Annotated in this window: 46 protein-coding genes (1 of these 46 cut by a window edge); 36 read left to right on the forward strand and 10 right to left on the reverse strand. The window is 41.5% G+C overall.

The window, feature by feature from the left end; genetic code table 11:
* A protein-coding gene (gene ung, locus VB733_RS12265) for a uracil-DNA glycosylase (protein WP_323340364.1) crosses the window boundary here: on the forward strand, positions 1-246 show its 3' portion. 438 nt of this gene lie to the left of the window's left edge; only the last 246 of its 684 coding nucleotides appear in the window; its start codon lies beyond the left edge, outside the window; it ends in the stop codon at positions 244-246.
* Positions 247-469: 223 nt separating this feature from the next.
* Here the strand turns inward: ung and VB733_RS12270 are convergent, their stop codons facing one another.
* Complete coding sequence (locus VB733_RS12270; RefSeq protein WP_323340365.1) at positions 470-2221, reverse strand: protein kinase domain-containing protein; 1752 nt, start codon at positions 2219-2221, stop codon at positions 470-472.
* Between the two features lie 812 nt (positions 2222-3033).
* Between VB733_RS12270 and VB733_RS12275 the strand changes: the two genes are divergently transcribed.
* The 6 genes from VB733_RS12275 to murI all read left to right on the forward strand — a co-directional run bounded on the left by VB733_RS12275 (position 3034) and on the right by murI (position 14647).
* Positions 3034-4407, forward strand: coding sequence for a hypothetical protein (locus tag VB733_RS12275; protein ID WP_323340366.1), 1374 nt, complete (start codon positions 3034-3036; stop codon positions 4405-4407).
* Between the two features lie 619 nt (positions 4408-5026).
* The gene (gene typA / locus VB733_RS12280) at positions 5027-6820 is read left to right on the forward strand and encodes a translational GTPase TypA (protein WP_096617518.1); all 1794 of its coding nucleotides are present in this window, start codon (positions 5027-5029) and stop codon (positions 6818-6820) included.
* Positions 6821-7075: 255 nt separating this feature from the next.
* A complete protein-coding gene (locus VB733_RS12285) occupies positions 7076-8467 on the forward strand; it encodes a cation:proton antiporter (protein ID WP_323340367.1) in 1392 nt (463 codons plus the stop codon).
* Between the two features lie 463 nt (positions 8468-8930).
* Entirely contained in the window at positions 8931-10835 is a 1905-nt protein-coding gene (locus tag VB733_RS12290) for an N-acetylmuramoyl-L-alanine amidase (RefSeq protein ID WP_323340368.1), read from the forward strand.
* Positions 10836-11668: 833 nt separating this feature from the next.
* Positions 11669-13591, forward strand: coding sequence for an N-acetylmuramoyl-L-alanine amidase (locus VB733_RS12295; RefSeq protein WP_323340369.1), 1923 nt, complete (start codon positions 11669-11671; stop codon positions 13589-13591).
* A gap of 174 nt (positions 13592-13765) precedes the next feature.
* Entirely contained in the window at positions 13766-14647 is an 882-nt protein-coding gene (gene murI / locus VB733_RS12300) for a glutamate racemase (protein WP_323340370.1), read from the forward strand.
* A gap of 125 nt (positions 14648-14772) precedes the next feature.
* Here murI and VB733_RS12305 read toward each other — a convergent pair whose 3' ends face one another.
* Positions 14773-14940, reverse strand: a complete 168-nt coding sequence (locus VB733_RS12305; RefSeq protein WP_323340371.1) for a hypothetical protein — start codon at positions 14938-14940, stop codon at positions 14773-14775.
* Between the two features lie 1356 nt (positions 14941-16296).
* On the opposite strand from VB733_RS12305, the gene sds reads away from it, so the two are divergent.
* Entirely contained in the window at positions 16297-17268 is a 972-nt protein-coding gene (gene sds / locus VB733_RS12310; protein ID WP_323340372.1) for a solanesyl diphosphate synthase, read from the forward strand.
* Between the two features lie 94 nt (positions 17269-17362).
* Here sds and VB733_RS12315 read toward each other — a convergent pair whose 3' ends face one another.
* Positions 17363-17836 carry a hypothetical protein gene (locus tag VB733_RS12315; protein ID WP_323340373.1) on the reverse strand — a complete coding sequence of 158 codons (474 nt, stop codon included), beginning with the start codon at positions 17834-17836 and terminating at the stop codon, positions 17363-17365.
* Positions 17837-18044: 208 nt separating this feature from the next.
* Between VB733_RS12315 and hetZ the strand changes: the two genes are divergently transcribed.
* From hetZ to sigC, 7 genes are all read left to right on the forward strand, one after another.
* Positions 18045-19235 (forward strand): heterocyst differentiation protein HetZ, encoded by a 1191-nt coding sequence (gene hetZ, locus VB733_RS12320; RefSeq protein ID WP_323340374.1) that lies wholly within the window; start codon positions 18045-18047, stop codon positions 19233-19235.
* Positions 19228-20223: a PatU gene (locus VB733_RS12325; RefSeq protein WP_323340375.1), complete on the forward strand. Its 996-nt coding sequence runs from the start codon at positions 19228-19230 to the stop codon at positions 20221-20223. Before hetZ ends, VB733_RS12325 begins: the two co-directional genes overlap by 8 nt.
* Before the next feature lie 342 nt (positions 20224-20565).
* Complete coding sequence (locus tag VB733_RS12330; protein WP_323340376.1) at positions 20566-22902, forward strand: DUF3488 and DUF4129 domain-containing transglutaminase family protein; 2337 nt, start codon at positions 20566-20568, stop codon at positions 22900-22902.
* 817 nt (positions 22903-23719) lie between these two features.
* On the forward strand, positions 23720-23986 hold the full coding sequence (remA, locus tag VB733_RS12335; protein WP_096617532.1) for an extracellular matrix/biofilm regulator RemA: 267 nt from the start codon (positions 23720-23722) through the stop codon (positions 23984-23986).
* 180 nt (positions 23987-24166) lie between these two features.
* The gene (gene gmk / locus VB733_RS12340; protein WP_323340377.1) at positions 24167-24793 is read left to right on the forward strand and encodes a guanylate kinase; all 627 of its coding nucleotides are present in this window, start codon (positions 24167-24169) and stop codon (positions 24791-24793) included.
* Between the two features lie 181 nt (positions 24794-24974).
* Positions 24975-25919, forward strand: a complete 945-nt coding sequence (locus VB733_RS12345) for an NAD(P)H-dependent glycerol-3-phosphate dehydrogenase (protein ID WP_323340428.1) — start codon at positions 24975-24977, stop codon at positions 25917-25919.
* A 613-nt stretch (positions 25920-26532) separates the two neighbouring features.
* Positions 26533-27786 carry an RNA polymerase sigma factor SigC gene (gene sigC, locus VB733_RS12350; RefSeq protein WP_323340378.1) on the forward strand — a complete coding sequence of 418 codons (1254 nt, stop codon included), beginning with the start codon at positions 26533-26535 and terminating at the stop codon, positions 27784-27786.
* 120 nt (positions 27787-27906) lie between these two features.
* Here sigC and VB733_RS12355 read toward each other — a convergent pair whose 3' ends face one another.
* The 3 genes from VB733_RS12355 to gpmI all read right to left on the reverse strand — a co-directional run bounded on the left by VB733_RS12355 (position 27907) and on the right by gpmI (position 30830).
* A complete protein-coding gene (locus tag VB733_RS12355; protein WP_323340379.1) occupies positions 27907-28800 on the reverse strand; it encodes a peptidase in 894 nt (297 codons plus the stop codon).
* Positions 28801-28824: 24 nt separating this feature from the next.
* Positions 28825-29058, reverse strand: a complete 234-nt coding sequence (secG, locus tag VB733_RS12360) for a preprotein translocase subunit SecG (RefSeq protein ID WP_096617538.1) — start codon at positions 29056-29058, stop codon at positions 28825-28827.
* Positions 29059-29219: 161 nt separating this feature from the next.
* On the reverse strand, positions 29220-30830 hold the full coding sequence (gpmI, locus tag VB733_RS12365; RefSeq protein ID WP_323340380.1) for a 2,3-bisphosphoglycerate-independent phosphoglycerate mutase: 1611 nt from the start codon (positions 30828-30830) through the stop codon (positions 29220-29222).
* 352 nt (positions 30831-31182) lie between these two features.
* Here gpmI and VB733_RS12370 point away from each other — a divergent pair, with 352 nt between their 5' ends.
* A complete protein-coding gene (locus VB733_RS12370) occupies positions 31183-31740 on the forward strand; it encodes a hypothetical protein (RefSeq protein WP_323340381.1) in 558 nt (185 codons plus the stop codon).
* Positions 31741-31815: 75 nt separating this feature from the next.
* Positions 31816-32469: a DUF3318 domain-containing protein gene (locus tag VB733_RS12375; RefSeq protein ID WP_096617542.1), complete on the forward strand. Its 654-nt coding sequence runs from the start codon at positions 31816-31818 to the stop codon at positions 32467-32469.
* A 524-nt stretch (positions 32470-32993) separates the two neighbouring features.
* Here VB733_RS12375 and VB733_RS12380 read toward each other — a convergent pair.
* Entirely contained in the window at positions 32994-33791 is a 798-nt protein-coding gene (locus VB733_RS12380) for a 7-carboxy-7-deazaguanine synthase QueE (protein WP_323340382.1), read from the reverse strand.
* A gap of 225 nt (positions 33792-34016) precedes the next feature.
* On the opposite strand from VB733_RS12380, the gene VB733_RS12385 reads away from it, so the two are divergent.
* Positions 34017-35018 carry an anti-sigma factor antagonist gene (locus VB733_RS12385; RefSeq protein ID WP_323340383.1) on the forward strand — a complete coding sequence of 334 codons (1002 nt, stop codon included), beginning with the start codon at positions 34017-34019 and terminating at the stop codon, positions 35016-35018.
* A gap of 34 nt (positions 35019-35052) precedes the next feature.
* On the opposite strand, the gene VB733_RS12390 is transcribed toward VB733_RS12385, so the two are convergent.
* On the reverse strand, positions 35053-35181 hold the full coding sequence (locus VB733_RS12390; RefSeq protein ID WP_323340384.1) for a hypothetical protein: 129 nt from the start codon (positions 35179-35181) through the stop codon (positions 35053-35055).
* 471 nt (positions 35182-35652) lie between these two features.
* On the opposite strand from VB733_RS12390, the gene VB733_RS12395 reads away from it, so the two are divergent.
* The 17 genes from VB733_RS12395 to VB733_RS12475 all read left to right on the forward strand — a co-directional run bounded on the left by VB733_RS12395 (position 35653) and on the right by VB733_RS12475 (position 54702).
* Positions 35653-37029 carry a glycosyltransferase family 4 protein gene (locus VB733_RS12395; RefSeq protein ID WP_323340385.1) on the forward strand — a complete coding sequence of 459 codons (1377 nt, stop codon included), beginning with the start codon at positions 35653-35655 and terminating at the stop codon, positions 37027-37029.
* Positions 37030-37522: 493 nt separating this feature from the next.
* Positions 37523-38095, forward strand: a complete 573-nt coding sequence (gene yqeK, locus VB733_RS12400; RefSeq protein WP_323340386.1) for a bis(5'-nucleosyl)-tetraphosphatase (symmetrical) YqeK — start codon at positions 37523-37525, stop codon at positions 38093-38095.
* A 137-nt stretch (positions 38096-38232) separates the two neighbouring features.
* Positions 38233-38664 carry a ribosome silencing factor gene (gene rsfS / locus VB733_RS12405; RefSeq protein ID WP_323340387.1) on the forward strand — a complete coding sequence of 144 codons (432 nt, stop codon included), beginning with the start codon at positions 38233-38235 and terminating at the stop codon, positions 38662-38664.
* A 47-nt stretch (positions 38665-38711) separates the two neighbouring features.
* Positions 38712-39209: a CGLD27 family protein gene (locus tag VB733_RS12410; RefSeq protein ID WP_323340388.1), complete on the forward strand. Its 498-nt coding sequence runs from the start codon at positions 38712-38714 to the stop codon at positions 39207-39209.
* A 158-nt stretch (positions 39210-39367) separates the two neighbouring features.
* Complete coding sequence (locus VB733_RS12415) at positions 39368-40315, forward strand: asparaginase (protein WP_323340389.1); 948 nt, start codon at positions 39368-39370, stop codon at positions 40313-40315.
* A gap of 661 nt (positions 40316-40976) precedes the next feature.
* Positions 40977-42395 (forward strand): DUF697 domain-containing protein, encoded by a 1419-nt coding sequence (locus tag VB733_RS12420; RefSeq protein ID WP_323340390.1) that lies wholly within the window; start codon positions 40977-40979, stop codon positions 42393-42395.
* Between the two features lie 202 nt (positions 42396-42597).
* Positions 42598-43278 (forward strand): deoxyribose-phosphate aldolase, encoded by a 681-nt coding sequence (deoC, locus tag VB733_RS12425; protein WP_323340391.1) that lies wholly within the window; start codon positions 42598-42600, stop codon positions 43276-43278.
* A 76-nt stretch (positions 43279-43354) separates the two neighbouring features.
* Positions 43355-44296, forward strand: coding sequence for a DNA repair protein RecO (gene recO, locus VB733_RS12430; protein WP_323340392.1), 942 nt, complete (start codon positions 43355-43357; stop codon positions 44294-44296).
* Positions 44280-45998, forward strand: a complete 1719-nt coding sequence (locus VB733_RS12435; RefSeq protein WP_323340393.1) for an MFS transporter — start codon at positions 44280-44282, stop codon at positions 45996-45998. The genes recO and VB733_RS12435 overlap by 17 nt, the downstream gene beginning before the upstream one ends.
* Positions 45999-46390: 392 nt before the next feature.
* The gene (locus VB733_RS12440; RefSeq protein WP_323340394.1) at positions 46391-47539 is read left to right on the forward strand and encodes a glycosyltransferase family 4 protein; all 1149 of its coding nucleotides are present in this window, start codon (positions 46391-46393) and stop codon (positions 47537-47539) included.
* 109 nt (positions 47540-47648) lie between these two features.
* Entirely contained in the window at positions 47649-48269 is a 621-nt protein-coding gene (locus VB733_RS12445) for a hypothetical protein (RefSeq protein ID WP_323340395.1), read from the forward strand.
* Positions 48270-48698: 429 nt separating this feature from the next.
* Positions 48699-49364 (forward strand): deoxyribonuclease V, encoded by a 666-nt coding sequence (nfi, locus tag VB733_RS12450; protein ID WP_323340396.1) that lies wholly within the window; start codon positions 48699-48701, stop codon positions 49362-49364.
* Between the two features lie 246 nt (positions 49365-49610).
* Positions 49611-50156: an FHA domain-containing protein gene (locus VB733_RS12455; protein ID WP_323340429.1), complete on the forward strand. Its 546-nt coding sequence runs from the start codon at positions 49611-49613 to the stop codon at positions 50154-50156.
* Between the two features lie 63 nt (positions 50157-50219).
* Positions 50220-52196, forward strand: coding sequence for an FHA domain-containing protein (locus VB733_RS12460; RefSeq protein ID WP_323340397.1), 1977 nt, complete (start codon positions 50220-50222; stop codon positions 52194-52196).
* 122 nt (positions 52197-52318) lie between these two features.
* Positions 52319-53044, forward strand: coding sequence for a GDSL-type esterase/lipase family protein (locus tag VB733_RS12465; protein ID WP_323340398.1), 726 nt, complete (start codon positions 52319-52321; stop codon positions 53042-53044).
* A gap of 206 nt (positions 53045-53250) precedes the next feature.
* Positions 53251-53673 (forward strand): hypothetical protein, encoded by a 423-nt coding sequence (locus VB733_RS12470; protein WP_323340399.1) that lies wholly within the window; start codon positions 53251-53253, stop codon positions 53671-53673.
* An 87-nt stretch (positions 53674-53760) separates the two neighbouring features.
* Positions 53761-54702, forward strand: coding sequence for an AMIN domain-containing protein (locus VB733_RS12475; protein WP_323340400.1), 942 nt, complete (start codon positions 53761-53763; stop codon positions 54700-54702).
* Between the two features lie 168 nt (positions 54703-54870).
* Here the strand turns inward: VB733_RS12475 and VB733_RS12480 are convergent, their stop codons facing one another.
* Together VB733_RS12480 and VB733_RS12485 are read right to left on the reverse strand one after the other, a co-directional pair.
* The gene (locus VB733_RS12480; protein ID WP_096617586.1) at positions 54871-55410 is read right to left on the reverse strand and encodes a DUF3172 domain-containing protein; all 540 of its coding nucleotides are present in this window, start codon (positions 55408-55410) and stop codon (positions 54871-54873) included.
* Positions 55411-55607: 197 nt separating this feature from the next.
* The gene (locus VB733_RS12485) at positions 55608-56087 is read right to left on the reverse strand and encodes an NAD(P)H-quinone oxidoreductase subunit N (RefSeq protein WP_323340401.1); all 480 of its coding nucleotides are present in this window, start codon (positions 56085-56087) and stop codon (positions 55608-55610) included.
* Between the two features lie 912 nt (positions 56088-56999).
* Between VB733_RS12485 and rplC the strand changes: the two genes are divergently transcribed.
* Entirely contained in the window at positions 57000-57641 is a 642-nt protein-coding gene (rplC, locus tag VB733_RS12490; protein ID WP_096617590.1) for a 50S ribosomal protein L3, read from the forward strand.
* The last annotated feature ends 30 nt before the right edge of the window (positions 57642-57671 follow it).

Below are 57671 nucleotides of genomic sequence, written 5' to 3' on the forward strand. Positions count from 1 at the left end.
TTTACGGATGCAGTCATTAGTAAAATTAACGACAAAAGTGACCCAGTCGTCTTTATTCTCTGGGGTGGGTATGCTCAAAAGAAAATTAAATTAATTGATACAACTAGGCATACAGTAATTCAATCCGCACATCCATCACCACTTTCCGCCCGCAATGGTTTTTTTGGTAGTAAGCCATTCTCAGCAGTTAATCAAGCATTACTCCTACACAATCAACCAGAAATTGATTGGGAAATTAGGGATTAGGCATCAGGTAGAAATAAGTAGTGCAAGCATCTTGCTTGCGGGTTAACCCTATTTCCCAAAATCCCTAAAAAATAAGGTAGAAATAAGTAGTGCAAGCATCTTGCTTGCGGGGGCTTTCCAGCCCCGGAGTTTTCCGTGAAGAGCATCTCCCCGGAAACTCCTCTCCGCACTACAAAACATAAATTGTTCAACTTATTTGGGTGCGACTCCTTAGGCAGATTTTTTAGTTCGACTGATTATCTTGTTTATCTAGAGAACTACGCTCCTGTACTTCCTGTGTCGGCACAACAACATCCGCAGAACCAGAAGAACGCTGAGAAGAACTTGAAGGTTCCGTAGGTACAACCACGGAATTTGCTGGACGAGATGGTGTTTGCGATCGCGTTTGTGAGGATTTTTTCTTTTCGACGGGTACGTTATTGGAGTCGCGCACTGTTCGCAATCGATCAACTAAGGAAGGTGAAGCAGGTGTTTGCGGTGTATTGGCTGAACCACTTCCCCTCTCTTCATTATTACGACGTGTTCCCGTTGTGTTATTACCTGCTGGCGTTTCATTACCACCACTAGAATTGCTAGGCTTGGTTGTAGAGGTATCAGAACTGTCAGAACTACTAGCATTTGGCGACTTTTCAGAATTTCGATTGTTGCTATCAGTTCTCGAATTGCTACTAGTGGGGCTTGCGTCGCTCTCAATTCGACGGCGACGTTTGTTACGGCGTGTCGGAGTTGAGGTACTTGCTTCTATACGAGATGTTGTCGAAGAATCACTAGCTTCCGGGGCTGTGCTTTCAGTTCTTGGAGATTCGCTTACTGTTGGTGCTGCTGAAAAGTTGCCAACAGGTGGAAAGTTATTTGGTTCTTCGACAGTTGCGGGGGATGGTGCTTTTGTGACAGGGTTTGAGGTGAAGCGGATGGAACTAAAACCGGCGGCGGCTGCCAGCATGGAAATACCGACACCAATAAATACCTTAGGTGTCAGAGCTTTCTGGGCTATTGCTTTGATATTCGCTTGTCTTCCAGATACTTGTGGTTGAGATACTGCTGGGGAAGAGTTTCCAACTTGAGTTGCAGCAACTGCGGCTGCTACCTTGGGCGGTTCTTGGCTCGATAAATCTATGGTTTGGACTGCATGGGTTGCCAATGGTTGAGGTGCTGGGACAGCTAGGGCACTAGGTAATAGTTTTAACCATTCAGCTACTGTTGCCGGGCGGAATCTCGCATCAACCGCCATCCCACGCATAATAGCTTGATTAACTGCGGCACTCAGATGGGGTTGCAGTTCACGAGGAGATGGCATTTTTTCGCGATCGCGTAATAATGCTGGCATTGGCAATTGTCCTGTCAGCAGAGTGTAAAGCGTCGCGGCTAAACCATAAACGTCGGTGGCTGGGGTGCGTGGTGCTTGGGAAAGGTATTGTTCGATGGGTGAAAACCCCTCGGAAACCATCCCAGTATGGGTTTGTCTGACTCCACTATTAAATTCGCGGGCAATGCCAAAATCAATCAGCACTACTTCTTGAGTACCTTGGCGGAGAATAATGTTATCGGGCTTAATATCGCGGTGTAGCAAACCGTTTTTATGGACTACTTCTAAAGCGGCTCCAATTTGACGGACATAGTGAATGGCTGTGGCTTCGTTGAGGGGTATTCCTGCCATGACATAGGCTTCTCCCAAGGTTTCGCCGGGGATATACTCCATTACCATGTATGGCAATCCAGCTTCTATAAAGAAGTCACTGACTCTAACGATATTTGGATGTACGCAAGTAGCTAAACGTCGTGCTTCATCCTGAAATTGACGCTCAAATTTGGCAAAATCAGGATGTTGTCGCAGTTTTTCATTCAGGGTTTTAATCACCACTACCTGATGCAAAAAATGATGATTGGCTTTGAATGTGATACCAAAGCCTCCCCGACCGATTTCCCGGTCTAGAGTATATTTGCCACCCTGTAATGTTGTACCAGCAGCTACCATAATAATTTTTGGTTAGAGATTTGCTTTTTGAGTTTGCTTTGGGCAGTTTAATTATTTGATTTTAGATGAGTCTAAAGGATTCACCCATATCATTCAGCGATTATTCCACTAATCAAGTTCAAATTTAAGTTCCTAGTTTATAACTTTTGGTAGAGGCTAATACATCCAAAAAGTGCATACTTTCCGAATCTAAAAATAATAGCGAGAAGTTATAAGGGCTAATTATGCTTCTCAGTGTTGTCATCACTAAAGCCATAACTAAGCTAGTTCTGCCCTTTGACGCTAAAAATGCCCTTTTAGTTGCGAAGCTGGCTATTTTTTAATATTTTGGGCATTAGCTTTTGCATGTTAACTTTCTCCTGTTAATCACCAACTAAATCAGCCACTAAAATAAAATTTGCTCAAAAAAAATATAGTACAAGCATTTTATAGCAAGTTTGCGAAAAGTCGGCATTTTACCTCTAAATTATTTATCAATAATCGAATTTCGGGTAGTCATACCAATTCTCCCAAAGAAAGCAACAGATGCTAACGCGGGACGGGGAGACGGGGAAATACGGAGATTTATTTTATGTGTTGCCAGATTTTGGAGAAACGATATTAATGATTGGGTGGGCTGAATGTGGCTGAAAAGCCCTGGCGGTTAATACAAAATACAGTACAGTCTGTAGCTTTAAAAATCTTGACTACTGTATTCTGTATTTTGCTATAGCTTTGCGATCGCTAAATTATTTACTTTTGGCACAAAGGTGGTACATCTGAACGAGATTCTGTTATACATGATAGTTGGCTAATATACAAGACAACTTTTGATGATGAATCTTACAAGTTATCAACCGCCTGTAGATAAGCTGTTGACTCTCGGATTAAATCTCGCCAATCAGCAGCATGACTATATTGCTGAATTAGGTTTGGGTTCGCAACACATACCCGATTTAATCAGGATGGGGGTTGATAATGCCTTGTTAAATGCCGAACCTAGTAGTTTGGAAGCATGGGCAGCTGTTCATGCTTGGCGGGCGTTAGGGCAATTACGTGCGGAAGATGCGATCGCGCCGTTAATGCAATTATTTCATGAGTTGGAAGATAGTGATGCGGTAAGTGAAGAATTACCGAAAGTTTTTAGTGATATTGGTGCTGTGGTGATTTCTCAGCTTGCTGCTTATTTAGCTGATGATTCCCATAAGTTATTGTCGCGTGTGAATGCTATCAATAGTTTGGAGGAAATTGCCAAGCATGATGAGAATGCGCGAAATCATTGTATCGTCGTGTTAACTCAGCAGTTACAAAAGTATCAACAAAATTCTCCCGAATTGAATGGCTTTATTATCGCAGCGTTAATCAATTTGCAGGGAAAAATTTCTGCACCTGTGGTTAAATTAGTATTTGAGTCACAGCAGGTTGCAGAGGATATTGTTGGTGGTACTTGGGCAGATGTTCAAGAGTATTTAGGTATTAGTTCTGAGGATGAGTTAAAGGAGTCGCAAATAGCAGCATTTCTGGAATTTGCCGAGATTACAGAAGTCGCGACACCAGTAGTAGAAATTACAGCACCAAGTTCTAAATTTGAGATTGCAGCAGAAAGCGATTTAGAAGTAGTTGGTGATGAAGAGGATGAAGAAGAAAAAAATGCGATTGACGAGTTAAGTTTACAGGTTGAAAATCTAGAAATTAACCAGGAAGAAGTTTCAAATATCTCTGACATTATTGCTAATGAAGTAACAGATGAAATTGATATGGTTGAGGAGTCACCTATCAATGAGCAAGAGGTTACAGAACTAAATGCAGGTACTAGCCAATCAGAAATTACACCGGAAAATATTGTTGATAATGCGTTAAATAAAGAAGAAGAGACTGTCGAGGAAAAAACTTCAGATGTTGATATGCTTCCTGAAGCAACAATCACTGTCGAGGAAACCGATATTAATATTGTCGAGAATGTCGATAATATTGCCAGTGACTCTGTGGAATTAAGCAACAATCTATCAAAACAAGATGAAATCGATAAATCTTTGACAGAAATTAGAGAAGACAGACAATCGGTTGAGCCAAAATTAATAGAATCAATCGTTCCCGAACAAAATAGAGGTTTTGGCAAGTTGGGTAGTCTCAAAGAGAAGGAGAAGGAGAAAGAAAAAGATAAATTTAAACAAAAGAAAAAGAAACGTAATTTTATTGATTTGTAATTATTATTTTGATAATACAATACGATTCAGAATATCCTAAAAATCAGTATTAGAGATGATTTATAAAGTAAATATTCAGGATAGTCGCGCAGAGAGAAACCCGGTTTCTCATCAAATAGTTCAGATGATGCTTGATACTTAAAATCTAAGAAACCCGCTTTATTTGGTATTAAGGTTTACTTTATAAGCTCTTAACTGAATAAGTGATTTATTTTGTCTTTTCTACAAACAATGCGAAACATGAGTATCATCTCCTGAATATTGTTGACTATAACCACACACTTGGTAAAAATACAATTTTCAAAAATTACGAAGAATAAAATGGGTAGTTTAAGAGAAGTTTAAAGTATTTAAACTTACCCAATAAATTTATCCAATAAATATCTAAGCACCATATTGATTTGATACTTGCAATCAAAAGTGTTGTACACTCCGCGTTCACATTTCCATCCGTCGCACCAAAAAAAATCTCTCACTTTACAAACCACTCCGAACGGTTAACGATACGATAGAATTATTAAAGCTTGTTTACAGAACTATCAAAAAAATCCGACTTCTGTTATGGCAGGCATGTAAAAACTAATATCTAAAAACCATCTACAGTACCAAAACGCGCACTATGACGCTCCCTATCCGTAACGTCGCTATTATCGCCCACGTAGACCACGGCAAAACCACCTTGGTTGATGCCCTCTTGAGACAATCCGGCATTTTCCGCGAAGGCGAAGACGTTCCGGATTGCGTCATGGACTCAAACGACTTGGAGCGCGAGCGCGGCATTACTATTCTCTCCAAGAATACAGCTGTTAAATATGGCGAGACTCTAATTAATATTGTCGATACTCCTGGACACGCTGACTTCGGTGGCGAAGTTGAACGGGTATTAGGCATGGTTGACGGTTGTATCTTAATCGTTGACGCAAACGAAGGTCCAATGCCACAAACACGCTTCGTATTGAAAAAAGCGCTCGAAAAAGGTCTTCGTCCGATTGTCGTTGTTAACAAAATCGATCGCCCCCAAGCTGAACCCCACAGTGCAATTGATAAAGTCCTCGACTTGTTCCTCGAACTAGGTGCGGATGATGACCAGTGTGACTTCCCTTATCTGTTTGCTTCTGGTTTATCTGGATTTGCAAAAGATAAGTTGGAAGACGAATCCAAAGACATGAAACCCTTGTTCGAGGCAATTTTACGCCATGTTCCACCCCCAGTTGGTGACGTAAACAAACCTTTACAGCTGCAAGTTACCACCCTCGATTATTCCGAATATTTGGGACGTATCATTATTGGTCGTATCCACAACGGTGTGATTCGGATGGGACAACAAGCAGCACTCGTCACAGAAACAGGTGCTATAGTCAAAGCCAAAGTTTCCAAATTGATGGGCTTTGAAGGCTTGAAGCGGGTAGAAATGCAAGAAGCCAGTGCTGGTTATATTGTTGCCGTTGCTGGTTTTGCGGATGCGAATATTGGTGAAACCATCACCGATCCTAACGATCCACAAGCATTGCCACTAATTAAAGTGGACGAACCAACTTTACAAATGACCTTCTGGGTAAATGATTCACCTTTTGCTGGACAAGAAGGCAAATTGGTGACATCAAGACAGGTACGCGATCGCTTGATGCGCGAACTGGAAACCAACGTAGCTTTGCGTGTGGAAGAAACTGACTCCCCTGACAAATTCTTAGTTTCGGGACGGGGTGAACTACACTTGGGTATCTTAATCGAAACGATGCGTCGTGAAGGTTATGAATTTCAAGTTTCCCAACCACAGGTAATTTACCGCGAAGTAAATGGACAACCCTGCGAGCCTTATGAATTGTTAGTTTTAGACATTCCTGAAGAAGCAGTGGGTAGCTGCATCGAACGTCTGGGACAACGTAAAGGCGAAATGCAGGATATGCAAGTCGGTGGTAATGGACGTACAAACCTCGAATTTGTGATTCCTGCCCGTGGTTTGATTGGTTTCCGGGGTGAGTTCATGCGGATGACTCGTGGTGAAGGTATCATGAACCACAGTTTCTTGGAGTATCGCGGTTTAAGTGGCGAAATTGAAGCCCGCAATAAAGGGGTGTTAATTTCCTTCGAGGAAGGTGTTTCCACATTCTACGCCATGAAAAACGCTGAAGATAGAGGCGCTTTCTTTATTACTCCTGGTACCAAAGTTTACAAAGGCATGATTGTTGGTGAACATAATCGTCCCCAAGATTTGGAATTGAATGTTTGTAAAACCAAGCAATTAACCAACCACCGTGCATCGGGCGGTGAAGAATTAGTGCAGTTACAAGCTCCTATAGATATGAGTTTGGAACGTGCCCTAGAATACATCGGTCCAGATGAATTGGTGGAAGTAACGCCACAGTCAATTCGTTTGCGGAAAATGGCAAAAAAGCTCGCTGGTAGAAGATAAAGCGATTGTGGATGAGTAATTTTGGGTTAGTGTATAGTCCAAATTTCTCAAATCTACATCACACATAACTCAATTGAGAAAGCCCGCAAATGCGGGTTTTTTATTGGGTATTGGGCACTTTATCCCCGTTTGTCAAAAATCTGGCAACAGATACAGATATATCTCCGTGTCTCCTTCCCGTACCCGCGCCCTCATTTACTCCCCACTCCTCACTTCCCAATTGATACAGTAGAGAGATGGTTTTTAGCAGAGGCAATGCAGTTAGATTTAATGACTATTCCATTATCTTCATTACCTTTACTCGCATCTACAACCGAGACAGCAGATGGTTCACTCGTTTTAGCGTCCGTCCTGTTGAGTTTAGTCGTAATTTACTTTGCCAGCAAACTTGGCGGAGAATTATCAAATCGTGTTGGTTTGCCCCCTGTTTTGGGTGAACTCGTTGGCGGTGTCGTTGTTGGAGTTTCAGCACTACATTTACTCGTGTTTCCAGGGGAAAATGTCGATGCTTCAAGTTCACTGATTATGCAGTTTTTGCAATTTAGTGACGGCTTAACTCCGGAAGCTGCCAATGGCGTGTTTCAAGCCCAATCAGAAGTCATTTCGGTACTAGCAGAAATAGGTGTAATTATCCTGCTGTTTGAAATTGGCTTGGAGTCAAATCTCAAGGATTTAATGGCAGTTGGCATCCAAGCAGTAGTAGTGGCTTGTATTGGGGTTGCTGTGCCTTTTGCGGCTGGTACTGCTGGGTTGATGATATTTTTTGGAATTTCGGCTGTTCCGGCGATATTTGCAGGTGCTGCATTGACAGCCACAAGTATCGGTATTACTTCCAGGGTACTTTCGGAACTTGGTAGACTGAATTCCAAAGAAGGGCAAATTATTCTTGGCGCTGCTGTCATTGATGACATTTTAGGAATTATTGTGCTAGCTGTCGTGGCGAGTTTAGCCAAAGATGGTGTAGTAGATGTTTCCAAAGTCATTTATTTAATTATTGCCGCCACCGGATTTTTAGTAGGCGCGATCGCTCTTGGTAGTATATTTAGTAAAAGCTTTATTGCAGTTGTTGAGAGACTCAAAACCCGTGGCGATTTGATTTTACCTGCATTTATTTTCGCCTTTGTCATGGCATATATCGCCGCAGCGATTCATCTAGAAGCAATTTTAGGTTCTTTTGCCGCAGGTTTAGTGCTGGATGAAAACGACAAACGCAACGAATTACAGGAGCAAGTTGTCCCTATCGCTGATATGCTCGTACCTGTTTTCTTTGTCACAGTTGGCGCAAGAACTGACTTAAGTGTCCTCAATCCAGCGATTCCCGCCAACCGCGAAGGTTTAGTAATGGCTATATTTCTCGTGGCGATCGCAATTATTGGCAAAATTGTCACTGGTTTAGGTGTGTTCGGACAGGGAAAAATCAATCGTTTGGCTATTGGCGTGGGGATGATACCCCGTGGCGAAGTTGGATTAGTCTTTTTGGGTATCGGCTCCAGCACGGGAGCTTTATCTAAACCCCTAGAAGCTGCCATTATTATGATGGTAATTTTTACAACTTTTGTAGCGCCACCTTTACTGAGGTTTGTATTCCCAGACCCTGATATAAACCTTGTCACGGTTAGTTCCGATAAACCAGCCCTAGAAGATTAGGGTATTAGGTAATACCAAAAATAAATTATTCCACAGGGTGGGGATGGGAGAAACCCGTCCCCACTATTGATATGATTAGCAAATTTATAATTGGATTTTTTGATTATATTTTTTGATGTACGAGTCCCTGAAGTCACTTGAGGCTAATACTAACTTTCTCAATCTTGCAATTGTCATGAATTGGGATTGACTAAAGAGTCCTGATTCTGATTATCTCTTTGTTGGTGGATTACTAATGCTGAGTAAGGCTTTAGAGACAAGTCTAATCCTAAAAGCAGATCGCAGCATCGAAATTTGAAAGGTTTATGTTAGCATGTGACGCTACTAGCTGTATTTGTCACTTTAGATGTATCCAGCATCGGTGCGTCTTCAGTTATGTGTCTTTTAGGGTGACTGCATGAGGATTTGCCAATGCTGTCTTCAGATTGACAACTCCCATAAAATTGAATCAGGAGAAAACACTGTGAAACTACATTGGTTACTATCTGGTACTGTTGTAACTATCTTCATGCTATCGTCGCCTAGTCGTGCTGCAACGCTCGAATCTTGGCGGTTTGATTCCAGTCAAAATCGACTGGAAATTAATACCGATACGGGAGTTCAGCCCCAAGCCCAATTAGTATTTAACCCAACACGTTTGGTCATAGATTTACCAGGGGTAAAATTTGAACGCAGACAGGTGATACAACCTGCATCTGGTGCATATCGATCGCTACGGGTGGGACAATTTAATCAGGAAATGTCTCGCATTGTTGTTGAACTCGCACCCGGTTATACCATCGACCCCAAGCAAGTTAAATTCGAGAGCAAATCGGCTAATCGCTGGGTGGTTCAATTACCAGAACCCCAAATTGACCGGAATAGTTCCCCAGTCGCCACAAATTCTGCTACAAATATTTATAATTCCGTTGTTCTGGAACAGGACAAGAAACCCGATTCATCCATAACAACTGGTAACATTGCCCAAGGCGCGACTCAAATTGAAAATATCCAAATTACAGGCGACGGTTTCTTCGTGCGGACAAGCGGTGGTAATCCCTTAATTCGTGTGAGCCGCAGTCGCGATCGCCAAACCGTTAATATTGATATTGCGAGTTCATCAATATCAGCAAACTTTTTACAGAGAGATGTTTCCGTTAATCGCTTTGGTGTCAACCGCGTTATTTTCTCACAACTTGATGGCAAAACTCCCATCGTGAGAATGTCGTTGCAGGTAGATAAAGACAGTCCCGACTGGCGAGTGAGTAAAAGCAGTGGTGGTTTAGTTGTACTACCAAATCGCCTGGGTAGTATTTCCAAAGGAGATTCTGGCAATAATAACCCCAATCCACCTATTCCTAGTCCCAACCAACCTTTTCCCGGTATCCCAGCCCCCGAACGCACCGACTCCCCAGCCACAATCCAATCTGTCGAACTAGGGGGTGGAGGTACACAATTAATTATTCGCGCAGATCGAAAACTTACAGCCACGAGTGGTTGGGATCGAACTTCAGGAATGTTCCGCATCACAATTCCTAATGCTCGCCTCACAGCAAACGTTCGTGGACCATCATTAAATAGCGGTAGCCCACTTCTGCGGATTCGACTACAAGAACAACAGGAATCAGGAAGTGTTATCGTCATGCTGCAACCAGCCGCAGGGGTACAAATTGGTCAACTGAATCAGATTACGGGACAGTTTCTCGCCTTAGAATTAAATCGCTATCGTTCCATCCCCCCATTAAACCCACCTTTAGGACTGCCTCCATTTCCTCAACCCAATCCAGGTTCTATCGGTAATCCCCCCAACCCAAATCCCACACCCATACCGCCACCACGACGCAATGATGGGCGATTGGTAGTAATTATTGATCCGGGGCATGGTGGTAAAGACCCAGGAGCGCCTGGGATTGGGGGAACCCAGGAAAAAAATATTATTCTGCCGATTGGCATTAGGGTAGCGCAGATTTTGCAGCAAAATGGGGTACAAGCTGTGATGACACGCAATGCTGACTACTTTGTCACCTTACAAGGGCGTGTTGATATGGCAGAGAGAGCCAATGCGGATGTTTTTGTGAGCATACATGCCAATTCGGCTGGTGCAAGTCGTCCGGATGTGAATGGATTGGAAACGTATTATTACGACAGTGGTCTGGGTCTTGCTCGCATCGTCCACAATAATATACTTCAAAGTCTGAATATTCGAGACAGAGGAGTCAGACGAGCGCGTTTCTATGTTCTCAGAAAAAGTTCTATGCCCTCAATTTTAGTTGAGACGGGCTATATGACTGGACAAGAGGACATCGCCAGGTTACAAACACCCCAGTATCAGGCGCAAATGGCAGATGCGATCGCGCGAGGCATCCTCCAATATCTCCGCCAACGATAGACACTTTTGAATACCTAAAACCTCTCAAGTCAATCAATCCTGAATTCTCATGTTTAAACAGAACACATTTTTTTGAAAAATGCAACTAAAACTGTTAAATATAAGCTAACTTAGGCATTGGTCATTGGACATTAGGTATTGGGTGTAACGAACAAATGACAACGAACAAACGACTACTATACTAGACATGGTTAAAAATTGGACTTTGCAAAATGGCTATTAGCTTTTGGCAGTTAGCTTTGAACTAACAGCTAATAACTCACTGCGATCAGTTATAACTAAAGGCGCTTCAGTTTACTATTTTCTTGTACTGAAAATTAATTTAGTGTTTGAATTTGCAAATTATGGATTGACTTTGTAGTTAAAATATGAAACTTTGTGGCGGAATATACCATCTAATCATCAAGAACTCAAATCTAATATTACTCAGTAAATAAGTCAGAGTTGGAATTTCAGGCTTGGAGTTAATTCTATCTTCTATACTATTTACAAGTATAATCTGATGCTTAATAAAGTACGTTTTAGCGACTTAATAGACTCAATAGTATTTAAATTTGTCAAGGTCAATATGCTTGCCCTTTGGGGAAGCAAGCTATGCGTCGTATCTTTGTAAATCTAATCGCAAAGCAAGTAAAAACGAAGATACAGCATCGGAAGTTCTGCATAAAAACACCTAGCTCCTCAAAGAAACTTCCTTGATTTTTCAACAAAGGTTTGGGTGGTGAGCTTGTTCCATAGACAGCTAGCAAACCTATAAGGGTGACGGTGTGAGGATTTGCTAACACTTAGACAGAATGACAACTCCCAATTTAATGGACTCAGGAGAAAACACTGTGAAACTACACTGGTTACTACCCAGCACTATTGTTACAGCCTTTATTATTTCGTCACCCGCTCATGCAGCAAAACTTAACTCTTGGCGGTTTGATCAAAATCAAAATCGTTTAGAAATTACAACGGAAGGTGCTGTTCAACCAAAAGCACAGTTAGTATTTAATCCAACTCGATTGGTATTCGACTTACCAGGAACACAATTTGGTCGTCCTCAAGTGAGCCAACCAGTTGGTGGTGCCATTCGGGCGTTACGTGTTGGGCAATTTGATAAAGACACCACTCGTATTGTTGTCGAACTTGCTTCTGGCTATACTCTTAACCCCCAACAAGTTAAAGTTGTTGGTGTTAGTCCAAATCGTTGGACTGTACAGCTACCCAAACCTGAACGGGAACAAGAAGCAGATACGGCAACCACAAATAATGTTTACAACGTAGTTACAACTACTAATTCCAATACTTCTAATTCCAATACTTCTAATTCCAGTAGTCTGCCGAGTCGAACAACAGTAGTGGCAGCCACCGAAATTGGCACCCAAATTGAAAATCTCCAAGTTACGGGCGACGGATTTTTTCTGCGGACAAGCGGTGGTGGCAATCCCCAAATTCGCGTCATTCGTAGCCTAGATAAACGTGCAATAGATATCGATATCAGTGGCGCAACTATTTCACCTCAATTAAAAGAACGCAACTTGTTAGTTAATAAACTAGGTGTAAACCGTGTTCTTTTGTCGCAGTTAAATTCCAAAACACCAACTGTACGAATGCAGCTGCAAGTAGAAAAAGATAGCCCTGATTGGAGAGCATCAAAAAGTGGTAATAACGCTTTCATTGTAATTCCTGGGACACCAGTAGTTCGTTTGCCCGATAGAAATAATAATGCGCCAACAGATAACAATAACAAGCAACCAGATCGACCCGTCAATAATGACATAGCTACAATTCAGTCAGTTGAACTCAACGCCACTGGCACGCAACTCATTGTTCGGGGAGACCAACGTTTAACAGGGAGTGGTGGCTGGGATAGAGCTAGTGGGCTATTCCGGATTACAATTCCTAATGCCAAACTCTCAAAAGATTTACGAGGACCCTCATTGAGTGCCAATAGTGCCGTACTCAGGGTTAAACTCCAACAAGAATCCAATAATAATGTAGCCATATTAGTTCAACCCGCCGCCGGTGTACAAGTGGGACAAGTCAATCAACTAAGTGGTCAATTAATTTCTCTCGATTTGCGGCGCGGTAATATTGTGAGCAGACCCCCAACAAATCCTCCAATTAATCCTCCCGTTGTCCTCCCATTACCACGCCCCAACCCCCAACCGTTACCACCAGGTGGAGGTGTTGTAAATCCACCAAATCCTCAACCCCGGAATCCCGTACCAAAGGGTAAAATACGTGTGGTTATTGACCCTGGACATGGCGGTAAAGACTCAGGCGCACCTGGTATTGGTGGATTATTAGAAAAAAATGTCATTTTACCAATTGGTAAAAGAGTGGCTGCAATTTTGGAGCAAAATGGTGTGCAAGCTGTCATGACAAGGGATGCAGACTATTTTGTAGACTTAAAACCACGGGTTGATTTAGCAGAACGTGTCAATGCGAATTTGTTTGTGAGTATTCATGCCAATTCGATTGGTGGTCGTCCCGAGGTTAATGGCTTGGAGGTATATTACTACGATAGTGGTTATCAATTAGCAGAAGCAGTCAGGAAAACAATGCTTCAAAGCATTCCCACCCTCAAGAACAGAGGTACGCGCAAAGCTAGATTTTATGTACTGCGAAAGAGTTCCATGCCTTCGATATTGGTTGAAGTCGGTTATATGACAGGACGAGAAGATAACCCTCGTCTTGGGACTGTAGAGTATCAGAACAGACTGGCAGATGCGATCGCACGTGGCATTCTCCAATACCTAAAAAGATAAAGGCTATTGACAATTAGTGATGCCCGATAACGGACACTTTCTTTCCCCCAGGGAAATAATCCACAGAAGTGTCCTCCCCACTTTTCATATTTCGGATCAAAATCCTTGGCTAAATAATTGTTGAATTGCAATAAATCCTGTATCTTTAATCAAAACACAAAACAATAATTACCAGTGTTTCCATCTTCCTTATTTGAAGGCAATTTTTTCCAATTTTCCGATCAAGAACCCCAACGTGCCCCCATTGGAGTCTTTGACAGTGGTGTGGGGGGTTTAACGGTACTACGCGAACTCTATCGCCAACTTCCCCAGGAGTCAATTATCTACTGTGGAGATACGGCACGACTGCCTTATGGGATTCGCTCGCAAGCTGAAATTATCCAGTTTAATCGCGAAATTCTCACCTGGATGCAAAGTCAAGGTGTAAAAATGGCTGTTATGGCATGCAATACTAGCTCTGCCCTGGCACTAGAAATTATTCGCGAAGAATTTAATTTTCCAATTATTGGAGTAATTCTCTCAGGTGCAAGGGCTGCCATACAAAAAGGTAAACGTATTGGCGTTATCGCCACTCCCGCAACTGCCAAAAGTAATGCATACAAAAACGCTATCCTGGAAATTGACCCCGAACTGCAAGTTTGGCAAGTTAGTTGCCCGGAGTTTGTTCCTTTAATTGAACAAAATCGTATTCACGATCCTTATACAATAGAGGTAGCCCGTTCTTACCTGGAGCCTCTCATTGATCGCGAAATAGACACCTTAGTCTATGGCTGTACGCACTATCCTCACTTGTCTCCCATATTGCGATCGCTCCTTCCCAATCATGTCAACTTAATAGACCCAGCAGTACATGTTGCCACTGCTTGTGCTCAAGAACTCGAATTATTAAGTTTAAGAAATAACCATCCACCAATGCCAACTCGTTTTGTCGTCACTGGTTGTCCACAGCAATTTTCCCAATCATCCATTAATTGGCTCGGCTGCACTCCCACCGTTGAAGTCATCCATTTTAGCGAGATTGCCGTCTCCAGCACTCGACAAGATGCGATCAATTAATGGGATGGTTAATATGAATAGCTAATGTTATGAATACGTGGTTACAATCACAGCCAGTTCAGAAAGTGTAGTGTACCCTATCTGGGAAGACACTATACTTTCTTCCAGCTTCTGATTTAACTAATTTATTGACCATTAACTATTTCTGTAACACTAGATGTCACCGAAACATTTGCATCTTTGGTCTCAATTCTTGGACTACTACGTTTAGCTAATGCTAATAATAGATAGATTGAAAATAAATATCCGGTAGCTAATAAAACAATCATAATAGGCATTTTCACGTACAACATCTCTTTACCATCTGCTTTGTCTACGCAATTGCAAGTTATCCGCGTTCATGCAATTCCAGCCCTCAATATCAATTATTGACAGCAAAAATGCCCATTACTATGAAGCACTGGAATGGAAGAACTTTGAAGTTAACTGAGTGTTAACTTCATTTGTGATTATTTTTTTCTACAGATTTACTGCCATCAAGCATCCGAACCGCCAAATAGCTATTTACGGCTGAGAAGGCAGTTCTCTCAAATCTGCATGTTCTGAGTATTTTTCCCTACTACAAAGTAGGATATATTGCCTTTAATTGTAATCAAAGGCTAAGGTTGAAACCTGCTGGGATAGCCGTAAGACACAAGCAACTTGCCTACAAAAGTTGTATCCAAGCTGACGAATCTCAGTAGCTACTTAGCTTTATCGATTCAACCATGTTGATTTCTATTTATGTACAAATCAAGACGGCTATAAGCCCTAAAAGAGCGATAAACCTTCCTGAAGTGAATAACAAAAATTTTGAAGTCCCTTGACATTAGCGTAACATAACCGCCTCACCTTTTCGAGTGGTTAGCTGTTAATTTTGAAAAATTCTCTTTAATGCCAGTATAAAATCAACTGAATCGATTTTCTGACATCACAACAATCACTAAGTGTGGTTAGTGCGATCGCTACTGTGAGCTAAAATTAAACTTTAGTTTTCCTCACCCAATTGATTTTCTAAAGCAAATTTTGCCTCTAATAGCTAGAGAACCAATCAAAACTTCAATCAAATTACAGACTCAAAATATACTGGTATTTTTTCAATATCAATGTATAAATCTAAACTTGATTATACTATAAAATTAAAATGATATGTGGGTGACGATACCAGTTTCAGGTCAAGATAATGAAGTTAGAAAGCTTGACAGAAAAAAGTGTCAAAAACATTTGAGCTAATCATTCAGAACTGACTCACCCAGAAAATCTCATCTCGCCATTGACAAACTAGACCTTATCGGAGGCTAGCAATCACAAAGCCTTATTAGTCGTCACGAGTATCCAAATCGCCTGAAAAGCCGGCATGTTTCCAAGATTTTCAACAGATCACACAACCAACTCAAGTTTTCCCTTTTGCTTTCTATTTCTAAATACAACCCCAAAACACACAATCCGCAAATTCTGTTGTCCAGATTGTAAATATTTGTTAAGCAGTAATTGGCAGGTGAATCTGGTGGATGGGTGGGAAATTTACAATTCCCATAACTTCTGAACCTATTTCCCTTTCACCCTTATACAGCTTTTTCTTGATCAACGCTTTGCAGCAGCACTGCGTTATCTTAAAATGAGTAGAGAATATGTAAACTTTCGTAACTTAAGTCAGAGTCCGCCCATCCATGACCCCAGCTACCTCCTTTTTTACCCCTGTGGAAGCAGACCTGCAAATACTAGCAGAGAACCTGATACAGCTTGTTGGAAATGACCACCCCATCCTCTTTGCGGCGGCAAAACACCTATTTGGAGCTGGGGGAAAGCGTATCAGACCAGCGATCGTTTTGCTAATATCGCGGGCAACCATGTTGCCAAAAGATATTACTCAGCGCCACCGTCGCCTTGCGGAAATCACGGAGATGATCCACACTGCGAGTTTAGTGCATGACGATGTAGTTGATGAATCAGACGTGAGACGTGGTGTTCCCACTATTCATAGTTTGTTTGGCAATCGGATTGCTGTATTAGCAGGAGATTTTTTCTTTGCCCAATCATCTTGGCACTTGGCAAACCTGGATAATTTAGAAGTTGTGAAATTGCTATCACAGGTTTTAATGGACTTTTCAGTTGGAGAAATCCAGCAGGGACTAAATAGATTTGATACTAGTATATCCTTAGAAACATATCTGAAAAAAAGTTATTACAAAACTGCATCTTTAATTGCCAATAGTTCCAAAGCTGCGGGAGTAATCAGTGAAGTTTCATCGGAAATTGCCGAACACCTTTACGAATATGGCAATCATTTGGGTTTAGCATTTCAAATTGTTGACGATATTTTGGATTTTACGAGTTCGACAGATACATTAGGCAAGCCAGCAGGTTCCGACCTCAAAAGTGGTAATCTGACAGCACCAGTTTTGTTTGCATTGGAAGAGCAACCAGCTTTAGAACTAGCAATTGAAAGACAATTTGCTCAAGATGGCGATTTGGAAAAAGCAATGGCTTTGATTCTTGATAGCCAAGGGATTCAGAGGGCAAGAGAGCTAGCAGCGTACCATGCTAAGTCAGCAGTTGAGCATATTTTAGAACTTCCCCCCTCAGAACCACGACAAGCTTTAGCCAATATGGCGGACTTTGTATTAAGCCGGCTTTACTGAAAACTTTGAACTTTACCAAAAATTTATTTTAGCGAGTGACTCATTAATTCCCACAATGTCGCTTGTGACAAGTTAAGCTGATATCTGATAGTTTTTAGGCGATATCAGGAGGAATCGAACTGCGCCCATAGTTTTGTTGGAGCGATCGCTGGAATAAGGCTTGCAGATCCGAGCGTTCAATCTCAACAGTGTTATTGGTCGTGCCAGTCGTCTCAAAAAAAACTATACTATCTACGGGTTCTAATGCTACCAATTGGAACAAAACATGTGTAACAGGAATGGGTGCAACAATTACTTGAGGGTTAGACACAGCATCAATGCTGGCTTTACCATCTTGTAATGTAGGGTAAGCGTATATCACACATTTTTCGAGTTCTGGATTTGCACGGTTGCTTAATGTTGTCATCACCCAGCGTTCATCCATGTCTTGCAGGATATAGTATTGGGAATGACGTAATGAGGAAGCGATCGCGGAAAGGACAGGAGCGATTGCTGTAATCAGTTGTGGTGTTATACCATCTTGGGGTGCTTTGTCAATCAGCAATTGAATTTGTGCTTCTAAGTCCATAAATTACTTGTAAACCGATGGGTAGGTGTTAAGGGTACAGTAAATCAAAGTGCAAACAATCGAACCAGAGTTGGGAATAATAGATTAAACCAAATCTGAAACTTTTGGATATACTTTGCGTTTAGCTTATACGCAAAACCCGAAACTAAACACCCGTCGTCCTACAGGTTGTAAATAGGTATGTTAGGGTCTTTTGAACAACGAGACTATGAATTTAGCCGCAACCACAACTATTCAGGGAGAAAATTCTATCGGCGTGGAGGCGATATTTGAACTCCTCTTCCAGGAGCTTCGACAATCAACCAAAGCTTCGGAGAAAAATTGCCACGATGTGGCAATGCGAATCACTGCCGAAGTCTACCGCATTTGCAGCGAAAGCAAACGCATCCAGGCTTCCGGTGCTATAGAAAGCTCTGCCATGACCCTTGCCCGACATCGGCTCTCCCAGTGCCTACGCTACCATCAGTTGGGTTCCAATCGGGGGCGCGTCGATCTCCACAGTACCTTAAGTGCGATTATTTATCGTTACATTAACCCTCCACAAAGGCAACTGAGCTACCAAGGGCGGTTGACAATTATTGAAGATTTTCTCCAAAGTTTTTATTTGGAAGCACTCAATGCTTTTCGACGCGAAAACCAATTGGGTGCTACCTACCAGCCCCATACCTTGCTGGAATTGGCAGAATACATGGCATTTACAGAACGCTATGGTAAACGCCGCATTCCCTTACCCGGACGACAGCAACAGTTGATTATTCTGCGGGCACAAACTTTTTCCCAACAGCAACCCCCAGAAACCTGTGTCGATATTGAACAAGCAGCTGAAGGTAGTACCAGTGAAGCGGATGGAGCTTGGGAAGACCCCGCAGTACAGCGATTGCGAAGTGCAATGGCAACTCAACCGGAACCGGAACCACAAGAAGACACGCTACGTTCTGTGGTGATTACCGAGTTAATGAGTTATCTAGAGGAACGACAACAAACCGACTGTGCTGATTACTTTACGCTGCGGTTACAGGATATGTCCGCACAGGAAATTGAATCAGTTCTTGGCTTAACCCCCAGACAACGTGATTACTTGCAACAACGTTTCAAATACCATTTGATTCGCTTTGCCCTCTTGCACCGTTGGGAGTTGGTTCATGAATGGCTTGAAGCCGATCTAAAAACTAATTTGGGTTTAACTCCCCAACAATGGGATACCTACATTGCTCAAATGGATGAGAAACAACGGTCTTTATTGGAGTTAAAGCAACAAGGACAACCCGATGAAAAAATTGCCAAAACTTTAGGGTTGTCAATGGCACAACTTCAAAAACGATGGTTTAAAATTCTTGAACAAGCTTGGGAAATTCGTAACTCTTTAGTGTCCGGATCGGGTGCATCTACTCATGAATAGTGACTCAGAATCCTTGCAAAACCAGTTATTCCGGTGGTTATTGGCGGAAACCGCCCTGACATCAGATGATACTTCGGTCGAATGTAAGGAAAATAACGGGGTAGAAAATTTGACCGCTAAAACTACTGATTTAAACAGTAGGGAAGAGCAGTTAGAATGGACACCCCAAACCTTTCAACTAGGAGAAATTCCTACTGTGCAAGAACGTTTCCAAGCCGTCCTTAAACGTCGGTTACAAATTCAAATACAAAACCATCCTCCTTTATTTCCCTGGGAAACTCAGGTAAAAGAATATCCAGATTACGCTGACAATCCATCAGTCAGTTTGGTTCCAGCTTGGGGATGGGCACAAGCCCAAGCTTCGCTGAATTTACCAATTGACTTACCGGAACGGGTTTTTCGGCAATTGCTGGAAAAATGTCAAGCTTTGGTAACTTCTTCATTGCCACTGGGGGCAAAATTAGTTCAGGCAGTGGAGAGTTTGTTTCCCAATGACCCGCATACAATTAACGATTTAGCCGGATTGGTGTTGAGAACTCCTTATCGTTCTGCTGCCTCCAGCCTGGAGGTAATACCCAATTTGGATAGCGATTACTCAGAACTGCAACCCCGTCAGCAAATGGCTGTGTCATTATTAGCAGCTAAACAACTGCTGGATAACTTGACACTAACAATTTCAGCTACTAACCCAGTAATTGAAAGACAGTGGTTGTCCAGTGCTGGAGCGATCGCACTGAGAGTTGAGTACCAAAGCCAAGGTTCGCTCTCACAGCTTTGCGTTCGTGGCAATTTACCCACCAAAGGTAGTCTCAAAGTCGTGGGAAATGGCACCCAAGCAATGGCACAATCTTCCGCTCCCGGCAGCTTGAGCTTAGAAATTACCGATAATGCCAACGCTTCCCAGCCACGGCAACCCTATACTCTCGAAGTCAATTTAACTGAAATTGACGAAAAACCTTTAACATTTTTAATCTTGCCTACACTGTAATAAAAAGCACTGGCACTAAAATTTTAATTTAGCAAACGCCATCAGTTTAGAGATGACGAATCCTGGTTTTAAAGCGTATCCTTGGTTTAAAGAAGCGGTCATAATTTTAGGCACTGACAAGTCGATTTATCGACAATGCAGTGCCTCTAGCGTCTACGGAAAGCAGCATGGTTGAGGGTTAGGAATCGGATTTGGGATTAGTAATTGTGGAATCACACAATTGAGTTTTCTGTAACTAATCTGTCAATATCTTGTTCCAGTATCCCTAATTATACTGAGAAAGTTAGAGTCCGTCGCGTCTACGTTTCTGGATTGCAAACTGTTTGCTGCTTTCTAATCAAAATGTTGAAATTTACCAGGATAAATCGGCTTTGGCGTTTACCTCAATGGATGAATTGGCAGCAAAGTGTGTTTCTGCCATCTGTGTCGGAAATAGAAAGTTCCGTTCCCTTGAGAGTGCTAGTGTTGTTGTTGGTTACTGTAGGGATTATTGCCAAGGATATTGCAGCAGAAACTCAATCGTCTTTTTGGGCAGTACCTTTAAGTATTGTGGGTGCGAGTTGGAGTTACTACCGTCGTCACAATCGCAATGTATCGGTAAAATTTGGTATCGCCATTGGAATGTTAGTAGCACTGGGTGCTTTCTTTGGGCGATTATTGGGGGAGTTGAACGATACACGATTGGTATTAGCGGAATTGTTAATCCAACTCCAGGTACTGCACAGTTATGATATGCCTCGGCGCAAAGATTTAGGCTATTCGATTGTCATTGGGGTGATTTTACTTGGGGTTGCTGCAACTCTGAGTCAAACTTTAGCCTTTGCGCCTGTTCTGTTGGTGTTTTTAGGCGTTGCTTTACCGACTTTAATTTTTGATTATCGATCGCGACTAGGGATTAGCAATTTTCAAGACAAGAAGGAGAAACGGAAGTCTGAAAGGATTTCTGCGGTTCTACCTTCTTATTTTTTATTGTTTACTCTCATCTTGGCGACTGGTTTGGGTATTTTCGCCATTTTACCGAGATTCCCTGGCTATCAGATGCGGATGTTTCCCGTTAGCTCCAATATTGAAGTTAAAGGCAATTTTACAGGACGCAGTATTATCAATCCCGGTTATGTGCGTCAGGGGAATGGTAATGGCAATGGTACAGGAATGGGTAATGGTGGAAATGGTGAACCCGGAAAGGTTGATTCTAGTTACTACTACGGTTTTAACAGTCGCATGAACCAAAATCTGCGTGGTGAAATGAAGCCCAAAGTTGTCATGCGGGTGCGATCGCAAATTGAGGGTTTTTGGCGAGTGCTGGCTTTTGATAAATACACAGGGAAAGGATGGGAAATTTCCCGGAATGAGAATACGCAAACCTTTAAACGTTCCCCTTGGAGTTACCAAATTTTTCTGCCCCGCCGCAACTCTACTGGGACTACTCAAGAGGTAGTACAGACATATGCAGTTGTTGCCGACATGCCAAACTTAGTCCCGGCGATGTCATACCCAAAGGAAGTTTACTTCCCTGCGCCGATGATTGCAGTTGATACTGAGAATAGTTTGCGCGCTCCGGTAAATTTAGTTGATGGTTTTACCTATACTGTGGTTTCCGAAGTTCCAATTCGCGATCGCACATTACTGGGTAAAGCTGGCACGGCATATCCAGCTAGTATTACCAAAAATTATTTAGAGATTCCCAGCGAGATTGCCGACAAAGTTCGCGATCGTACCGAAGAGATATTAGCAGACTATAACAAACATCGAGTTGGGAAATCTGACAAAAGTCTTGATTCTAACTATGAGAAAGCACTTTACCTAGCACAATATCTCAAACAAAACTATAAAATTCCCGAAAGCTTAAACGAGTTTCCTTTTTTGACGGAGAAAGAAGATTTAGTTGAGGCATTTTTATTCAAGTATAAAGGTGGTTATCCCGACCATTTTTCTACAACCTTAACGGTGATGTTGCGCTCAATTGGTATTCCTGCAAGACTCGTAGCTGGCTTTGCTCCGGGACAATTTAATCCATTTACGGGAATGTATATTGTTCGTAATACCGATGCTTACGCGATGACGGAAGTGTATTTCCCTAAATACGGCTGGTTTGCTTTCGATCCCATTCCTAATCATCCCCTAATTCCGCCATCGGTGGAAGAAACTCAGACTTTTTCTGTTCTCCAGCATTTTTGGAAATGGGTAGCGGGTTGGTTGCCTTCACCCATCAGTGGTTTTCTGAATAATCTCTTTGAGGTTATTTTTACCTGGTTGACAAAAACTTTCCTGTGGTTCTTTGGCTTATTTGCCAAAGGTTGGTTTGGTATTGTCCAAGGATTGATTATTGCCACAGCCTTCGGTTTCTCTGGTTGGTTAACATGGCAAGGATGGAGAAAGTTGTGCAATCGCTCTGCCTTAAGGAAATTACCACCAATGGAAAGTCTCTACCAACAAATGTTGCAATGGTCTGATGCCAAAGGTTTGGGCAAACACCCATCACAAACGCCATTAGAATTTGCGAAAGTCTCTTACCAGCAACATACAACTGCTACAGCTGAAGTCATTGATGAAATTTGCCAAGCTTATGTTGATTGGCGTTACGGAGGTTATGCCCCCAATTTACATCGATTGCGATCGCGATTGCAGGAGATGAAAAGAATTACTAACAATAGTGCTTGGTTACAGAGGAGAAGCTGAAAAATTTCTCAATCATCAAATTCGCAATTACATCCGGGAAGGGTTACACCGATACAATTACAGCCACTAAACACTTGTACTGCCACACCAGTCAAAAAAGCTACTTGTAAAGGCTCGTGAAATTAAACCCCAAAATGATGTAACTTGCTTCTCGGAAAGTATTGCGGATTGCGAATTGGTAATTGCTGAGAGTTCTACTCAGGCGCTAATTTCAACGGTTTTGACTAGGTTGTTCACTCTTCAGAGGTTTGATAAATTTTGATAACTTTATTTTTTGTATTATTAGTATAATCATATTCCTTTTTCAAAAGAATTTATAAAGCTTAATCGATATGAAAATCAACAAAATATACTTGTCTTGAATACTCAGCTTTTGCTATTTTCAAGAACTCATTTGCTATCAGTCTTGCTGTAATAGGGCAATTAACAAATACTTGTGAAATCAACATATCAGTATTTACTACGTAAGACAATGTAATTTTTATGTGTTTTATTTATCTAACACTGATAAAAATTAATAATACATACATAATAATTTCATCATAATTTACCTATATCTTGAGGCTGATTTTAATTAAACTTGATTGATAAAGATTAAAAAAAAGCAATCATTATTTAAAAACAATTGAAGAACGCCAAAATTGGCGTTGAAACTGCTATTTTTTGGGGATAACATGAAAAATAGTACCTTGTAGAGACACAACTAAAGCGACATTACCGTATACGCATTGTTAAAAAAGTGCAATTCGGTTTTCGATCTCGAATGTTGCCTGAGATTGTGTTTCTCCTCACACCACGTTGAACGTCAGTTTATTTTATGGACATTCAGCTAATCAACATCGGCTTTGGCAATATTGTCTCAGCCAACCGAGTGGTTGCCATTGTCAGCCCAGAATCCGCCCCGATTAAGCGCATTATCACTGATGCACGCGATCGCGGTCAACTGGTTGATGCAACTTATGGTCGTCGAACTAGGGCTGTAATTATTACCGATTCCAGTCATGTGATTCTCTCAGCAATTCAGCCGGAAACGGTGGCAAATCGCTTTGTAATTTCACGGGAACATCAAACGGTAGATAATTAGATTAACTGGTGGGTTAAAATTCCCACCCAGTTTATTTTGTATCGGTAGTCCTATGTGGATTAGAATAGTTTATCTGTCACTGATACTACCAATAAAAATTAGTCAACTGTCGCTGTATCAACTAAACAGCGACCCATGGCTAATTAATAATGTCTATTGATTGATTCATAGGTTGAGCGGATGATGCAACTTTTATCCATCCAGAATGGTGCTACTATCAAAAAATGCCTTTCACAAGGTAAATTAATTGTCTTAACCGGTCCTAGCGGAGTTGGCAAAGGCACATTAATGCGATCACTACTTCAGCGTCATCCGGGGCTATATTACTCGGTTTCGGCGACAACTCGCTCCCCCCGTCCGGGAGAAATTGACGGCAAACACTACCATTTTATTAGCCGTAGCAAGTTTGAACAACTAGTTGCTCACGGCGAATTCCTAGAATGGGCTGAGTTTGCTGGTAACTACTACGGGACTCCCAGACAAGCCGTTCTCAACCAAATTAATTCGGGCAAATGTGTGGTGCTAGAAATTGAACTGGAAGGGGCGAGACAAATTCGCAATTCTTTCCCGGAAGCCTTTAGCATTTTCATTTTGCCACCTTCCCTGAGCGAATTGGAAAAGCGTATACGCAGTCGAGGACAAGACCCAGAAGAGGCGATTATTCGTCGTTTGCGTCGTGCCCAAGACGAAATCCATGCGGCTCCAGAGTTTGATATCCAAATTATCAATGATGATTTTGAAGCCGCTTTAAGTTCTATCGAAGAAGCTTTAAATTCTTTTCAGCCTTGCCAAGAAAGTATGCCCTAAGTATTTAGGCTATTAGATATTTTAGTAGTTAGCCAAAGCTAACTACTAACCCTTAACTAGAAATTCCCAGTTTTTAACATGCACAATATGAAGATAGTCGCGCCAAGCAGATGAGCAAACAGGTTCTTGCCTTACCTAATCAGGCTACAAAAATTAAAATCTAAAATTGACTAATTCCAAATTGACTAATCCAAAAAATATCACTGTTCTCGGTGCGGGTGCATGGGGAACAGCCTTAGCAGTGATTGCCAAAAATAAAAATCATCAAGTAAAAATTTGGTCGCGTAGTGGTTTAACATCTGGAGATGCTCTATCTTTGACTGATGTTGTCAAAGATGCTGATATTATTTTGTCGGCAATCTCGATGAAGGGAGTTAGTGAGGTTGCCAAGCAAATTCAATCTTTATCTATTCCCAAGGATGTCATTTTTGTCACGGCAACGAAAGGACTAGACCCGGAAACTACTCGTACACCGTCGCAGATATGGCAAGCGATGTTTCCTTTACATCCAGTAGTTGTCCTGTCGGGTCCCAATTTATCTAAGGAAATCCAACAGGGCTTACCATCCGCAACGGTGGTTGCTAGTCGTTCGGCAACTGCTGCGGAGTTTGTACAAATTATTTTCTCATCACCACAGTTTCGAGTCTATACCAATCTCGACCCCTTGGGTGTGGAATTGGGGGGAACCTTAAAAAATGTAATTGCGATCGCATCTGGTGTATGTGACGGTTTAAACTTGGGAACCAATGCCAAAGCAGCACTAGTTACTCGTGGACTCACAGAAATGGTTCGCATTGCTGTTTCCTGGGGTGCAAAGGCAGAAACTTTCTACGGTTTATCCGGTCTAGGGGATTTACTCGCTACTTGTAATAGTTCCCTCAGTCGCAATTACCAAGTTGGTTATCAATTAGCTCAAGGCAAAACCCTGAGCGAAGTTATCGCAGATTTACAGGGAACTGCCGAAGGAGTGAATACCTGTAAAGTGTTGATGCAAAGTGCGAAAAAACAAAATATTTCCATGCCAATTACAGAACAAGTGTATCGGCTTCTGCAAGCAGAAATTACACCTCGCCAAGCTTTGGAAGAATTGATGCTGCGGGACATTAAACCCGAATATCACGATTGATTGTTCTTGATTTTCAAATTCTGGATTTTGCTTCTCGCCTAGCTTGAGAAAAGCTTCCCTTACCAACAAAATTACAGGCGATCGCATTCACATAAATGCATAATTCGAGACTGGATTAACTCTAGCATCACAATACTTAATGAAAAAATGACAATTCCCTGACAAAAACCTTCAGGAAAGCACTAGGGAATCTATGTAGATATGATTATGCCACAGTCGAAGAAAAATTTTACCTAACTATGTTTATAACACGTGATAAAAGTTACCGTCAATAGGATTTGGTTTCTAAAATCTAAAAAATATTCCTAGAAGCTGTTATTATCAGTCTTTTTGAGTAAGTCCTGGTGATATTTTGGAGCCATGCTAGCTACATTTTTTCTAAGTGTCAAGTATTAAATAGTACAATACACTAAAAACCTCAAAAAAAATCCCAAAAATATCTGTCAACAGTGTTAGTTCTCATTAAATTGTGGGAACAATATCAACAGTTGATTAGCTGACCTTATCCTGCGGGAAGCAAGCTAAGGATTCCATCATTACTGAATGCAGGTCAATCCTTTGAAGCGTTGCTTACCACAATCTATTGTTACCTGGAGCCATTGAGACGATCCTTATGCCAGCAACATCTTTGTATACAGATGCCACCTACGAAGCCCCACAGTCTAGCCCAACCTTCGATCCTGAACTTGGAGTTGATGAAAGTGAATTGTCGGTAGAGGATTTGCAAGACCTGGAAATTGTTTCGCAAGAAGAAACAGCCAGTTTTGCAGCTACTCCTAATCGTCGCAGCACTGATTTGGTACGCTTATACCTTCAAGAAATTGGTCGGGTTCGGTTGTTAGGACGAGACGAAGAAGTTTCGGAAGCTCAAAAAGTCCAGCGCTACCTACGGTTACGCATTGAATTATCTAAATCTGCCAAGCAGGGAGATGAAATTACTTCACCCTATTCACGAATTATTGAAATTCAAGAACGTTTAACATCCGAATTAGGGCACCGTCCTTCGTTGGAGCGTTGGGCTAGAACCGCAGAAGTGGATGTATTTGAACTCAAGCAAATTCTCGCAAAAGGAAAACGTCGCTGGGCAGAAATCGCCAATTTGACTGTTGAGGAGTTGGAGAAAATTCAGAGTAACGGACTCCAAGCCAAAGAACATATGATTAAGGCTAACCTTCGCCTTGTGGTATCGGTGGCGAAAAAGTATCAAAATCGTGGCTTGGAATTATTAGATTTAGTTCAAGAAGGTACTTTAGGTTTAGAACGCGCTGTTGAAAAGTTTGATCCAACTAAAGGGTATCGTTTCAGCACTTATGCTTATTGGTGGATTCGTCAAGGTATCACTAGAGCGATCGCAACTTCGAGTCGTACTATCCGCCTCCCAGTTCACATTACTGAAAAACTCAACAAAATCAAAAAAGCGCAGCGCAAAATCGCTCAAGAAAAGGGTCGTACCCCAACTTTAGAAGACTTGGCTGTTGAATTGGAAATGACTCCAGCCCAAGTTCGTGAAGTTTTGTTGCGAGTTCCTCGTTCAGTATCGCTGGAAACCAAAGTCGGTAAAGATAAGGACACCGAGTTAGGCGAATTGCTGGAAACCGATGGTGTAACGCCTGAAGAAATGTTGATGCGTGAGTCGTTGCAGAGAGATTTGCAGAGCTTACTGGCTGATCTCACCACTCGCGAACGCGATGTCATTCTCATGCGTTTTGGCTTGGCTGATGGTCATCCCTACTCACTAGCGGAAATTGGGCGTGCCTTGGATTTATCCCGCGAACGTGTACGTCAAATTGAATCGAAAGCTTTACAAAAATTACGCCAACCCAAACGCCGTAACTTAATTCGTGATTACTTAGAATCTTTAACCTAAGTGAGCGAATTCTAATTCCCAAAAATCCTAATTAATAAATCTCAGCTACTTTACGAGCGATCGTAGGGTAGCATTTGCTTTTTTTAATTAGCTAAATTTGTCATTGTTCATATTATTTAATCATTCAACTTGCCAACCTAATTTTGTCGGTTGTTTGTAAACCTTTTTCAAAGTATTTACATCCCTAGTAGAAATTAATGGTGGTTTACGAACTTGAGAAAAATATAAGACATCAGTTGCTAATGGACTATGTCCCCAAATTCCTAAAGCATGTCCGAGTTCATGACGCGATGCGGCAATGAGATATTCACCTGTTTGTGTGGGACTTAATAAGATGGTGAATCGATGAGATAAAATATTATTTTTTGTGTAGATTTCGTATGTCGTTTGAGCCGATCGCGCCCGTGGTGGATTTCCCTGAAGAGGTGGTGCTTTGCGGATAATTTTTATATCTGCCAATTCTCCTGTATTCACCAGTTCCAAGGGTAAATAACTATTCCATTCTTTCACGGTGCGGTAGACTGTTTTTACCCATATTTCGGCTTGATTTTGGTTGATATTTGTAGGTGTTTCAATGTAAATTTTTACGGGAAAATTTGACCAGACTAAATATCCTAATCTTGTTGGTTGAACTTGGTCAAAATAATCGCCACTATTACTTTTATCTTCCCATTTTTGTAGGATTTCTGGGAGAGGATGGGTTTTTGCTGTCGGGAAATTAATTTTATTTACTTGAGATGTATTAATTTGATTATCTGTGGAAACTTGATTTCGAGGGTTTGCGATCGCAATATTTAAAATATTCAATGAATATGGTAACGAGCGAGAAGTGTCTTGATAAATATCTTTATAAACAGCAAAAGACTGCAAGTTAGTGATAATAACTAGCAGCCCGGTACAAAAAAATATTCCTAAAAATACAAATAAATCCCGTAAACAGAAAGCAAATAGGATTTTAGGTTTTAGGTCGAGGATTTTTAGGCATTTTCTCAAGGGTTTTTGTATTTTCCTCATTTACCTATTCCCTACATCCTATTGTTATTTAGGCAACCAACCAGCACTTAATACCACAGTCAAACCGAGAAAAATGGCTGTTAATGCCCAAGTCACCCGGTTCAGAGTATTTTCTGCACTTTTGGTACTACTAAACAATTGGGCTTGTCCTCCAATTGCCCCAATGCCATCACCCTTAGGGCTATGGAGTAATACTAATACGACTAAAGCAACAGCAGAAAATGTCCAGATACCTTGAACTATGTTTGTAACAGTCATGATAAAAATCAGGTGAATGAAAGTTTAAAAAAGTTAGAAGTTAGGAGTTAGGAGTTAGAAATGAGGGGCTACGAATAAAAATCTATACTTGATAAATTTTAATTCATAACTAATGACTCATAACTATGAACTAATAACTCATAACTATTAACTCATTAATTTTAATTTAGCGACATTCCCGCTTGTACCGGGGTGCGATTACCACGCACATCGTAATCAGCAGGTTGCACTAAAGAACGTCCTGTCATTTCTGGTGGTTGCGGTAGCTGCAAAATATCCAGAATTGTCGGGGCAATGTCTGCTAGCTTACCATCATTACGGAGGCTAACATCTGTACCATGTCCGGGTATTTTTGCACCTTCACCCTCTACCACAATCAGAGGAACAGGGTTAGTTGTGTGAGCAGTCCAAGGATTGCCCCCATTATCTAGCATATACTCAGCATTGCCGTGGTCAGCAGTAATTATGGCAGTACCACCTGCTTTATTAATACCTTCTAGCAATCGACCAACACAACGGTCTACAGTTTCAATGGCTTGTACTGTTGCTGGAATTTGCCCTGTATGCCCTACCATGTCCGGGTTGGCATAGTTGATGACTACCAAAGAGTAAATTTGCTGGGAAATCGCAGCCAAGGCGACATCAGTCACAGCTTCGGCGGACATTGTTGGCGCAACATCATAGGTAGCAACCATTGGGCTATTAACCAATTCACGATCTTCACCCGGAAAGGGTTCTTCCAAGCCACCGTTAAAGAAGTAGGTGACGTGGGCGTATTTTTCGGTTTCAGCAGTGCGAAACTGCTTGAGACCGTTTTGGGAAATGACTTCACCCAGGATATTACTGAGATTTTGTGGCTCAAATGCGACATTGACAGCTAACTCTGGGTCATACTGTGTGAAGGTGACAAACGACAGGGGTGAAATTTGCTGACGTTCAAACCCGTCAAATTCTGTACCTACAAACGCCTGGGTTAGCTGTCGTGCCCGGTCAGGGCGAAAATTGAAGAAAATCACACCATCTCCCGGTTCGATCGCTCCTGGAGCAATACGTACAGGGAGTATAAACTCGTCGGTGATACCTTCAGTATAGGAAGATTGGACTAGTTCCACAGCAGAACGTCCATCACCGTTACCATCTTGTGTCATTACGTCATAGGCACGTTTGACTCGATCCCAACGCCGATCACGATCCATCGCATAATATCTACCACTGACTGTAGTAATTTTGGCATTACCAATGCGATCGCAATAATTTTGAATTAGTCCAATTGCTTTTACGCCTTCGCTGGGTGCTGTGTCGCGTCCATCGGTAATTGCATGAATGCAAACTTGGCTAATTCCTTGTGTCTTTGCTAAGTCAAGTAGTCCAAACAGATGGCTGAGGTGCGAATGTACACCTCCCTCAGAACAAAGCCCAACTATATGCAGTTTGCCGTTTTCACGTTTCAGGACTTCCTGACAAATTTTCACTAACGCTGGATTTTGGTTAATGGAACCATCTTCGACTGCATCCGAGATGCGTACTAATTCTTGCGGTACCACTCTACCAGCGCCAATATTCAAATGACCAACTTCCGAGTTGCCCATTTGTCCTTCTGGCAAACCGACGGCTTTTCCTGACGTGCGAATAAGGGTATGTGGATACGCTGCCCACAGGCTACTCATCACGGGAGTCTTAGCCTGTGCGATCGCATTTCCTTGTTTCTCCTCGCAGTAGCCCCATCCGTCTAAAATGACTAGCACCACGGGAGCAACAGGTGCTTTGGTCATAATGAAACTGCCCTTTACTTTTTGTAATACCCGAATAATACCACTGCTACCTACCATCGCAAGTGGATTTCTGCTTATTAACTTCTTTTATGAGAAATATTCGCTTTTTTAGATATTTCTTAATATTTTTTTTGCTTAATTTTCACTGATGCTATTTAGACAAATGTATTGGTTGATGCAATTGATTTTCATCAACTTGTTCAGTTTGAATATATTTTGAAAGTATTCACCCAATACTTTTCCAAAACAGAGTTTGGTGGAGGCGCATAACATAGTACAGAAGCCTTTGACCCTCCCAGGTTAAACTAGTTTTGGTGCAAGCCGCTTCACCATTTCCGATCAGGAGGCTTTTATGGCAGCAGACCTGCAACAAATTGCCAAGTATTTAGATAATCTTGGTTGGGAATATCGGGTCGAGGAGGAAGACGATCGCATAATTACTGGCGTTGAAGCCGACAATATTGAAGATTTTCTGATAGTTGTCCAACTTGACGAAAATGGCAAATTTTTTCGGCTATTTGCACCACAAGTAATAGTAGGTGTGCAAGATCATCCCTACAAAACCGCCATTCTGCAAACAATGCTGGCAATCTCTTGGGAAACTAAAATGCTGCAATGGGAGTATGACCCATCTGATGGCGAGATTCGTGCCATAATTGAGTTTCCCTTGGAGGATTCGATTCTGACTGAAAAACAGTTTAATCGTTGCTTAACAGGCTTAATTCAACTGGTGGATTCTGTAGCAATACCACGCTTACAACAGGTAATGGAAACAGGTCATGATCCAGGGAATGTTGAACTTGGGGAGCGATTGCTACTTAGTATTCAAGAACAGGCTCCGGGGCTACTCGACATTTTGGAGAAAGCAATGGAAGCTCGGAAAAAGCGCGGAAGTTTTCCCAACGACTGAGCCGAATTGTTCGTAAAATCGCTATACTCCAAAGTGATACCCTCTATGTATTGATTGTTTTCTGGGGCTGGATATATGACATCCTATGCAACCTCCTCTGCCAAAGCAGAAATGAGTGAATTACGGCGATTAAAGGGCTTACTACCCCCAGAATTGCAGAGCTGGGTGACGGTGGAAGGTACGACGGAAGTCAATCCTCCCCTAATCCGTTGCGAGGAAATTGGTAAAGACCAAGTAGAAATTCAAATTGATTTGGTGAAATGGGATACTCTTGCGATCGACCAGCGCAATCTGCTTTTCTGGCATGAAGTTGCTCGCGTTCAAAATGACACAATCCCTAAAGATGGTTGGGAGATGGCAGCACTTGCCATTGGTTTGGGTGGTGCTGTCGGTGAACTTTGGGTTCAAGATGGTTTGCTATTAATATTGGCTTTAGCTTTATGTGGTGTGTCCGGTTGGCGACTTTATCAAAAAAATAGTGGCGAAAAAGTTGCTCGCGAATTAATCGAAGCCGATGAAAAAGCGATCGCTCTGGCACAACGTTTTGGCTATAGCCTTCCGAATGCCTACAAAAGCTTGGGGAGCGCCCTCAAAACCTTGATTGATACAACCCCTGCCAAACGCCAACGTTCCAAATATGAAGCTCGCCTCTCCGCCCTCAAGCGTAGCGCTAACAAAGTACGCAGCAACAAATCATCATCTTCAAGAAATTTGGATGAAGGGTTTTAAAGTTTAGGCGATTAGCGAAAACATATCTAAATATTGTATGTCATCAAGGTATGGAGTTCCTGTCGTGGAGTCATCTCGCCTGGTACTCCACCTGCAAATTAAATGTGGTTAGCTGTTAGTATCTAGCTCTTAACATGACTAGCCAATACCTAACAGCTAATAGCTTGATAAGTAGGTTGGTGTTAAAAATTGTCGTTATGACAAGGCAGGAGGCAGAGGACAGAAGGCAGAAGGGAAGAGGGTTTTAGGTAACTTTACTTTTCGTTATATACTACTCTGCGAAAAGCCGCTCCGCGTCTACGGTTTATTTGCGCCGTTCTACTTAGCTAATATTCTTAATTCTCTGATTCTTTGTAATACTTGTAGTATTTAAAAAACTATAAATGTTGTAGAGACCTACACAAAATGTCTCTACAATCTAATAATCTTGATTAGAGTAAAATTAGTTTAATCAGATCAATTGCCTGCAATTAACCTGAATTCACTAAAATTATTTGTATTTGTAGAATATTTGTGGATTTTTACTACAACTGATGTAACATTTTATGAGTTTGGGGAATGACGCGCACTTGTTTGACGAATCGCTTCATCATAGCTTGCCAAGCTAAAACCTGGCTGGGAGAAGGTGCAAGCATAACAAGCGCATCTACTGTTGCTGGCTCTAGCAAAGGCGTGACAGGCTGCAAGAAGACGGGAATCTCCGGATTTACGTCGGCGACTAACTGAGCAACACTTTCTAGCTCCATAATATCAGTACGGTCAGAAATAATTATCTTGACAAAAGTTTCTACTCGTGATTCATTGCATAGTTGGAGAAATCGGGTATGTTCCAAAAAGCGTTGTTCACCACTGACGCTTTCGAGCTTGAAATCCATACCTACCGAATCTATGTAAGGTAACACCATCGCTAGTTGTTCGGGACGATGTCCGCCAGTTTCTAAATATATTGGTAATCCAGTAGCAGCACGAACTTGAGGTAAAAACTCCTTGAGAAAGGATGCATGAAGAAGTGGTTCACCTCCCGTCAAGCTAATGCTATCGTGTAATCTAGGTATATTTTGTCGCTCTACCCATTGGAGTAACATAGGTAATGAAATTGGGTTGGAGTGAATTTCAAAATTACGTAACCCAGGGTAGGACTCAATTTTACATTGATTCGGTGCATTCCAGGTATTAGCGCTATCACAAAAGTGGCAGCGTAAATCACATAGTGCAAAACGAATAAAAATCTGACGGGTGCCAACATTGAGTCCTTCCCCTTGGATAGCAGAGAAAAGTTCAATCAGGCGTGCAGTTGGTATAACAGTTGTGTTCGCGGTCATGTGATGATATCTATGTGCTGCGTCTATCATTTAACGGCACAATAGCAAAGATGATTTTGACTTTATTTTTATATTGTGAATCCTCCTTTGCCTTTATCTGTGTCAAAACTTTAAAAAACTAGCGATCGCCCTGATTGCTAGTGGTTATACATTAGGTTAGGGTATTCGCTAGGACAATCATGTTTGGCAGAATACATCAAAAGAGCAACGAAAGTGCAAAGTTTCATGACTAGCCAACCCACAGAGGCAGATTTTCCCGTCACATTCCTGAACGAAACGGCAATAGTGCAGGTTCCAGCCAGGTTGAGCGTACTTGAGGCTGTAGCCTTTAAGCAAACCTGCCAAGAACTAGTTCAGGCAAACGCTGTATTAAAACAAATTATTATTGCTTTTGACAACACTATTTTTATGGACAGTAGTGGCTTGGGAGCTTTAGTCAGTAATTTTAAAAATGCTCAAGAACAAGGGATTGAGATGGTACTCCGCAATGTCACTCCTCAAGTATTAGCAGTATTAAATCTGACAGGGCTAGACCAGGTTTTTCCAATAGAGTCGTCAGAAGGAGCAGAATCTCTGCCTAGTTATCAACTAGAAGAGGTATTGCCCACTACTCATCCTTCCATTAAATCTTGGATGAAGCGCTTAATTGATATTTTGGGTGCAATAGTTGGTTTAGTGATTACTGCTGTGTTATTAATCCCAATTGCGATCGCAATTCAAATCGATGATCCAGGACCAATATTATTCGCTCAAACCCGTTGCGGTTGGATGGGTAAGCAATTCAAGATTTGGAAATTCCGCTCGATGTGCGTTGACGCGGAAGCTAAAAAAGCCCAATTAGAAAAGCACAATCAAGTCCAAGGTGCATTTTTTAAAATCGACAATGATCCCAGAGTCACGCGAGTCGGTCGATTTCTCCGTCGAAGCAGTCTTGATGAACTACCCCAATTTTGGAACGTACTTATAGGCGAAATGAGTTTAGTTGGGACTCGTCCCCCTACACCCAATGAAGTATCCCACTATGAAGTCCCAGAATGGCAACGTTTAGATGTGAAGCCAGGGATGACCGGAGAATGGCAAGTTAATGGGAGGTCAACTATACGCAGTTTCGAGGATGTAATTCGTCTCGATTTGCAGTATCAGAAAAATTGGAGTTTGTTATACGATTTGAAGCTTATTTTTAAAACCATCACAATTTTATTTAACAAAAATAGTGGTGCGGTCTAAAAAAATTGCTATTTATGAACATCTAAACTTCTAGTTAAACTTCCAAATCTTGCGTGCCCAACCCGATTTCCTCACGAAATCGGGTTTTTACTTGGGAATAGGTAAAAAGGAGAATTCGTAATACTTTTTGGGAAGGCTGACAGCTAGGAACTGATTCAGCCACTAATTTCCCTTAACTAAAATATATACGTAAAAAAATTAACCTATTTCATGCTTTACATGGATGACATGCTGCATATTTAGCAATTAATACCAACATTATATTTATCGCTGATGCCCATCTATTGTTAAATTTATTGCCAACATATCTATATAAATACTTAATTAAGTCGAAGCGCGATCGCTCTTATTCACAGTTTGGGTAATCTCTTTTTATAGTTTGTAAATATTTATCGAATTTATACGTAAGGAAAAATTTTGAATTAACATGCTGGGCAAAAAAATTTTGTATAAAAAATAGCTTTCCTCCCTGAAGAGGAAAAGTCAAATTTTACTCAATCTTCAATGAAAAATAACGGACATTAATAAACTCTGAAGAGAAAATTATTAATAACAGCGCTAAAAATGCACGGCAAGAAAACGCAAGAGTAGTTCGTTGTTAAACCAATAACCAGGGATATTTTAAGAAAATTTTATGCGAATCTTAATTTACTCTTACAATTACTACCCCGAACCAATAGGCATTGCTCCTCTGATGACTGAACTCGCAGAGGGATTAGTTAAACGTGGACATGAAGTACGGGTAGTCACTGCCATGCCAAATTACCCACAACGTCAAATTTATGAAGCTTATCGCGGTAAATTATTTGTCACCGAAGAGAAAAACGGTGTCAAAATTCAGCGTAGTTTTGTCTGGATTCGTCCTCAACCCAATCTATTAGACCGCATTTTGCTTGATGCTAGCTTTGTTGCTACCAGCTTTGTTCCCGCGATCGCTGGCTGGCGACCAGATGTAATTTTAACAACATCTCCCTCACTCCCAGGATGCCTCCCCGCTTCGCTTTTGGGATGGTTAAATCGTTGTCCTGTGATTTTAAATTTACAAGATATTCTTCCAGATGCTGCAATTCATACAGGTTTACTGAAAAATAAAGCCCTGATCAAAGTCTTCCAAATCTTAGAAAAGTTTGCTTACCGCAGTTCTACAAAAATCAGTGTAATTGCTGATGGTTTTATTGATAATTTACTTCAAAAAGGTGTTAAAGCCAGTAAAATGGTGAAAATTCCTAACTGGGTTGATGTCAACTTTATTAGTCCTCTACCCAAGGAGGAAAGTGAGTTTCGTGCTAACCACAATCTGAATGGTAAATTTGTTGTCCTCTATTCGGGTAATATCGCTTTAACTCAAGGTTTAGAAACCGTTGTTAAAGCCGCTAGCAAACTTCGCCACATTCCCGATATTAGCTTTGTCATTGTTGGTGAAGCTAAGGGATTACAGCGCTTGCAACAAGAATGTCTAGAACAAGGTGCGGATAACGTTCTGCTGCTACCATTCCAACCCCGTGAAAAATTGCCCGACATGCTTTCTGCTGCTGACGTGAGCTTGGTAGTACAAAAGAAAAATGTGATTTCCTTCAACATGCCTTCCAAAATTCAAGTTGTGCTTGCTAGTGGACGTGCCTTAGTCGCATCAGTACCGGATAGCGGCACTGCCGCACGAGCAATTCGTCAAAGTGGTGGTGGGATAGTTGTTCCTCCAGAAGAACCCCAAGCGCTGGCTGATGCAATTTTAGATTTGTATAAAGCACCAGAAAAAGTCAATTCGCTTGGTTACAATAGCCGTAAATTCGCAGTGGAAAACTATTCGTTTGATAGTGCCTTAAATCAGTATGAGTCTTTGTTCTATGCTGTCACCGAACCAACGCTAGTTCCAGAACCCCTGCTTCAGCCAGTTGTGATTGAACCTGTCACCATTGAGCCTAATTTTGAACCTCTTTTTTATGCAGTCCCCAAATCAACACCGATTGTCGAATCGACATCAGTTACTCAGCGACAAATTCTAGCTGAATAACTACAGCTTGGCATTAATTCACAAATGTTTTAATAGATAATTTACTGCTACTTGAGGTTACGCAGAGGAATGCCGTAGACGCATTGCGCCTACTTGTTAAATGCACCATTTTCTACCTAACCTAAAAACCGGGTTTTTGAGCAAAATCAATATTTTTGTAATCCTGGCTTGACTCTAGGTAATATCCAAAACCCGGTTTCTAGAATTGGTGCAGCGTCATTAATATAAATTAAGCGCGACTATCCTTAATATTTACTTTATAAATGGTCTCTAAGATTGGTGTTCATCCAAACTCGCTGTCTTTAGGGTATAAATAGTTTAATATCAATAGTCTAATATCCCCTCGTTGCTTGAGGTTGTCTTCAGGCTTAATTATTAGTATACTTTTATACGATATTGAGTTGCTGATTTATTCTGACTCCTATAGTTTTCCCAAGGGTTATTATTCTAAAATATTGAATTCTTCGTTTATGCTTTGGCAGCACTGCTATGTATGCGCGAACAAGTATTAACTTGGTTAGCAGAACATGTTCCAGCGACTAGGGTTGATCATATTCTCCGGGTCGAAGAGATGGCAATAGAACTAGCTTCTTTGCACAATATTGACAGCGAAAAAACAGCTAGCGCTGCATTAATGCATGACTTAGCAAAATATTTTTCGCCGAAGCGATTGTTGCAAATGGCAAGGGCAGATGGCTTGGAAGTAGATGAGGTGCTGGAGAGTAATCCCCATTTACTACATGCTGATGTCGGGGCAATTGTAGCTCGTGAAACCTTTGGGGTCAACGACAAAGAAATATTACAAGCGATCGCGAATCACACCCTGGGCAGACCAGGAATGAGTCGGCTTTGTTGTATTGTATTCTTAGCAGATAGTTTGGAACCAGCGCGGGGAGAAAGTAAAGAACTCCAAGTTTTGCGAGAAATTAGCTACTCAAATCTGGAGCGGGCAATGTGGTTAACCTGCGATCGCACTGTTCAATACTTATTAGAACGTCGATGTACTATTCATCCCAGGGTAATTACAACTCGGAATTGGTTTTTAAGCAAATCAAAATCAAAATAACTACGACTGGGTCGTCAACATGACACCTGTTTTTTTGTTAGTATTCAAAAAAACCTTGCAAACATTTGTAGTTTAAAATTTATTTTAGATGCGATTGTCAAAAATTGTTAAATAAAAACTAGCGCGACTGAGGTTTAATGTCCGATAACTTTACAGAAAACTTTCCATTACGGTCTACAACGGTGACGAATAGCCCAGTTGAAATCACAACGATTGATGGCGATGATGCCAGTGGCAAGCTGGCTTTGGTGGCAGCAGATGCAGCATCAGATCGTAAAGCTGGAGATATATTGCTATTGAGAGTAGCTGATGTATCTTACATCGCAGATTACTTTGTGGTGGTGACAGGCTATTCGCGGGTACAAGTACGAGCAATTGCTGATTCAATTGAAGAAAAAGTTGAACAGGAACTCCAACGACTTCCCTTGCGAACAGAAGGAAAAGCTGAAGGTTCCTGGGTACTTTACGATTACGGGGATGTCCTAGTTCACGTTATGATGCCCAAAGAACGCGAATTTTACAACCTAGAAGCGTTTTGGGGTCATGGTAAACGGATTGAATTTACCTAGAACAGTATTCAGTTCACGAACACTGATGGCAGTGGGAGTTAGCCAACATGATTAATTCTTCGGTTTCATGTCCGGTTCCAACCGAACAACAGCCTGTCAACGAGTACGAAGAGTTAAAATCCGCTTGGTTATTTCGCGATTGTGCCGCAAACTGGCGCAAGTACGGAGCGCGAATAGCATGGATTTACGGTTTGTCCTGGTTTATTGCAGCACCATTATCGGCTGCAAGTTTTGCCCCTCATAAGTATACTGTTCAGTTCCTTCTGAGTAGTGCGGCAGGAGCAAGTATTGGTATTGTTCTCATACTAGTGCGTTTGTACTTAGGATGGTCTTACATACGCGATCGCCTTTTCAGTCCGGTAATCTTCTATGAAGAATCTGGGTGGTACGATGGTCAAACCTGGACAAAACCTGAAGAAATTTTAACTCGTGATCGGCTAATCGTAGCTTACCAAGTGCAACCAATTTTGCGACGCTTGCAATTTACATTTGCTGGCTTGGCTGTATTGTACGTTGCTGGTACGATTATTTGGCAGATTTTATAAAAGTTAGGGGTTAAGGGTTAGGAGTGAAGAGTAGGGGTAAACAATATTTATTGCTTTGCCAATACAGCAAGTAGGAGTAGAAAATAAATTTTTGAAACCCTAGTTAGCAATTTGTAACTCATAACTCATAACTCATAACTCATAACTGATTATCAGCAATGGGAAAACGAACTCAAGCCGCAGCATTGGAAGTCCGCTTGCTGCGCGAAGGCATCATCGAATCGAGACATATAGTTCAAGCGGTTGTATCTGACGAACGCGGAAGGATTTTATCAGTTGCGGGGAATGCCGAAACTGCTACCTTTGTTCGTTCTGCGCTCAAGCCATTTCAAGCACTTGCCGTTACTGCAACTGGTACACTCGAACGCTACGATTTAAGCGATCGCGATTTGGCAATTATTACAAGTTCCCACAAGGCTAGCATTGAACAAGTCCGACAAGTGTTCAATATTCTCTGGCGAGCGGATATTGACCCGTCAGCACTGCAATGTCCCACACCTGAGGGGAAGAGAAGTAGTTTGGAATACAACTGCTCCGGTAAGCATGCGGGAATGCTAGCGGTGTGCCAGCAACGACATTTCCCTCTGAATACTTACATGGAGCGTAAGCACCCGATTCAGCAGTTGATTATCACCAAAGTCGCAGAATTACTACGGATGCCCGCCGAAGAATTTATTGGTGTTCACGACGATTGCGGTGTACCCACCTATTTATTGCAAATTGGGCAAATGGCACATTTATATGCTCAACTTGCCTCTCGCAGCAATGTCGATATGGAACGGATTGTCCGGGCAATGACTCACCACCCAGTTCTAGTCGCGGGTGATGGTGAATTTGACACTGAGCTAATGCGTCTGACTCCTGGCGAACTTGTCAGTAAATCAGGTGCAGAAGGTGTACAGTGTGTCGGTAGATTAGGGGAAGGCATGGGATTAGCCATTAAAGTTGTAGATGGGGCAAAACGCGCCAAATACGCTGTCGCCATTCACCTACTGCAACAAATGGGTTGGATTTCTCCCAGTTCCGCACAAGCCCTATCGGAGAAATTCATGAACGTCAATCAGTACAACCGTTTGGAAGTAATTGGAGAATTATCGTTTTTATAGTTGCCAAAATTCTGGTTTGGGTCTATACTAGTTAAAGACGACGCGGGATAGAGCAGCCTGGTAGCTCGTCGGGCTCAAGTGGATAAAATAACTAAACGCTTAAAAGTTATTTTTTCTGTGGGCGGTACGTAAAGAAACTTACGTGCGTTTATCTGTCAAACTCGGGGAAGCCACTAGCGCGGTAATCCCGAACCAAGCCAAGAATTTTGATTCATCAAGGTTTAAGGAAGGTGTAGAGACTGGAAGGCAGATACCCTAACGTGAAGTCGAGGGTAAAGGGACAGTCCAGACCACAAACTGGTTGAATCAACCAGGCAGTGAAAACTGTAGATGGTAAGCATAACCCGAAGGTCAGTGGTTCAAATCCACTTCCCGCCACCAAATTAAAAGGTTAAAATAAAGCTTTGCAACTGGAAACTTTTGCAAAGCTTTATTTTTTGATGTTGAACTAATTTGAATTAATTTGAATAATTAGTAATATTTGCCTCCAAAACTTACAACTGTTGTACTTGACGTACTTATTCGTTGATGGGCACTGTCAAAACCTGTCGAATCTCCGGTCGAATTTTGATATATCTTAAAGTAGAATTTGTGCAAATCAAAAATATTCAAGTACAAGTATCTTAGTCAAACTATATTAATAAAGCTGGAGAGAAAAACAGTGAAGTTGCAGCGACCTATATTAGTCGGAGGGCTGGGATTGTCCTTTGCATTGTGGTTATTCGACACTTTGCAAGACACATTTACCCAAGTGACAGAAGTGAGTTTGTTAAGTTTAGTTGCGGTTGGTGGTGGTTTATTGTTATTCAAACAAAATCGTACCAGCATCACTAAATTTGAGGAAGAATTACCATGCGATCGCGCTACAGTTGTTTCAGCGATCGCCAAAACTGAAGTCTTAGTCAACCAACTCGCCAACGAAGCTGCAAATCATCAGCATTTAAGCAGTTTGCAGGAAAAAGTTTCCCAGTTGCAAGTCGAAATTGACCGAAAAGAAATGCAATTGGCTGTGACTGGTGGAAAATCCGTTGGTAAATCTACTCTCATCCAGGTTTTACAACAAAACCATTTCGACATGGGTGTTGCCTCTCTCAAATATCAGGAAACAACACCATTGTTTCTCGAAGTAAAAGAAACCCCTGATACCACAGCAATTAACACAGCCATAGCATCAGATTACATTTTATTTATCACCAACGGTGACTTAACAAATACTGAATATCAAACTTTTCAGCAATTAAAAACCGCAAATCAAGGCACGATGCTGGTTTTCAACAAACAAGACCAGTATATAACAAGCGATCGCGAAAGTATTTTACTATCCCTCAAACAGCGACACACAAATGTTGCCTCCGCATCTGCTTCCCCCGTCGCTATTAAGGTTCGTAAGCATGGTGATGACGGCACAATAGCAGAATGGATGGAACAGCCTGAACCTGATGTACAGCAATTAACACTAAAGTTGGCTGAAATTTTCACATCCCAAGGGCAACAATTAATTTGGGCAACAACCGTTAGAAAAGCCAATCTCCTCAAAGCAGAAGCCCAAAATTACTTGAATGGAGTTAGAAAAGAACGAGCCAACCCAGCGATTGAGCAATATCAGTGGATAGCAGGTGCGGCTGCATTTGCCAACCCCGTGCCCGCATTAGATATTTTAGCCACTGCGGCGATAAACGCCCAAATGATAGTCGATTTGGGGGGAATATATCAGCAAAAATTCTCCCTCGAACAAGCTAAAACCGTGGCAGCCGAAATGGGGGCTTTAATGCTCAAATTAGGTTTAGTGGAAATTTCCACAAAAGCAATCAGTACCATTCTCAAAACTAATGCAGTAACCTACGCTGTTGGTGGCGCGATTCAAGGAATCAGTGCAGCATACCTAACAAGGATTGCAGGTTTAGCACTAGTTGAATATTTCCAAGTACAGGAAGTTGCCTTAGAAACAGGTAATGGGTTGAACTTGGAGCAGTTGCGCCAAAATTTGCAACGTGTTTTCCAGCAAAGCCAGCAGATGTCCGCTTTACAGGGGTTTGTGAGTCAAGGCGTGAAGAGATTATTACCGGAAATGGCTGCTTAATTGCTGCACGCAAAGTCGCAAAGTTTTTAAACCACAGTTTTGTGACTTTGCTCTATGTAGTTAATATTTATTATTTTTATTTCTTTTAAATTGAGTAATTAATATTATTTTTTCCGTGAAAACCCCTGAATTATGGTTTAATTTATTAAAATAGTCTTAAGTTTTGATAAGATATTTTAATGAATCGCTGGTAGAAAAAACGATGGCAGCAGACTATCCAGATATTGATATTGCGCCATTTATCGACCACACGCTGTTAATTACGACAGCTACGTCGGCACATGTTGAGCAATGGTGTGAACAAGCCGATCGCTTTGGCTTTGCGGCAGTATGCATTTACCCTACATATGTCAGGCTGGCAAAAGAACTGCTGCATGGGAAAAAGCCTCAGGTTTGTACGGTTATTGGTTTTCCCACAGGGGCAACAACTTCAGCCACAAAGCTGTATGAAGCTTTAGAAGCAACGGAAAATGGAGCCACAGAATTAGATGTGGTTCTCAATTTAGGTTGGTTGAAAGCTGGGAAAACTGATGAAGTTCACCGAGAAATTGCGGAGATTTGTGAAGAAACTGGGCAAACTGTAAAAGTGATTTTAGAAACTAGCCTGCTGACTGATGCCGAAAAGCGTTTAGCAGCAGAACTGGCAATGGAGGCGGGTGCAGCTTTTTTGAAGACAAGCACGGGTTGGAATGGTGGTGCTACCGTTGAGGATATACGCCTTTTGAAAGAATTAGCACGCGATCGCATAGGAATTAAAGCCTCAGGAGGTATTCGCACATCCGAGCAGGCTTTAGACTTAATATTAGCGGGAGCAACTCGTCTAGGCACTTCGCGAAGTATCGAATTGATTCAAGGACTTGATAAGCTGGAGAAGAAAGAATAGTGATTTAGTGATTAGTTTTAGTTATTCTCCTATGTTCCCAATCCCGAATGCCCCATGCCCCATTCCCAATTAACTAATGAGTAGAACCTACAAAGCCACAGGTATTAACCTTAAAGCCCAAGCATTTGGTGAAGCGGATCGATTGGTGACTATTTTAACTAGAGAGTACGGTTTAGTAACAGCGATCGCGCCTGGGGCACGCAAGCACAACTCAAGTCTGGGCGGTAGAAGTGCTATGTTTGTTGTTAATGAAGTATTAATTGCCAAAGGGCGCAGTTTAGACAAAATTACACAAGCTAATACTGTAAAATCTTATCCGGGTCTAGCTAAAAATTTAGGTAAATTAGCTGCAAGTCAATATTTAGCAGAGATTGTTTTGTGCCAAGCTCTAAGTGAAAACCCTCAAGAAGAATTGTATGATTTGTTAAATGAGCATTTAGACCGTTTGGAGTCGGCGGAGAGCAAAAATTTCTCGAAAATATTAGCTCTTTTGAGTCATGCCATTTTTCAATTTCTCGCTTTAGCAGGATTGACACCCCAAGTTGAAGCTTGTTGTTTAACCCAACATCCGCTAAAACCCGATTTTGGAGAAGTAAAAAGCCAGGTTGGTTTTAGTGTCAATGCTGGTGGAACAGTGTCTTTGGCAGCTTGGGAACGTTTGCGACGTGAAGTAAATTCGCCAACAGCAGAAATTTCTCAATCTGTAGCTAGTTCTGTTGTGCGTGAAGCTGGAAAAAATTATAGTTCTGAAGTTTTTCCAATCTACGAAACGATTTTTCACCCCGAAGAGTTGCCAGCAGTATCTAAACGCTTAAATGCGACAGAACTACATTTACTTCAACAGTTATTACAACCAGATATCTCACACTTTGATGTGGTTGAAGATAGTCAGTATCAACATTGGTTGTCTGTTGAAAATTTATTGCGTCAGTATACTCAATATCACTTTAGCCGTTCGATTCGCTCTGCTGCTTTAATAGATTCTTATTTTGCTGCCAATCATGATGCAACCGTCTGAATTACATAGAAAAAATCTATCGCCATTACCTCACCACCCAGGGAAACATAATCGAGCATCTGCACTCAAATCCACTAATGGTTCCAGTGCAAGCCCTCATGTTAGTCCTCATATTCATTCAAATATTAATTCAAAATCTTCAAATCACCTGTATTCTGAAGATTCACCAGCAAGAGGCGTTTCTGAAGAAGAAAATATCATTGGTAATAAAGAAAAACCTGATAACGATCAAATCGAATCTAAACTAAATTTAAGTGATTTGCATAATTTAGATCACAATTTAGATCAAGCTAACACTTCTATTACTGCGAATGGAAACGGTAAAGCAATTTCCTCCGCAACGGACAATAATAATGGCACAGGAAGTCCCGATTCTAGTAGCCATGAATTAATCAATTCCGAAACATCAACACCTGATTCCGAGCAAGGCTTTTTACCTGTATTAAAAAACTCTAATTTCCTAGCACTTTGGGGCGGTCAAGTCTTCTGCCAAATGGCAGATAAAGTATATTTAGTCTTAATGATTGCTTTAATTAAAACCCAGTTTCAAACCGGCGACCAAACAATCAGTGGTTGGGTTTCAGCAATTATGATAGCTTTTACAATCCCAGCAGTATTGTTCGGTTCCTTAGCTGGTGCATTTGTAGATCGTTGGCGGAAAAAGACTGTATTAGTGGCAACAAATGTTTGGCGGGGAATTTTAGTTTTGGCAATACCGCCACTATTATGGTTTACTCACGATTGGCATCCTATTGGAACTTTACCAGTTGGATTTTTAATTATTTTAGGAATCACTTTTTTCGTTTCCACTCTGACACAATTTTTTGCACCCGCAGAACAAGCTGCGATTCCCTTAGTCGTTCAAGAACAACATTTACTTTCAGCAAATTCTCTGTACACAACAACAATGATGGCATCGGTTATTATTGGCTTCGCTGTGGGGGAACCCTTGCTGACAAGTGCTGATAAATTGTGGTTACAAATTGGTGGTAGTGGTGGTTTAGGTAAGGAAATTGTTGTTGGTGGAAGTTATGCTTTAGCGGGATTAATTTTATTGCTGATTTCCACAAAAGAACAATCCCGGGAAATTACTAGTGAAACACCTCACATCTTTAGCGATTTGCGCGATGGATTCAACTATCTCAAAGTGAATCAAGCCATTCGCAATGCCTTAATTCAACTAATAATTTTATTTTCTGTATTCGCCGCACTCACTGTTTTAGCTGTCCGTTTAGCAGAAATAATTCCTAACCTCAAACCCGAACAATTTGGTTTTTTACTCGCCTCTGGAGGCGTTGGTATTGCTATAGGTGCAATCATTATCGGTCAATTTGGTCAGCGTTTTTCCCATACTCAATTAAGTTTATGTGGATGTATTGGTATGGCGGCATCATTGATTGGTTTATCGTTATTTACCAAGCAGCTATTAATGGTACTAGGATTTATTCTGTTATTGGGAGTTTTCGGTGCCTTAATTGGTATCCCAATGCAAACTACAATCCAAACCCAAACCCCCCCAGAAATGCGTGGTAAAGTTTTTGGTTTACAGAATAATGTGATTAATATTGCCTTATCTTTACCCTTAGCCTTAGCTGGTGTTGCGGAAACATTTGTGGGTTTGCAAAATGTGTTTCTGGGATTAGCTGCGATCGCATTTTTGGGCGGTACTTTAACCTGGTATAAATCGAGCGATGGAAGTTAATCTATTTTGACCTCAACATTTCAGTTGAGAAACCAATGATTGAGTCAAATAGTCTTCAGGCAACATCATCATAATAGAGTTGCTTGATTGTTAATCAGCTAAAATATACTTCCATCACATCAATTGTCACCTAGTTTGGCATATCGTGATTGCGCGGATAATTGCAGCTAAAATCACAACATCTCATTATGACTGTAAAGTCTAAAGTGGGAATCTTTAAGTCGGCAAAAATATGATTATACAAAATTTGAAAAAGTTAATTTTTATTGGTTAGTGTTTAGATTGGCAGGATTTTATGATATTTAAAAGTCCAGAAGGTGCAAGATACTGAAAGCACAAAATAGAAAGTCAAATTTAATATATCTAACCTGCAAGTTAGTAACTGATAAAGAATGCGTATAGCTTGGATTGGGAAAAAAACACCCTTTTGTGGTAACGTCACCTACAGTCGAGAAATTACAAATGCATTACTCGATCACAAACATGAAGTCAGCTTTTTACATTTTGCTCAAGAGCAGACTCACGCTGAGAATTTGACTAATTGTCAAGATGTTCCCTTACCTTTTATTTACAAGTCTCAGGTTTATACTATTCCCACATTAAAAGCAACTAAGGTATTAACAGATTCACTTAGACAGATAAAACCCGATATAGTTCACGCTTCGCTAACGCTGTCACCCCTTGACTTTTTTTTGCCAGAGATTTGCGAAGAACTGAATTTACCTCTTGTTGCTACCTTCCATCCAGCTTTTGACAGGAAGGTGACGACTATCGCTTCTAGTGCCCAATTTTTGACTTACCAGCTTTACGCTCCATTTTTAGTTAACTACGATAGTACAATCGTATTTTCCTACCTGCAAAAAGATTGGTTAGCCCGTTTGGGTGTCCCAGAGGAAAATATTGCAGTCATCCCCAACGGGGTTGATGTCATCAAGTATTCCCCTGGTGCTTCCCGGTTAAAGGAAGAATTTAAAGCCGAGCGCCTTTTTGTCTATCAAGGGCGGATTGCTCCAGAGAAGAATGTAGAATCGCTCCTCAGGGCTTGGAAACAGGCGAAAATGGGAGATGGCAGTAAATTGTTGGTTGTTGGGGATGGTGCTTTGAAGAACAACCTGGAACCATTTTACGGCTCGGAATATAACATTATTTGGCTAGGATTTGTGGGTAGTGAAGAACGCCGCATCGAAATTTTACGGGGGGCAGATGTCTTTATTTTGCCTTCCTTAGTCGAAGGTTTGTCGCTGTCATTATTGGAGGCAATGTCCTGCGGAGTCGCTTGTATGGCTACAGATGTGGGTGCAGATGGGGAAGTATTGGAAAAAGGAGCCGGAGTCGTCTTAAATACAAGAAGCGTGCGATCGCAATTACGAACATTACTACCATTATTCCAAGACCATCCCGAATTAACAACCTTGTTGGGGCAAAAGGCAAGACAACGAGTGCTGGAACGTTACACTCTCAATAAAAATATCTTGCAGTTGGAAGAATTATATAGTCAGGTATTGCAAAAACCACGAATGCAAATTATTCGCGGTGCGTGAAAGCTTGATTTTCAAGGAACTAAATCACGAACCGATGAGCAACATGTTGCCAAAATCATCAATACAGTTTATTCGTTAGGCTTAGGGAAAAATGAAAAAGTAACGAAAAATGCCCTTTGCTTTAGAAATTATTTCTGCCCGTGAAGTCAACCGCGATTTCGGAGAAGATAGTCACCGTCATTGGACACTATTGATTGGTGTCTTGCGATCGGGGATAATCAAGCTGCGAGAAAATATTGTTATACCTGCACACAATGGCAAACCTTTAGTTGCTAATATTATTGGACTGGAACCAAATATTAGTGATGCATTAACAGGAGAAAAACTATTAATGAAATCTTCCCGTGCATTCTCTCAGGATGTACCAGATTTCATGCGACGCAGAGGTAAATTATGGCTCAAACAATCTGCACGCAAACAAATTAAGTTCACTGATATCAATCAACCATTTATGGTTGTCACTTGGGAACCTGCTCATAATCCCCCAGAGATTGAAATTGGTAGTATCGCCACTGAATGTTCTCCTGAACTTTACCAAAGTCGAGTCCTGGAGATGTTGCAGCAGGAGCCCGATCGCATTTTACACTGTCGAGATTGTGCTGCACAATTATCAAATATACCGGAAGCCATGCCTTATTTAAAAGAGCTTCTTAATCATCCCAATCGAGAATTAGTTAAACGTGCAGTTGGGATATATAACTATTTACACTGGCAAATAAAAAATAATTAGTTTTTATAGTCAGGCTTGAGCATATTCATATTTCTAGTGCTAAATCACAACTATTAAAAACTCAATTAACTTATTAATTGCTATTCAAAATTAATTGCCACTGCATAGGCAAAATAATTTGATTTTGATGAAATAAATAACGTGAGTTCGTCAAATTCACATTTTGTGAAAGTGCCCACTTAGTCCTTGTGCGGCTATTTTGCATATTTATGTGTTTTGGCGTAAGCTGTACTTAAGAATTTATTTTAGTTACATAAATCGAATAGTTACTGTTGCCTTTGTACGCCTATTAACATGCTGTTTTCTGGAGATAACCTTGAGAATACTGATGTTACTAAGTGCATATCTTGACAACATCAATTTCGCAAGCAGTATTTAGAAAAATTGATTAATTTTTGGTGAGTTTGCGATTAAATTTATTCAATAAATATGAAGATTTATCAACGTCACGAATGGTCGCCATCTATAGAAGATGCGATCGCTATTCAGGAACAGTTAAATCAAGAGGTAATAACCGAAGATAAACTCAAACACGAGATTGAGTATGTTGCAGGGGTCGATATGGGATTTGCAGAAGCTGGAAAAGTCAGTCGAGCAGCTGTGGCTGTGTTAAGCTACTCCGATTTAAAGTTGCAAGAAACAAGTATTGCCTACCGTCCCACAACATTTCCCTATATTCCCGGTTTCCTTTCCTTTCGTGAGATTCCGCCAGTTCTCGATGCCTTAGAAAAACTAACAATTACACCCGATATCATTTTGTGTGATGGACAAGGTATTGCCCACCCAAAGCGATTTGGTATCGCCTGTCATCTAGGTGTGCTGTTGGATATACCCACAATAGGTGTCGCAAAATCACGATTAGTTGGTAAGCATGAGCCACTATCTGAAGCAAAAGGTAGTTGGCAACCTTTAATATATCGGGGTGAAACAGTTGGTGCAGTCTTGCGAACCAGAAGCGGAGTTAAACCAGTATACGTTTCTCCTGGTCATCGAATTAGCTTGCAAACTGCGATCGCTTGTGTTTTACACTGTACTCCTAAATATCGTCTTCCAGAAACAACAAGAATTGCTGATAAATTAGCTTCGGCTCGATAGAGAAAATTCATTGGCAATAGTCGGCGAGTAGCTAAAGCAATGGAGACATATCCGATGGAAGGCTAACATCTACCCAATTACTAAATTTCCCATACCTCTAATACCCAATATTTATTAACCACTAAACTGACTCAATTCATAAATTAATAACTTTTCCTAAATATTTGATTCTCCTAGCAAATCGTGTTAGGAATCGCACAAGGCAAATTTGAAGTAACGATCGCAGGAGTCTTTGGGACGGAAACAATGAGCGCACTAATTCTTAAGTGGTACGATGCAGGTCAAGAAAAAACTCAGACAATTTACGAACAACAACCAAGTAAAAACCCTGGGACAGTTCGCATTGGTCGTGATCCCCTCAGATGCGATATTGTTCTGAGTCATCCGACAGTATCGGGTTTACATGTCGAAATATTCTTTAATCCCCAGCAACAAAGATTTTTGATTCGGAATCTACGGGAACAAAACCCCCCCGTTGTCGATGGTAAACGACTAAAACGGGGAGAAAAACCCTTAAATCAAGGTAGCGTAATTCTTCTGGGACAGGCTCATATCCAAGTTGCGGGAGTATCTACTATTGAAGCAACGGTTTTGTCACCACCACCAGAAAAACTAGAGCAAGCTGTACATCTTCCACCAGTGGCACCACAACCAGCATACAAACCAGCCTACGGTTTAGAATGTCCAAGATGTCACCGCGTTTCGCCAATTGAACATTTAGAGTTAGGTTGTAAGTGGTGTGGAACTTCGCTTGCAGCCGCAGCTAGTGTTTTGGTGACACCAAACCAATAGTTGATAACTTGACTAAATTCAGGGTGAAAAGCAAAGCAGAAAGGGGCAAGGTGAAAGGGGAAAATGAGCAATAATCCAGAAATTCAATTATCTTTGGAAGACCCAGCCACGGGGGAACGACGTACACCGCGTTTACGTGCGCCGATCGCTTTTGGTCGAGAATTTGCGCGAATGCCAGCAGAACACAATGGGGAGCGGGTGACGCGGATGGTATTGGACAGTAAGGAGGTATCACGAGATCATGCCTTACTGGAGTGGGAAGGAAACCAACTATTCGTCACAGACCAAGCTAGCGTTAATGGTATCTATGTTAACGGTCAACGTCAAAAACGAAGTGCGATCGCGAATGGGGATACTCTCCAAATTGGTCCCTATGCCATCACAATCACTTTTGTTGTCAGCAGTACGCCGGCAGTAAATATTAATATTAATCAAACTTCGAGAATTCATTTTAACCCGAATACTAACCTCCCCGACCCCAACTGGCGATCGCCTCAACAAGCAACACCCCTCGGTAGTAGTTTCCCACCACCCATATTTAGGGAGCAGCAAATTCCGTTACCAGCAATCCATGCGACAGGTTTACCTGTGGACGAATGCGACTTTTTAGCCGTTGGTGCTGGATTAGGTAGCTTTATTTGGGCTGATTTGTTGCGAATTTGTGGTGTCAAAAGCGGGAAAATTATCGCTTTGGGTTTAGAAAAAGAACCCTACGCACGTTACAAACGTCTATGCTTAAATTCCCAAATTCCTTTATACGAACGTTTGCGATCGAATTCCGACTCTTGCCCTGATAATATTTGGGGATATCCCAGTTACGCATGGCGTGAAGCTTGGCATGATTTGACTAAAGGTAAGTTAAATCAATCTTTTCGATATTTGTGGCAAGTATTTGCCGAACCTACCTATGCAGAAACCTATACACCCCGTGCAGGCAATGTCTTCGACTCCATCGACCGAGAAGCAAGACGTATCGGGTGGGAACAGATTTATCGCTACGGACGGGTACGAGGTATTCGTAAAACAGATGATGGTCGCTATTGTGTCGCCTACTCTCGCGCACCCGGAAACCATGCATTTTTAGTGACGCGATATCTGCATTTAGCAACTGGTTATCCAGCTATTCAGTTTTTACCTGACTTGCAAACATATCGCGAAAAATATCAAGATTTTAAATCGGTTGTGAATGCTTATGAAGAACACGACCACGTTTACGAACAGCTTGAGCGCCAGGGAGGTACAGTATTAATCCGGGGACGGGGTATTGTGGCATCGCGTGTAGTGCAGCGACTTTACGAAGCTAGGAAAAAGAATCCCAATATTAGTGTACTGCATTTGATGCGATCGCCGAAACCAATGGGTAACAAATTTGGTAAAGCCCAACGTCTTGTCAAAAATCATTACGAGTTTCAACCATTCAACTGGCCCAAAGCCTGCTGGAGTGGAGAACTGCGAGTCATGCTGGAAAAAGCTAGCCCTGAAGAACGCAAAACCCTACTCGCCGACTGGGGAGGTACTACCACCGCAGATCGTGGCGACTGGCAGCGCATCATCGAGCAAGGGCGCAATGAGAGGTGGTACGATATCCGATTTGGCGAAGTTAAAAATGTGGAACGCGATGCAAATGGTCGGACAATCACCCACATCCAAGAAAAAGACTTTGGGCACATGACCCTAACTTTAGATGCTGATTTTATTATCGATGCCACCGGACTCGATGCCAAAGTTGAAGCCAGTCCCTTACTTGATGATTTAGTCAGGCATTACCACCTCCCATTAAACAGCTTGGGACGTTTTGCAGTCGCGAATAATTTTGAACTGGTAGAAATGCGAAACGGAAAAGGACAAATGTATGCGGCTGGTGCCATAACTTTAGGTGGTCCCTATGCTGCTGTTGATAGTTTTTTAGGTCTACAATTTGCGGCTTTAACAGCAGTTGATGCCCTAGCCAAATCTCGCGCTCCCGGCGTAAAACGTTTAAATGTCCTAACTTCCTTTGGGCAATGGTTAAAGTGGGTATTCAATCAGTCTCCCTCTTAGAATTACTATTTAGTTAAATGCCCCATACCTAACTCAGGATTAGTGTTTTTTCCAAAAATCTCGTTTAATCCCAGAGAAATGTATAGAATCTTTAAGAGATAAGCAGATAATCTATATATAAAATGCAAACTTTTGTAAAACCTATTTCGATGCAGGTATCGCTTCGACCGACACCCACGCCAACTCAACCCAAAAAGATTGTGGCACTAGGGGATAGCTTAATATATGGATTTGGAGACCCAGACGGTGGCGGATGGGTAGAAAGATTGCGCCGTCTGTGGATGTTGCCCGATAGTCCCGGTCATGTAGTTTACAACTTGGGTGTCAGAGGCGATCGCACTATGCAAGTCGCTCAACGTCTCGAAGTTGAGTTTCGTCATCGTGGAGAGTTGCGAAATCGTGTCCCTGACTTGATTATTCTTTCGGTGGGCGTTAATGATTCTGCCCGTGTTGGCAAGTTAGATGGTAAAAATTATACTGAATTTTCCCGATTTGAAACGGAAATTGCGGTACTACTTGAACAGGCACAGCAGTTGTGTCCAGTGCTGTTTGTGGGTATGGTTCCTGTGAATGAGAGTAAAATGCCATTTGCTGAATGTCTGTATTATAACCATGCAGACCAGTATAAATACAAAGAAGCAACACGTTTAGCTTGTATTGAGAGGGGAATACCCTATCTTGATATTTTCCAGCGCTGGATGGCTCAGGGAGACAAATGGTTGTGCGATCGCCTTTCCGCAGATGGTTTACATCCTAATACTTTGGGGTATCAAACTTTACTAGAAGAAGTTGTCAATTGGGAAGGAATTTTAGAAGTGCTGAGTCCGGAGAGGCACTTGCTAAAGTGAGTATTGAACGTAAAATGTTGATAAATAGCTGCTGATTGCTGAGTAATTTTTTGAACAAGTATCTCTCTTGCCTTTTTATAAATAATTAAGTCGATATCTTGCGTAATTTTTTTGAATTCTGCTGAAATTCTGATTATGTAAGCTTATGTTTCAGGCTCTAACTCCTCCTTCATAATTCCTAACTCTGCACTTTTAACCAAAAAATTATGACTCCTACACTATTTGGACGCTGGCAAACTCGTGTACTCTTACTTGCTACAGTTGGTGTATTAGTCTCTTTACCCTTTGTGATGACTGCGCCAGATGCTGAAAAAGGGATTTATTTTTGGGTTCTTGCTTATGTGGCGATTTTTGGGATTATTTGGGATATAGTCTATGATCGCATCCAAAAATATCGTTGGGATAGGGATTGGCCCGCAGTATATCAACTTTTTGCGGGACTTTGGGAGATGGTATTTATTTTGTGTGGAGTCAAACTGATTGGTTTACCAGCAATACCAAAGGAACTACCATTAGATAAATTTTTGTTGCACTATAGTGCTGTCTGGTTCGCTATATTTACTGTATCCCAAACCCTGATGAGAGTAATTTTTGTGCGCTGGCGTTTCCGTGGAGGAGAGTGGCTTTAGGGTGATTTGTTCAAGAGTTTTTTCAAGGGAACGGTTATCAAGCATGATTTGAGATTAAGTATTCAAAAGCAGAGGATAATATTTCAGATGATTAACACAGTCGCAAATCAGCAACTTCTAGAAATACCACAACCCAATCGCAAACATCTCTACCAAAAATTATTCTCAGTTAGCATATTTAGTGTATTCAGCTTGTGTGGAGCCTTATCACTACCAAATATTCATACCGCGATCGCTCAAAATTCTCAACTGCAAGAATGGCAATTTTTCCCAGAATTCGCCCAATTAGAATTTACTCTTTCTGCGGCTTCCCAACCCAAAGTATTTTACCTCTCTCAACCCTCGCGCCTAGTCCTAGACATTCCCAACACAAAATTAGGCTTTGTTCCCACTCGGCAGAATTATAACGGTGCAATTCAAAGTATCCGAGTTTCTCAACTCAAAGCTCAAACTAATATTACCCGTATAGTTCTTGATTTTGCACCAGGAACAACTTTTAATCCCAATCAAGTATTATTACAACCAGTTTCCACCAACCGTTGGGTATTACGTCCCTTCGTTACCAGCTATAACCCTAATGTGACACCACAGGGATATTTCCCCCCACAATCCAATAATTATCAGCCAGCAACCCAAACACCACAGACACAAACTAACTTACCACCAGCAGTTTACGCACCTCAAGCACCAAGCAATAACTTACCAGGATTCTATCCACCTCAACCCACTGGAACTCTACCATCAACATTGGGAAATAGTAGTCTGCCTCCAGTTACGAACAATATTACTAATAGTATTCAACAACCTTTCGTCAGCGTTCCCCCACTCAACTCCAATAACACCTCACAAATACCTGGTTCAATACTACCGCCAGCCAGCTTTCCCAATTTATCTGGAGGTTTTAATAATCCTCCTCCATTAATTAATCCCAATTCCGTTACTACCTACCCAAATAGCGTCAATAGTGATACCAACCCCGGTATAATTCCATTACCTTGGGGACAAAGCATACCCAATCAAGGGCAGTAATCAATCATTAATCAACCATAAAAATTTAGAGACGTGATACATCGCGTCTCTAATCATAAAATAGCCTATTGCCAGCAATGTTAAGCTGTTTAGCACTTAGCATTTAGTTTTAATAAATAGAAACTTAAGAAAATTAGGCTATCAAATGTAAATTAAATGTACCTCAGCTTAAAACCGTTCTGTTCCCTGAGGTGGGGCAACAGCACCAGGTTGAGTCAAGAAAAAGTTTTGAGCCGCTTCGTTTTGATATATACAGCGAATATCAGGTTTGTCACTATCCAAATTACCAGTAAAACCAAAAGTATTTAAACGGTTTTTACAATCTCGCACCTGTTCTGATGTTACAAGATTCCTTTGCTCTAATATCGCCCAGTTATTTTGCCTAATCACGCATCCAGGACGCATACTCGGCTGACCTACATATACATTAAACGGGTTGAGAGTCACAAACAACCGAGCATCCATCACCATTGCACTTGCACCATACTGAGCGCAAATTTCTGGATTTGGAGCTTTGGTATCAATAAATTCACGGGAAGCTACATTGGATGGAGTCAATGTAGTTGTGGAGCTAAACGCAATACCAATCCCAATTCCGAGAACAAACACCCCTCCTAAAATCGCTATGGTGGTGAAGTTGAACACCGGGGATTGGAAAGCAGAAGATTTTGAAGTAGTAGCCGATCTACTTGGAGGTCTACGTCTCATTGTTTCTTGATCAAATTTTAGCCTGTTTGGGAGTGAGTAATCTAAACTGCTCTCCCTCCTTAACAGTATGACGATTATTCGCCTTAGTTGTGTGTGATTTTTGGATTTTAGTTAATAACTAGATAATACTAGGGGCGCGATCGCGCGATCGCGCCCCTAAAGATTTATTCGTGGTTAACTAGTATCCTAAGTAACACTTAGCTAGCAACAGCGAAAGTCTTCTCAAGAGGAGTCCAACGGAAAAAGCGATCGCCTCCCCGTTCAACAATCACTTTCACACGTGGCTCCATACTAGGTAGTGCAGCCAAGTATTCTAACTCTTGATCAGAAAGAACATGCCCTTCGAGAATCCACAAAACCAAACCTTTTGACTTTGGTGGTAACTGCTGCAACTGATAAGTCAAAATCGGAGGTACGTAATAAACATAACCAACAGCCGCACCGCTACTAGTGCTTTTCTTACCCAAATGCGGTGGTCTAACACCATGAATGCGGGTGAGATAGGCGGCTACATCACCTAAACCCCGTGCCGTGAAGTTGAGCGCATTGTAACCCGCAGCACGCAGTCGGCGACGATACCGACCTTCAAAACCCCCTTCCAAGGGAGCATAAACGCCTAAAGCGCCATATTTCTCTAAATCGCGAATCAGCCCTTTACCAGTGGTAATTAGTGCCATGAGTTTTTTTCCTATCCCACTTCGATACTTCTATTATTGACTGGGAATCGTTAAATTCAATTACATGATTAACTTATGGTCAACATTAGCGAAAATTAAGGCATTTTGCAGTGTCAAAGGAAATGGAGCAAAGTATAAAAAGTGAGGCTGAGAAGCAGCAACTCTTAGTTCCTCATCTCCTGCAAAAAAAATATAGACAAAAACGCATCTACATTATATATTGTTAGATTGTGACCAAATTTAATTCTAAATTAAATTTACGTTGCACTCTCAGCGACATCGGAAACAAGTTAGCAACAATCTGATTCAAAAAAATGACAATTCATTTTTAGATAGGGTAAACTATCTTGGTGACTCATAGACTGATAAGATTAATAGCCTTAGGGAAATTTTGGAGCTTCATTCGAGATACCAAAGCCAGCCTTGAGAGATTTAATTAGATTCACTAAATTAGTCAAGACAAACTAGACAAGCCTTTAGAAAGCTTGTAGAGTCGCCAGTAAAGCCAAAACAAAGCAAAAACTGAGCAGTAATGTTGGTTTCAGGCATTATATTTTAAGTCTCAGAAGTGCGGATACTGAGTGGTCTCACCACTTAAGTCCGAAGCCAAGACCAAAGTGCCAGAGTAATACTGGAAATAAGGTGTTGCTGCACAACTAGCAGAGCTAATTCAAGCTTACATTCAATGCCAGAGAGCAGCTTTTTGAGGAAGATGCTCCTCGCGGTAGCTCCCCTGGTGCAGTTTTGATAGTTCAAGATTGGATTAGACTCAGCAGATTCGCAGAAACTGCGGCAAGGCTGAATAGCGGGTTTCCGCTTACTACCAGAAAATATCTGGATAGTTTAAATTGTATTGTTTTGGTGAATCTGAAATCGATAATAAAAGATAAGTAAAAAGGAGAACCAGTAACTGTGTCTGTAGGTATTCTCGGCACCAAACTGGGCATGACCCAAATCTTTGACGAAGCAGGAGTTGCAATTCCTGTCACCGTTGTCCAAGTGGGACCATGTACAGTTACACAAGTAAAAACTAAACAGACCGACGGTTACTCTGCCATTCAAGTTGGCTATCGCGAAGTGAGAGCAAAAGGTTTAAACAAACCAAAATTGGGACATTTGAAAAAATCAGAAGCCCCAGCTTTGCGTCACTTGCGGGAATATCGCATTGAAAATGCTAGCGAGTATTCTTTAGGTCAACAGATTACGGCAGATATTTTTAGCGCCGGTCAAATCGTAGACGTGAGCGGAACCAGTATTGGTCGAGGTTTTGCGGGTAACCAAAAACGTAATAACTTTGGTCGAGGACCCATGTCCCACGGTTCTAAAAACCACCGCGAACCAGGTTCTATCGGTGCGGGTACAACACCCGGTCGTGTATTCCCTGGGATGCGAATGGCGGGTCGTCTGGGTGGTAAGACTGTAACTATAAAAAAATTAACCGTTGTGCGAGTCGATAGCGATCGCAACCTATTGCTAATCAAGGGAGCCATTCCAGGTAAGCCTGGAGCCTTGGTCAACGTCATCCCTGCCAATTTAGTCGGCAGAAAAAAATAATGTTGGTAGTTGGTAGCTAGCGGTTACCAG

Source organism: Calothrix sp. UHCC 0171, from assembly GCF_034931845.1.
In the GTDB taxonomy this organism is placed as follows: Bacteria; Cyanobacteriota; Cyanobacteriia; order Cyanobacteriales; family Nostocaceae; genus Brunnivagina.

What these genes read in the sequence shown, in the direction of transcription:
- hetZ (WP_323340374.1), top strand. Translation starts at nt 18,045, where the DNA reads ATGAATTTAGCCGCAACCACAACTATTCAGGGAGAAAATTCTATCGGC.
- VB733_RS12455 (WP_323340429.1), top strand. Translation starts at nt 49,611, where the DNA reads ATGAGCGCACTAATTCTTAAGTGGTACGATGCAGGTCAAGAAAAAACT.
- VB733_RS12355 (WP_323340379.1), bottom strand. Translation starts at nt 28,800, where the DNA reads ATGAGGAAAATACAAAAACCCTTGAGAAAATGCCTAAAAATCCTCGAC.
- remA (WP_096617532.1), top strand. Translation starts at nt 23,720, where the DNA reads ATGGACATTCAGCTAATCAACATCGGCTTTGGCAATATTGTCTCAGCC.
- VB733_RS12385 (WP_323340383.1), top strand. Translation starts at nt 34,017, where the DNA reads ATGACTAGCCAACCCACAGAGGCAGATTTTCCCGTCACATTCCTGAAC.
- gpmI (WP_323340380.1), bottom strand. Translation starts at nt 30,830, where the DNA reads ATGACCAAAGCACCTGTTGCTCCCGTGGTGCTAGTCATTTTAGACGGA.
- sds (WP_323340372.1), top strand. Translation starts at nt 16,297, where the DNA reads ATGACCCCAGCTACCTCCTTTTTTACCCCTGTGGAAGCAGACCTGCAA.
- VB733_RS12435 (WP_323340393.1), top strand. Translation starts at nt 44,280, where the DNA reads ATGATGCAACCGTCTGAATTACATAGAAAAAATCTATCGCCATTACCT.
- rsfS (WP_323340387.1), top strand. Translation starts at nt 38,233, where the DNA reads ATGTCCGATAACTTTACAGAAAACTTTCCATTACGGTCTACAACGGTG.
- VB733_RS12475 (WP_323340400.1), top strand. Translation starts at nt 53,761, where the DNA reads ATGATTAACACAGTCGCAAATCAGCAACTTCTAGAAATACCACAACCC.
- VB733_RS12440 (WP_323340394.1), top strand. Translation starts at nt 46,391, where the DNA reads ATGCGTATAGCTTGGATTGGGAAAAAAACACCCTTTTGTGGTAACGTC.
- typA (WP_096617518.1), top strand. Translation starts at nt 5,027, where the DNA reads ATGACGCTCCCTATCCGTAACGTCGCTATTATCGCCCACGTAGACCAC.
- recO (WP_323340392.1), top strand. Translation starts at nt 43,355, where the DNA reads ATGAGTAGAACCTACAAAGCCACAGGTATTAACCTTAAAGCCCAAGCA.
- VB733_RS12395 (WP_323340385.1), top strand. Translation starts at nt 35,653, where the DNA reads ATGCGAATCTTAATTTACTCTTACAATTACTACCCCGAACCAATAGGC.
- secG (WP_096617538.1), bottom strand. Translation starts at nt 29,058, where the DNA reads ATGACTGTTACAAACATAGTTCAAGGTATCTGGACATTTTCTGCTGTT.
- VB733_RS12285 (WP_323340367.1), top strand. Translation starts at nt 7,076, where the DNA reads ATGCAGTTAGATTTAATGACTATTCCATTATCTTCATTACCTTTACTC.
- VB733_RS12375 (WP_096617542.1), top strand. Translation starts at nt 31,816, where the DNA reads ATGACATCCTATGCAACCTCCTCTGCCAAAGCAGAAATGAGTGAATTA.
- VB733_RS12330 (WP_323340376.1), top strand. Translation starts at nt 20,566, where the DNA reads ATGTTGAAATTTACCAGGATAAATCGGCTTTGGCGTTTACCTCAATGG.
- VB733_RS12485 (WP_323340401.1), bottom strand. Translation starts at nt 56,087, where the DNA reads ATGGCACTAATTACCACTGGTAAAGGGCTGATTCGCGATTTAGAGAAA.
- VB733_RS12315 (WP_323340373.1), bottom strand. Translation starts at nt 17,836, where the DNA reads ATGGACTTAGAAGCACAAATTCAATTGCTGATTGACAAAGCACCCCAA.
- VB733_RS12305 (WP_323340371.1), bottom strand. Translation starts at nt 14,940, where the DNA reads ATGTTGTACGTGAAAATGCCTATTATGATTGTTTTATTAGCTACCGGA.
- VB733_RS12460 (WP_323340397.1), top strand. Translation starts at nt 50,220, where the DNA reads ATGAGCAATAATCCAGAAATTCAATTATCTTTGGAAGACCCAGCCACG.
- VB733_RS12480 (WP_096617586.1), bottom strand. Translation starts at nt 55,410, where the DNA reads ATGAGACGTAGACCTCCAAGTAGATCGGCTACTACTTCAAAATCTTCT.
- VB733_RS12380 (WP_323340382.1), bottom strand. Translation starts at nt 33,791, where the DNA reads ATGACCGCGAACACAACTGTTATACCAACTGCACGCCTGATTGAACTT.
- VB733_RS12275 (WP_323340366.1), top strand. Translation starts at nt 3,034, where the DNA reads ATGATGAATCTTACAAGTTATCAACCGCCTGTAGATAAGCTGTTGACT.
- VB733_RS12410 (WP_323340388.1), top strand. Translation starts at nt 38,712, where the DNA reads ATGATTAATTCTTCGGTTTCATGTCCGGTTCCAACCGAACAACAGCCT.
- VB733_RS12415 (WP_323340389.1), top strand. Translation starts at nt 39,368, where the DNA reads ATGGGAAAACGAACTCAAGCCGCAGCATTGGAAGTCCGCTTGCTGCGC.
- VB733_RS12445 (WP_323340395.1), top strand. Translation starts at nt 47,649, where the DNA reads ATGCCCTTTGCTTTAGAAATTATTTCTGCCCGTGAAGTCAACCGCGAT.
- VB733_RS12470 (WP_323340399.1), top strand. Translation starts at nt 53,251, where the DNA reads ATGACTCCTACACTATTTGGACGCTGGCAAACTCGTGTACTCTTACTT.
- VB733_RS12270 (WP_323340365.1), bottom strand. Translation starts at nt 2,221, where the DNA reads ATGGTAGCTGCTGGTACAACATTACAGGGTGGCAAATATACTCTAGAC.
- nfi (WP_323340396.1), top strand. Translation starts at nt 48,699, where the DNA reads ATGAAGATTTATCAACGTCACGAATGGTCGCCATCTATAGAAGATGCG.
- deoC (WP_323340391.1), top strand. Translation starts at nt 42,598, where the DNA reads ATGGCAGCAGACTATCCAGATATTGATATTGCGCCATTTATCGACCAC.
- sigC (WP_323340378.1), top strand. Translation starts at nt 26,533, where the DNA reads ATGCCAGCAACATCTTTGTATACAGATGCCACCTACGAAGCCCCACAG.
- gmk (WP_323340377.1), top strand. Translation starts at nt 24,167, where the DNA reads ATGATGCAACTTTTATCCATCCAGAATGGTGCTACTATCAAAAAATGC.
- VB733_RS12325 (WP_323340375.1), top strand. Translation starts at nt 19,228, where the DNA reads ATGAATAGTGACTCAGAATCCTTGCAAAACCAGTTATTCCGGTGGTTA.
- VB733_RS12370 (WP_323340381.1), top strand. Translation starts at nt 31,183, where the DNA reads ATGGCAGCAGACCTGCAACAAATTGCCAAGTATTTAGATAATCTTGGT.
- VB733_RS12465 (WP_323340398.1), top strand. Translation starts at nt 52,319, where the DNA reads ATGCAAACTTTTGTAAAACCTATTTCGATGCAGGTATCGCTTCGACCG.
- yqeK (WP_323340386.1), top strand. Translation starts at nt 37,523, where the DNA reads ATGCGCGAACAAGTATTAACTTGGTTAGCAGAACATGTTCCAGCGACT.